The organism is Christensenella timonensis, from assembly GCF_900087015.1.
Classification (GTDB): domain Bacteria; phylum Bacillota; class Clostridia; order Christensenellales; family Christensenellaceae; genus Christensenella; species Christensenella timonensis.
This window is the reverse complement of sequence record NZ_FLKP01000002.1, coordinates 2011494-2069164: the sequence shown is the minus strand read 5'-3', so window position 1 is coordinate 2069164 and position 57671 is coordinate 2011494. Positions and strand designations below refer to the sequence as shown.

Here is a 57671-nt window from a genome sequence, read left to right as displayed (position 1 = left end):
AGATGGGCGGACATCGTGATCGACGGGGAACTGTATACGCACCGGAACCAAACGCCGTGGCGGGCAAAAGCGGTAGGGGAAGTGATCGGGTATGGCAACTATATGGGGGGCGCGACGCTGCGTTCCTTAAGGGACGACCCAAACAGGGATTATTTGCAGTTGGATACGCAGTGGGGGACAGGGATATACAGCGAGCTTTACCGCCGCGCTTCGATCGACCCGCCGCCGGTAGACGAGCAAACGGTGGATGAGATAAGATTTTATAAAGACGAAGCGGATTATCATGATAGATATAAGGAAAAGTCTGAAATGGAATTTCTGAATTCGACGCGCGACAAAGCAGAGATCAAGCAATTGACTGATGAAATGAAAATGCGGGATGGTGTTGATCCATTAGGCGCGGGACCCAGCGAATATTTGGGAATATTGCAATTTTTAAGTGATGAGTATCCGATGCTGGATTGTACATTTACCGTATGGTACTGTAGCACAAATGAATATGAACTTTCAAATGCGGTTGAAGATAATGGAGCAGGATTTATTAAGAATCCTTATAACATTGTAAGAGTATCACCCGAAATATTGGAGCCGCTGCTCGGGCGGCAGGAGTAAACAGCGATGAAATGCCCGCAAACCAAAGGCAGGCTGGGAAAAATTTCTTCAGCCTGTTTTTTTATGCCTGTTTTTGGGTATGAATGGAATAGTAAATCGGGGTTCTCCGCGAAAGCCCAATGAAATGGGTTTGTGGAGCAAGGGGACGACGAAGGAAAGGGGACGACGGGCATGAACACATTGTATGAAATATCCGGTATCAAGGGGCGCGAGGTTATCGATTCGCGCGGCAACCCGACGGTTGAGGCGGAGGTATATTTAAAAAGCGGCGCAAAAGGGCGCGCGAGCGTACCGTCCGGCGCGTCGACGGGCGAATTTGAGGCGCACGAGCTGCGCGACGGGGATCCGGGCAGGTACGGAGGCAAGGGCGTTTCGCGCGCGGTAGATAACATCAATACACGTATTGCGGCGGCGCTGCGGGGAATGGACGCATCCAAACAGATCTTGCTCGACCACACGATGATCGACCTTGACGGCACGCCTAATAAGACGGCGCTGGGGGCAAACGCGATCCTCGCGGTCTCGCTGGCTGCGGCAAAGGCTGCGGCGCACGCGCTTAATGTGCCGCTGTTCCATTACCTCGGCGGGGCGATGGCGCATGTGCTGCCCGTGCCCATGATGAATATTTTAAACGGCGGCAAGCACGCGTCAAACAATGTGGATATACAGGAATTTATGATCGTGCCGGTGGGCGCGCCGACCTTCCGCGAGGCGCTGCGCTGGGGCGTGGAAATCTACCATGCGCTTGGCGCGCGGTTAACCAGCCGGGGGCACTCTACAACGGTAGGAGACGAAGGCGGGTTTGCGCCAGACCTTTCCAGCGACGAAGAAGCCATCGAGCTGATCGTGCGCTCCATCGGCGACGCGGGATACAGCACAAGCGACGTGAAGATCGCGCTGGACGCGGCGAGCAGCGAATGGTATGCGGACGGGCAGTATACGCTTTTAAAAAAGCATACACAGCTTACGAGCGGCGAACTCATTTCGTATTGGGAGAAGCTCCTCGCGGCATATCCCATCATCTCCATCGAGGACGGCCTCGGCGAGAAGGACTGGGACGGCTGGAAAACGCTGACCGAAAAGCTGCCGATACAGCTTGTGGGGGACGACCTGTTCGTGACCAACACACAGCGCCTGAAAAAGGGCATCGACATGGAGGCGGGCAATTCCATCCTCATCAAGGTGAACCAGATCGGCACGCTGACAGAGACCTTCGATGCCATCGAAACGGCGCGCAGCGCAGGATTTTCGGCGATCATCTCGCACCGTTCGGGCGAAACGGAGGATACGACCATCGCGGATATCGCTGTGGCGACAGGCGCGGGGCAGATCAAGACGGGCGCGCCCACACGGACAGACCGCGTGGCGAAATACAACCGCCTGCTGCGTATCGAAGAAGAATTGCACAGCGCGGCAAGCTACGCCGGATGGAGTGCGTTCAAAGTAAAATAGGCAAACCAAACATATAAAAAAGGACTGGGTGAAAACCCAGTCCTTTTTTATTCCTTGCCATGTTCGCGCTTGTATTTGCGTTTGGCGTAGATGGCGATGATCTCGTCGATCTCGGCGCGCTCGTCCTCGCTTAAGTCGGAATACCCGACCGGGGAGGAAAGGCCCACCGTCATTTGGTCGACGGGATACGGCACGTCGATGCGCCCCAAAAGGTAATCTACCGACACGTCAAAATAATCGGCTACCTTATCCAGCTTATCGCCGGAGGGGGAGCTTGTGTCCCACTTGCGTATCGTTCCCTGGCCAAACCCCAGCTCGCGCTCTAAGGCTGCGAAGTTGGTGTTTTTTTTCTGGCACAGCTCACGAATGCGTTCCGTAAGTTCCATTTTTCGGCTCACCTTACTAGATGGCAAATTTTCCAAAAATAAAGATTGACAAAAGGAATATTTGCCATTATAATGAGTATTGAGAGGAAAATATGCCATTTAACCCATAGAATAAGCAATGTCGCAGTCAATACTTATACTAATAATAGAATATTTTCCTCTCCATGTCAATAGAAAGCGGGTGGAAATATGATAGCTAAGCTGTATTTCGTAAACGGGCCGTTCGGCTTTTTCAGGAAGTACAAGGTGAATCGACGCGAAGCGGAGAGAGAGGGCCCCCTGGGGGGCAAGGTGAATCCGAGCGTAGGGAGGAGAGAAGGCCCTCCGGGGGGCGAAGCAATGCGTCGTTTACTGGACGAGGTGAGGGAGCTCGCGCACGAGTACGCTATCAAAAGCGTGGAAGTAAAGATCGTGGCGGACGGGGAATCCGGGAGGGGCGAAAGATGATCGTGGAAATACCTGACGCACCGTACATCGCACAGGCGATGGGGACGGGCAACAACACGATGTGGCAGGAGCGCGGCGGCCTGCGGAAGCAAGAAACGACAGGAAAGGGAGTGCGGCGGCATGGCGCGGAAACGGATGATCGACCCGGGGATCTGGCAGAGTGAGGATTTCGCCCGGCTCTCAACCCTTGCCAAGCTTGTGTTTATCGGCCTGTTTTCCAACGCGGACGATGAGGGGCGCGGGCGGGCGAACGCACTGTATTTGAAATCCATATTGTTTCCTTATGACGAGAAATTAAGGGCGGCCGACATGGAAAAGACGCTTCAGGAGATAGCTTCACACATGTCCGTCACCTTTTATACGCATGACGAAAAGGAATATTACGTGCTCGAAAGCTGGAACAGCTTCCAGACGATCAACAAACCCACCGCTTCCAAGATACCGCTGCCGGAGGGCTACCGCAGCGGTGCGGTAGGGGTGCAGCCTAATAAGAAGATAAAGGAAAAAGAAGAAAAGGAAGAAGGGAAAGAGGGGCCGCGCCCTGCAAAGCCTTCCCTTGCCGAGATACGGGCGTATTGTACGCAGCGGCAAAACAAGGTGGACGCACAGCAGTTTTACGACTTTTACCAATCCAAGGGATGGATGGTGGGCAGCCAGAAAATGCGTGACTGGAAGGCCTCGGTGCGCACGTGGGAACGGCGTATGGAAACGGGCAAGGATAAGGACAGGCGTGCGTTCGAGCAGCGGGAATATACGAAGGAACAGCGGGACATGCGCGCTTCGGAAAGCTTTGCCGAGCTTGAAAAGCTATACGGCGGGCAAAACAAATGACCCCCGGCCGGCTTGTGGCTGGCTAGGGGTCAGCGTTGGTAGAACATGGGCTCTACCTCCTATATATGATATCCCGCATCCTGGGATGTAGGATTCTGCCTATAGGATAAACGATTTGGGGGACGTTAAACATGAAAAGGATAAAAAGAATATTATGTATATGCGCGGCGGTATGGACGTTTTGCGCAGGAGGCGCGGCGCTGGCAGGAGGGCTTGACACGGCGGAAGTAACGGAGCTGCGGATCGCAACGACGGACTGCGCATATGCGCTGCGGCCGATGGGCGAGCTGGCGGAGGAAGTGTGCGCGGGGGATACGGTGTACGTGATCCGCGCGGAGCAAGTCGAGGGCTACGCGGGCATGACGGAATATGTACTGTGCAACACGGATGGCGGCCTGCGCTGGCTGTGGGGCGGGTTTACGGGGTACAAGGTGAATGCCGAAGGCAGAGAAGGCCCCCTGGGGGATGATGCACCGGATGGCGCGGAACCTACGGGAAACGGCGGGACGTTCACCATCACAACCTACTGCCCGTGCGAGGAATGCAACAGCGGTTACAGCGGTACGGCGACGGGTACGCAAGTAACGCCCGGGCGAACGGTCGCGGTCGACCCGGCGGTGATCCCGCTGGGGACGCATATATACATCGACGGCGTAGGCTGGCGGGTGGCGGAGGATACGGGCGGCAGGATCAAAGGGAATATCATTGACCTTGCGGTTTCGGGGCACGGTGAATTTGACAAATTCTGCGCGCTGGTACGGTGGTAAACAAAAAGAAGCGCCCCCGGCTGTGGAGCGCTTCATATAAGGAAGAAAATGAAAAAGAAAATTTATAGCTTGTTTATGCTTTTACTATAAATGAGTTATGTGAATAAATGATGTTAAATGAATGAAGAAATTGTTAACAATCGTAACAATTGGGGAAGGCGGGTAAAAAATGCAGGCGATAGAACGGGAATTATACAGGTACGGCGACCTGATGGAGCAGGCGCGTGAGTTAGAGGAGGAGGTACGGGAGCTGGCGGCGAAAAAGATCGAGATCGTGGACAGCATGCTGCGCGCGCCTATGACGGATGGCGTGCGGGTGCAGGGTGGACTGCCGAATGATCCGGTGTATGACGTGGTGGAAAAGCTGGTGGACGTATACGATACGCAGATCAGGGAACTGCTGGGGTGCATTGGGGAGATTTATGCGGCGTATGGGCGCATGAAGGAGCGCATTGACACGGCGGGGTTAAACGAATATGAGCGGCGGTATATCAGGCGGCGGTATGTGGACAGGATCGCGCACGGGAAAGTGGCGGCGGAGATCGGCTACTGCGAGCGGCAGCTTGGGCGGGTGCGCGCGTCGGCGTTGAGAAAGCTTGCGGAAGCGCGCTGAATGTCCGAAAAAGTCCGGCAGATGTCCGCCAAAGTCCGGGGCGGGCGTGGTATGATAGGATCGTAAAAAAATATGGGAAGGAGCACAGGGATGTGCTTCTTTTTTTATGGAAAGGAAAAGGAAAAATGGGAAACGATCAGCACAGCGAGCGGGATGCCCGGATACGCAGGCAGGAAGAGGAGCGGGCGCGGCAGAAGCGCGAGGCGGAGCGGCGCAGGAAAGAGGAGGAACGCCGGAGAAAAGAAGAGGAAGAACGTAAACGGCAGGAAGAAGAGGAACGTAAGCGCAGGCAGCAAGAAGCGGAGGAGCGGGCAAAGCAGGCGGCGCTGGAAGCGGCACAAAGCGGTTGGCAGCCGCCGCAGGGGAACGGCAAAACGGCGGCGACGCAGGCGGCACAGTTCGGGTGGCAGCCGCCGCAGATGCAAAAGCAGGAAGGGGAGAAGGAAGGCGCGCCACAGGCGCAGGGCAAGCCATACGCGCGGACGCTGATGGACAATGTGCTGGCGCACGAGGGAGATACGGGTGACCCGTTTTTGATGGAACTGAACCGTGACAGCTGGGAGCAGGAATACAGGGAAGGCAGGATAAAGGCGTTCAAGGAGGCCGTGGGGCAGTTGGCGGGGCAGCTGATGTCGGGCGAGGTAAAACCGGCGGAAGGGACAGGCAAGCAGGGAAACTGGACGGATGGAGACCTGTCGGATCCGTTTTTGCAGGGGCTGTTTGGGGAGGAAGAACTGAAAAAGGAGTTTGTGCAAGGGCAGATGGAACAGTTTATGCCCGCGCTGGAGAGGCGGATCGCGCAGCTGCGGGGCAAGGTGAGCGGGCAAACGGAGGAGGAGCCGCAGCAAAAAGATACGGCGTATGGAACGAATATGGTGTATACTATGGATAAAGACGACAAAAAAGCGTCGACGGAGGCAGCGCAATCCGGGTGGCAGCCGCCGCAGGGGAACGACAAAAAGGCGTCGACGGAGGCGGCGCAGTTCGGGTGGCAGCCGCCGCAAGAGCCGTTGCCAGAATCGTTTCATTCTTTAGATGACCTGCGTAAGCTGGTGCCGAACGAAGTTGTCAAAAGCCTGTTCGATATTGGAGTGATGCAGGAAGCGTGGGACAGCATGACCAAGGAGCAGCAGGACGCTGTGCTGAGGCCGTGGGTGCAGGGCAATGAATATGAGCTTTCACCTGGCGCACAAAAGACGATAGATAATGTCCGGGATGTTATGCACAGCGTGATGATGGGGGACGACGATACGCGCGCGAAGGTGCTTATGGGGATCGGAATGTTTTCCGACTCGGTATCGGCAGCCCGATTTTTGAGCCAGCCATTTAATAATGAGATGCTGCAACAGATCGAGGCGGCGGCCGTGCGTAAGGCATTTGCGGATTTGGGCTTTGAGGGGACGCTTCCGGCGGACAAGCTGATCGAAGCATCGCAGGTAGTCAACGCAATCGCGGGCATGCAGGTGGATGAAAACGGCGTTTGGCACTCAACGGGTACGGGGCTTTTCAATGTGGAGGGCGGCTATGCCGACGAAATGGATAAATTTGCCGAGGGCGTATTGGGCTTTGATTTGAAAACGGACACCGTGCCGTTTAGCGTAATGGATAAAAATAATAAGGAACATCATTATCAATTGCGCGGCTGGAGCGGCGGTTACGGCTCGCTGTTCGGCGGGGAATTCGGACTTTATGAGGAAGTAGGTAAGGGTGATTGGGCGAAAGTGGACGACAACCGCTTTCACATCGATCTGACAGTGAAGGACAAGCAAGGGAACGAATTATTTACCTACAGCTCAGGGGACGAGATATTCTGGCAATATGCGGCGATGCATCCGGAGGATATGGCCGGTCTGCTGCGGGAAAAAGGGTATTCCCCGCAGGAAGCGGATAACATCGCGCATAAGTTAAACGCGGGCGACGTGGTGGTCGAGGGACGGCTGACGGGAAAGAGCAAGGACGACGTACCTTATCTGCGGGCCATGACGCAGGCGATCGGCGAGCAAAACAAACAAAACGTACAAGACGCCCTGCTGTCCGGTCCGTTTGGGGGACTGGGTTACGCGCTGGGAGGCGAGGCAGAGCAGATCAAGGCTACGGACGGAGGATACACGGCGGACGGCATGCCGTATGTGGTCATCAGCTTCAACCAGCCGTGGTATATGGGAGGAAAGAAAAAATGAACGGACGAAAGAAGATTTTAGCGGTGGCTGTATGCGCCGCGCTGTGCGTGGGTCTTGCGGGCTGTACGCTCATCGAAAGCGCGGTGGGCATCGCGGAGGGAACGAAAAAACTGCTTACGCCCAAGAGCGACGAGAAAGAATATATCTACGACGAGAATCTGAAAGTACTCGGCCTTGACGAATTCTACATCTATGAGGACGGGAAACCCGTCCTCACGACAGAAGAGATGGGAAACCAGGATTTTAGCCCTGCGGATCCATATTCGGAATATTACGGGGAACGGTTCGAGGGGCAGCCGTACGACCTGCGGGGACATGCATTTGGGACGAAACATGGAATCGGTATAGGAAGCACGATGGAAGAGATGGTTGAGGCATACGATGGATACGCGTTTGCATGGCGCAGAAAAGAGCCAGGGGGAATAGACACTTTTGATCTTTCCATCGAACAGATCGCAGAGATGGTAAAGGAAGCGCCAACGGATGAAATTGTGGGATTTTATACAGAAATCTTTATCACGAAAGATGGACAGAAGTTGACAACTGCCGGATTTATGAACTACTTGGAGAACGATATTCATGTGAATGGGCAGTATGTGGTGAACCATATGGACGAGTATTTTGAGCAGGCATGGAGTTTGTATATAGCAGTCGAAAATGGAATTGTAGTTGGCTGGTCTATTGGGAACGAAATGTGACGTCAGAGGATAAAGCAGGCGGGAGGAACGGTATGTGAACGGACGAAAGAAGATTTTGGTGGTGGCTGTATGCGCCGCGCTGTGCGTGGGTCTTGCGGGCTGTACGCTTATCGAAAGCGCGGTGGGCATCGCGGAGGGAACGAAAAAACTGCTTACGCCCAAGAGCGGCGAGAAAGAATATATCTACGACGAGAACCTGAAAGTACTCAGTCTCGACGAATTCTACATCTATGAGGACGGGAAACCCGTCCTCACGACAGAAGAGATGGGAGAGACAGCGTTTAGCGGTGGGAATCCATATTCCGAATATTACGGGGAACGGTTCGAGGGGCAGCCGTACGACCTGCGGGGGCACGCGCTGGAAACCAAGCGCGGGATCGGCAAGGGAAGTACGATGGACGAAGTGGTTGAGGCATATGATGGATACGCGTTTGGGTGGCGTTCCAGAGAGCGCGGCGTAATTGATACCTTTGATCTTTCTATTAGCCAGATTGCGGAAAGGGTAAATGAGATACCTAAGGATGAAAATGTATCATTTTATACAGAAATCTATATTACGAAAGATGGACAAAGACTGTCTACGGGGGGATTCCGTAAATATCTGGACGACGATATTCATGTGAATGGGCAGTATGTGGTGAACCACATGGACGAGTATTTTGAGCAGGCGTGGAGCCTGAGATTTGGCATTGAAAATGGAGTCATTACAGGATTTTCAATCGAGAACGAAATGTGACGTCAGAGGATAAAGCAGGCGGGGGGAACGGTATGTGAACGGACGAAAGAAGATTTTGGTGGTGGCTGTATGCGCCGCCGTTAATTTATTAGGACTGTGAGGGAAAATGAAAGAAAATTCAGACTGTAATATAGGAAAAACTGCTTTTTATACGTGGCTTTTTTTGTATTGACAGCAGGTTTTATTGTTATGGGCCTGTTAAGCTATTTTATAAATTCGCCTGTATATTTTGTGCTTCTTTTGGCAGCTCTACCGGTTATATGTATGGATATGAAGAATTCCCAAAATAGAGGCGATTAAAGCCTTATGCATTGTATTGGCGATCGAGGGGATATCTAGTTTGACGCTGACAGGGTATCTGATTGTACCGTTGTCGATGGTTTATCTGGCAAATAAGAAATATACAAACGGAAAGACGGTTGCGGATTATTATGTATACGAATAAAAAATCTAGCTAAACAATATGGTGTTTTCACTAATCACGCGGCTTAAGGGTTGGCTGATGAAATAGCGGTAGTAACTATCGCTAAATGCTTTGTAACCAAAATACGCGAACAAGAGTTCCGGTAGCATGGCGGTTAAGTTTTCGACAATGAAAAGCGAAATATTTTGCGGGGTAGCCTCCGGCAGCCCTACAGACAGGTTGGCGAGAACCGAAACGATCAGCGCAATGGAAGAAGCAATTCTGAAAAGGGCGTACGCTACTGCTACCCATCTGGCAAAAGGAATGTTTTGCCCGCGTACTGTGCGAAAAGTGAGTAAAATAGTCGTCAAAAGGATTGCCAGTATTGTAAGCAACAAAAAAACAAAAGCAATATCCGACGACGTATGCGTGAAAGAAAGGCCGGACAACATAAATAAAAGATAATATACAACCAGCAAGTAAAAGGAGATAGTAAAAAATATAACGCGGTATTTGCGCAACAAGAGCAAAGCAACGCACAAAAATGTGAAGTATAGTCAATAGAGTGGACAGAAAAAAGTGAAGATAATTAGGGGAAACGAGCATCAGCTTCATCGGGAGTCAAATAACCAAGAGAAGAATGGGGACGTTTGGCATTGTAGAAGGCTTCAATATAGGAAAAAATAGCCAACTTTAAATCGTGAAAAGAAGAGTAGCTTCTACGGTTAGCTTCTTCCTTTTTCAGATATTTGAAAAAAGATTCACATACAGCATTGTCAAACGGATATCCTTTCTTGGAAAAAGACTGAACAATATTAAGGGAGTCCAAAAGACTACGGAAAGCAAAAGCGGTATATTGAGTTCCACGGTCAGAGTGAAACATCAGACCCTTGGGAGCGCTGCGGGCGGCATAAGCTTTACGGAAAGCAGTGATCGTAAGGTCCACATCCTGTTTGGAAGACAGGTGCCAAGCAATGACCTTGCGGGAAAAAAGGTCAATGACAACGCAAAGATAATACCATTTTCCGCCAGCCCGCAGATAAGTAATATCACTCACCCAAACAAGATTAGGGGCATTTTGAGTAAAGCTTTGGCGGAGACGGTCGGGACAAAGGCTGTCATCGGAACGACAGAAATAATGTCTGGGGTGAGCAGTAGACATTTTTGGTAAATGCATAGAGCGCATCAGGCGGTACACTCGTCCAACGCTGATGCGGACGCCATAGTCACGCTGGAGGACATGGTGGATTTTATAGGCGCCAAGGCGTTTGTCATAATCAGCATAAATAGTAAGGATAAGGCGTCGAAGATCCTGATTAAGAGAAACACGGGGAGCGGGAGGAGAATAAAAATGCTTGTAGTAAGTGCTTCTATTGACATTCAGGACACGGCAAAGCGTTTGAATACGGTGCTGAAAACGGAGCCTGTGGACAGCGTCTAATCGTTGTTTGAGTGAGGCGTGAATATGGCAATCGCTTTTTTTAGGATAAGGTTTTCTTCTTCGAGCTGTGCATTCCGTTTTTGGAGTTCCTTAACCTGTTTGGCAGTAAGGACTTCACCGTCGTCGACCTGAACGGTAGAATACTGCTTGATCCACTTGCCAAGGGCGGATTGAGAAACGCCGTACTCTTTACAGAGTTGGGTCTGTGTTTTGCCATTTTGGAAAAGAGATACGAGAGACTTTTTAAAATCATCATCGTATTTTTTGAAGTTATTTGCAGCCATGAAAGAACCTCCTTTTTGTGTCTCTTTTATTGTAATAGACTGTTTACTTTTATGTCTACTTTTTTAGTATAGATCCAAAACAGGGAACTGGCGCGCATGAGGCAGGAACAGAAGAACAGGGAAAGCACGCCGGGCAGCGTCCGCACGCGCGGCATGGAGGTGGAAGACCCGTTCCTCGTGGAACTGATGAAGTAAAGAAGAAAAATGAGGCCCCCGGCAAAGCCCAATGAAGCGAAGCGGAATGGGTTTGTTGGGGAAAAGGAGGAAGCGCCTGAAAGAGGAAAAAGGCGGCTTCCGACGCGAAAGGAGAATAAAAAACGATGGCAGTAAATTTAGCACACAAATACAGCAACAAAATGGCTGAAAAATTCACGAAAGAAAGTTATGTGGCGGGCAACGCCTCCACAGACTATGATTTCGCGGGCGTGAAATCGATCTCGATCTATACGCCGCAGACAGTTGATCTAAACGACTACAAGCGCGAAGGGCAGAACCGTTTCGGTACGCCGGGCGAGCTGCAGGATACGATCCAGGAGGTCGAGCTTTCACAGGACAAGGGCTTTTCCATCACCATTGACCGCGGCAACAACGAAGACCAGATGAAGGCGAAGAACGCGGCAAAAATGCTCAATGCGCAGATCAAAGAACAGGTGGTTCCGTTTATGGACAAATACACTTTAAGGCGCTGGGTAGAGCTTGCGGGTACGATCGAAGGTCTTAGCGCGGCGCCCACGCGCGACACGATCGTGGAAAAAATCTTCGACGGGGCAAAGGCGCTGGATAACGCGCTCGTGCCCGACCAGGACAGGATCCTTTACATCCCGACGACGTATTACAACATGCTGCGCCTTTCCAAGGAATTCCTCGCGGTGGATACTCTCGCGGAGAAGGCTCTTTCCAAGGGCTATGTGGGCATGATCGCGGATATGAAGGCGATCAAGGTTCCCGACGTATACTTCCCGGAGGGCGCGTATTTCCTGATCACTTTCAAAGGCTCGGTCTTAAATCCCAACAAGATCAAGACCATCCGCGTGCTGAGCGAGGTAGCGGGCATCGACGGCAACGTGCTGGAGGGCAGGAATTATTTCGACGCGTTCGTGCTGGGAGCAAAGGCAGGCGGCGTATATGCGGCGGTTGACGGTTCCAAGGTGCTGGCGGCGCCGAAGATCACGGTTTCTTCCGGCAGCGCGGCGATCACGGCGGTATCGGGCGTGACCTTCAAGTATACGCTGGACGGCAGCGACCCGCGCTATTCCAAATCCGCCAAGCTGTATACGGCGGCGGTAACGCTGGAAGCGGGACAGACGATCAGGGCGTTCGCGGAAAAGGCGGGCAGCTACAGGAGCGGCGTCGCGGAAGCGAAAAACGCGTAAGAAAAGCGAGAAACGAAAAAAAGAGCGCCCTGGGGCGGGAACGACCGCCCAAAAGGTTCGCCTCCGCCTTAAGGCGGAGGCGGACTAATAGGGCGTAAAGCGACGCGAAAGGGAGGAAATAAAATGGCGGTAACGCAGCAAACGATGACGGTGGGAGGACTGCTGAAAAGGGCGATGTCGCTGATGGGCGAGGAAGGAAAATACGAGAGCGGATACGCGCCGTTTGTAGCGGATATTGTGAACCAGCTTTTAGCGGACTGCTTTGACATCAACAACTCGATCCGCGAAAACGCAGGCAAAACGCCGCTGGCGTCTGTCCCGTACGTTACAAAAACGGAAGATGAGTTGCCTTATGAGTATGAAACGCTGGCAAGCATCATGGTATATGGGCTTGCGTACTGGCTTTTGTTCCAGGACGACGAAAACGACAAGGCAAATGCGTGCAACATGATGTATGAGCAAAACAAGATACGCTTTACCAAGGCGGCGTACGCCGACGTTGCGGATAACTATTGAGGTGGCGCGATGGGAAGAATATTGCCGAGCGGATCGGCGACAAAAAAAATGGAACTGGCAAATTTTCGTGGCGTGGACTTCAATTCGGAGCTGGGCGCGGTAGACCCGTCGAGGTCGCCGGATTGTGTGAACATGATCTCCGAACAGAGCGGACGGCCGGTCAAGCGGTTCGGGTATGAAAAGCTTTTACAGCTTCCGGGGAAGATCAACGGGATCTTCCGTTTGGTGCAAAAGGGCGTGGTAAAACGGTTGATCCATTGCGGGACAAAGCTTTTCCTGTGGAGGGACGACAACACGACGCAGGAACTGTACGCGGCGATGAACGACCAAAGGAGCACAGCTTACCAGATGAACAGCAAGCTGTGGATCCTCGACGGCAAGGCGCTGCTGCGCTACGACGGGACGAGCGTGGTCACCGCGCAGAGCGTTGCGTATGCGCCGACGACACGCGTCCGCTGCGCGCCCAGCGGCGGCGGGGAAAGTTACGAGCCGGTGAACCTTTTGTCAAGCACGCGCGTCAATGAATTTTTTGCGGACGGCAAGACGCAGGTGTTCCAGCTGGACGCGCCCAATATCGATAATGTGACCAAAGTGGAACAGCTCAATACGAACGGGGATTGGACGGCGGTCGGTTTTGCCGCATTGAGCCAGGACGATAAGAAAGCGGGCCGCGTAAAGCTGAACAGTATACCGCCTGAAAGCAGCACCGGCAGGGATAACGTACGCATTACATACACAAAAAGCGTGGCGGGAAACGCGGACAAGATCAACAAATGTACCACGGGCATCACGTGGGGGATCGGCGGCTTCAACCGCTTGTTTATCACGGGGAACCCGGACGCTGTGAACGTCGACTATTATTCGGAGATGACGACGGATACGCGTAACGCGCCGACCTATTTCCCGGACGTCGGATATTCCCTTGTGGGGCAGGACAATACAAGGATTATCGGTTATTTGCGCAGCGGGGAAAACCTTGCGATCTTAAAAGAGGACAACGACCAGGACGCGACGGTGTTTTTGCGCTCGGCGACGATGGACGAAAGCGCGCAGACGGTCATGTTCCCCACCAAAACAGGAATCGCGGGCGTGGGCGCGGTCTCGCCGTTTTGCTTGAAAGACCTGCGCGACGACCACATGTTTTTATCGGGGCAGGGCGTATTCGCCATCACGACAAACGCGGTCACATCCGAGCGCTACGCGCAGCCAAGGAGCGAGCTTGTAAACCGCAAGCTGACAAAGGAACCCAACCTTGCAAAGGCGGTGGCAACGGAACATGACGGGTACCTGTACGTCGCGGTGAATTCGCATGTGTATGTGGCGGACGCTTCGCAGCGGTCGTATGTTGGGAAAAACGGCGAACAATACCAATACGAATGGTATTACTGGGAAAACGTACCTGTGCGCTGCTGGTTCATCGAAAACGACAGGCTGCTGTTTGGCACGGACGACGGGTGCATCATGCGCTTTTACAATGCAAAACGCTCGGATTCTTACAGCGACGACGGGCAGCCGATCTATGCAAAATGGACGACGCCGGAGCTTGCGCTCGGCACGTATTCCAAGTATAAGACCATACGCCATGTATACACGAAGCTGAATCCGTACGCGCGTTCGAGCGTGAAGGTATATATGAAGGAAGACGGCGCGTTTATGCTGATCGATGACAAAACGGCGGATATCATGAGCTGGGAGGATATCGATTTTAACCGCTTCACGTTCAATACGAATACGGACGTCAACGTGATCCATACCAAGATCAAGGCGAAAAAAGTGGTGACCACACAGTTTAAGTTTGAAAACGGCGTCTTAAACGAGGCGTTTGGCTTGTATGGCGCGGTGGTCTATTACGACCTCAAGTCAAATGTGAAATAGGCACTTCAAAAGAAAAAGTGCGGCTGAAAGGAGCATAATACATGGCAATTCAGGATTTGAAATTCAAGGAAGGGGACTTTTCCGGCAAGGATGTGGAAAGCCTGCCGGACAACCCGTCCGTAGAGGGGATCAGCGCGGCGCAGCTAAAGGCGCGGTTCGATCATATCGCGAAAATGATGGTCGCGCTGGGAAAATACAATGAACTGGTCGACGCTTTGAGCGCGGAGGCGGGCGCGGGGGAAATCGGGACAGTCGCGATACCGGGCGTGTCCGGTGCGGATGTACAGGCAGTGCTAGAAAACCTCAAGGCTTTGGGCGACGCAAACAAGGCGGAGCTTCTGGAGCGCATTGAAGAGCGTATTCCCAAAGAGGACATCGTACAAATGCGCGGGCGGAGCGAAACGCAGGTGATGAGCCAGAAGGCGGTCACGGACGCGATCGACGCCGGAGGCGGCGGAGGCGGCGGGGGCGGGGAGTTTGAGCCGGTCGGCTGCATGAAGTTTTTTGCGGGCGAGACGCTGCCGGACGGGTACCTTTGGTGCGACGGGCAGAGCTATCCGGCGAACGGGGTATACAAGAAGCTTTTCGAGGCCGTCGGTACGCGGTATAACCAAAGCGGCGATGCGGAGGGCACCTTCCGCGTGCCGGACATGCGCGGGCGCGTGGGCGTCGGCAAAGACGCGGGGACGTTTGACGCGCTGGGAAAGACGGGGGGCGAAGAGACACAGAAATACGGATTGGAAAACGGTTATGCAAAAGTTTCTTTCCAATCATCAGGGAATCCGGTGGGGACAAGGATTCGTATGGGAAGAAAATCAATCGCGCAATCCGAATCGCCGCAAATGCAATTTGTTCTAAAACCAGATTCTTATACGGGCGAAACGGCAACGGCTTTTGATATGGCTACGCCTTTGGGCGGCACAACCGACGAAGATAATAATCTCCAGCCCTACCTTGTGTGTAACTATATCATTAAGTTTGACCGCAGCTACGAGGAAATCGGTGTGAGTGCACCGCCCGTGATTTGGGACTTTGCTGTTTCAGATTGGCAGGAACAAGAGGGCGGCGGGTATGTGCTTTCGATCCCCGAGAGCGAACACCGCCGGGGGCAGCATTGCGTGTTGACGGCGCTTTACGATACCACGGAAGCGGGTAAGCTCAAGGCCGTGCTGTTCGAGATGGAAAAGAACGAGGCGGGCGATATATGGGTCTATTCGGACAGCGCGTTTGCGGGCAAGGCGTACATCGACCGGGTATACATGGTGAGCGCGGGCCGCGTGCTGTCCGTCAACGGGCAAACGCCGGATATGGACGGGGACGTGGCGGTCACGGAGGTTGGGAACGCACAGAAGCTGGGCGGAAAAACGGAAAACCAGTTACAGGTGGCGCACGCGCAGGTAGCGGTGAGCGCGGACAAATTAAACGGGCAGTATCCAACGTATTACGCAAAGCAAGCCGACCTTAACGCGCTGGCCGCATTACCGGCTGTAAGAATGATCAACGAAATATCCACGCTGACCTATACGACCAATACCTGTTGGGACGACGGCAAAAACATCCATATCAATATTGCCTGTTATCATCCTAACGGGGTCAATATACCGTCCGGCGGATCGGTTGGGAATATAGCAAATGTTGCGCAAATACCAGACCGAAAATATGTTGCCCCGGCGAATGCGGATGCCGGTACATCAGACGCTATATCTTGCATGGCCAGCATATCCACGGACGGCATCATCTATGTGAATACCGGGGGGAGCGTACCAGTACAGGCGCTGCAATTCCACTTGGTATATCCAAAACATAATTAGGAGGAAACGCTATGAGTATCAAAACGACAAAACCGGTGGAGGACGCGGCGAAGCTGGGCGGGAAGCTGCCGGCATATTATGCAACGAAAACAGAAATAGAAGCAAAAATCCCATTGACACGCTTGAACGAAACGCCGAGCGGGACGATAAGCGCTTTAAGCGGGAATGCCTATCTTGCATCATGGCAACGCCGTAACGGATGGGTAAGATTAGCTGCATATGTCAGTGGCGCGTCTGTGGCAAATAATACCCAGTGGCTACAGATTGTCGGGAACGGCTTGCCATTTGCGGGGTCAGGCTGCGGATTATGTACGCTTGCAGGCGGAGGAACCGCTATGGCATTGATCAAGATCACGGCGGGCGGATCGATCACGGTGGAAAACAGCGCGGGATCGGCAATGACCGGATTGGTGTTTGATATTACATTGCCTGCACAAAACCCGTGATGAAAGGGAACGTTGAAATTTTAGGGAGGAGCAAACAATGGCAGTAGATTTACAAAAGATGATGGAGGAAGGGCTTGCCAAGAGCGGCGGCGGGTATGAGGAACAAATCAAGGAATACCAGAATTCGCAAAAGGCGGAAGAACAGGCTTTGCAGGCACAACAGGCGTTACAGCAGGTCAAACTGCAAAAGGACAAGCAAAATTCGCAGCAGGACGCCTATGTCGCAAAGCGTATGGCGGAAAAAAATATGCCGCAAATGCTGGCTGCGCAGGGGCTCACGGGAGGCATGGCGGAAACGACGGCCTCCAATATCTTCAATGACTACCTGAAATCGAATACGGCGGCGGAGAACAGGTATTCGACGGCAAACAGCGAGCTGCAGAACAGTTATACGACAAACAGCGCGGCGCTGAAGACCAAATATTCGCAGCTTCTGAGTGAAGCGCGTCAAAAACAGAGGGACGATGCGTTTGCAAGAGCACAATGGGCGCACCAAACGTCAGTCGAGGAAGCAGAACGCAAACGCAAAGAAGAAGAAGCCAAGCAGGCGCAGGCAGCCAAAGGCGGGAGCAAAGGCAGTTCGGGAGGACACAGTGTAGCGTCGATCCAGCAGTTGCTCAACAACGCGGGCTACGCCCTTGACGTAGACGGGAAATGGGGCCCGAATACGGCTACCGCGGTAAGAAGGTACCAAATGGATCATGGACTCACCATGGACGGGATCGTTGGCAGGAACACCTGGGCATCGCTGAATGGATAGGAAGGTGGAAACATGTTTGAATACATAAAGGATTACAAGCTGCAATTCAGCGGGGCGCTTACGCCCCGGCGGACGACAAAAAGGATCTTGCTGCACCATACGTCGGGCGGCGATGCGGAAACGGTGGCGGGCATCCATGCCTACCACCTGTCAAAGGGACACAAGGGGATCGACTACAACATTTGCGTGGAACGGGACGGCAGCGTGGCGTGGGGGCGCGGGCTTACGTATTGCGGCGGCTCGGTCAACAATTCGGCGGCGGGAACGCGGTGCATGAACGACGATTCCGTAGCGATTGCCGCGCTGGGGGATTTCGAGCACAACAGCATGCCGGATATACAAAAAGAAGCGCTCAAGCGTGTGGCGCGCGACGTAGCGCGGTATTACGGGCTGGTGGAGGTCAAGGGGCATAACGAGGTCGCGGGGCGCGGCTATACCGACTGTCCCGGCAGGTATTTCCCGCTCGACGAGGTGCGCTCGTATGCCGCGGGCAGCCGTGAAGAAGAAAAAACGCAGGCAGCGGAACCCGGAGTAAACGTCCCGGAGCTGAAACGCAACTTAAGGCTGGCGTCCCCGCTCATGCGCGGCGGCGACGTACAGGCTGCGCAGGGCCGCCTTGCATACCACAAGGCGCAGCCGGGCAGCATCGACGGGATATACGGCGAAAAAACAAGGGCCGCGGCCATACGCTTCCAAAAGGCGCGGATCGCCGAAGGGTACGACCTCGGGACGGACGGCGCGGACGGCGTGGTCGGGCCTAAGACATGGGCCATCTTATGGCAGGGATAAAAGGGGGAAGGAGCATGAAAAATATTAATTGGAAGGTAAGGGTACAAAGCGGGGCGTTTTGGGTAGGCGTGATTGGCCTTATACTGACACTACTGTACTACATTTTTGATCTTGTGGGGTTTATTCCCGCGTATTCGCAAGAGCAGGTCGTCAACGTGGTCATGATGGTGGTGCAAATCCTGTCCTTTATTGGGATCGTCACCGACCCGACGACCAAGGGCGTTTCGGACAGCGAGCAGGCGATGGGGTACGAAAAACCGAAGGAGTGAGGACATGGACATCATTGGGCAGCTCATCACGGAGCAGGCGGTGGGCGCGTTGTTTGCGGCCGGTATGGGCCTGCTGGGTTTTTTGTGCGGCGCATTTTTAAAGCGCGCCAAAAAAGCGAGGGACGAGGATACCGCCATCAAGGCGGGCCTCGTCGCGCTTTTGCGCACGCACATCATCCAGGAATGCGACAAATGCGCGGACAGGGGATATGTGCACATTTACAACCTGGAAAACGTAAACGACATGTACGAGGTGTACCACAGCCTGGGCGGCAACGGCACGATCACGGCTATGGTGCAGGCATTGAACAAAATGAAACGGGCATGAGGCATATGGCTGCGTGGGAAAATGGAACGGTAAAAATAAAGAGCCACAAAAAAGGCCAATGCGTTTTGAAAGGGAGGAAAAGGATATGATGCTTGAAGATATTTCGAGATGATGGAATACCATCGAATTTCATTCCGATAATGGCGTGATACTGACAAATAGTGTCGGAAATGCGTTAAAAACGCTTATATGCGGAGCAGGGGATCCATCAAATGGGAATATAACAGTTCTTGGAAATTATCAGAATTCATGTGGTCTGAGATCCACAACGCCATTCTATATTGGTAATGGGGCGGGAAATGCTGTGCAAACATTGTTTGCGTCTAATGTAACAGGTTCGGCAAAACGATTAAAAGAGAACATTAAGCCTTTAACAGATGAGGAAGCGCACAAAATATTAACTATGCTACCCGTATCGTTCACGTGGAAAAAAGACAGCCCGTTTTGCGGCGATAGTATTTCCTTTATCGCCGACGATGTGGCAGAGATCGATGAACGGTTTGTGTACCACTCTATGGACGAAAGGGGCAATAGGCAGGTTGAGGGATTGCAAGTTAATCCATTTTTAGCAGCGTATGGATTATTACTGAAAGAGCATGAGAAAAGGCTTGAAGAATTGCAAAAAAAAGTTGAGAAATTCGCTGCTTTATCTAATTTATTGATTGAAAAGGGCGTGTGCACGCAAAAAGAGATCGACAATTTATAGAAGGAAAACAAAAAGGCTGCCTATGGGCAGTCTTTTTGTTTTTGGTGGACCACCAGGGACTCGAACCCTGGACACCCTGATTAAGAGTCAGGTGCTCTAGCCAACTGAGCTAGTGGTCCAAATATTGTGACGATGGAGCGGGTGATGGGAATCGAACCCACGCATTCGGCTTGGAAGGCCGACGCTCTACCATTGAGCCACACCCGCATAAACGACCTCTTGCAGGGTACGTTCACCAGGAACGATCCGGGGCCCCCGCAAAACTAACAAGTTTCGATCGCCGACAATTTGGGGCCCTACAAAACTAACAAGTCTCGATCGCCGACAATTCGGGGCCCCCGCAAAAGCCCAACACAGTGGGTTTTGTGGGGCGGAGGAGCAACCGTCCGCTAAGCGATGTTTCGCGCCCGCGAAACGAGCCAAAGGACGGATTGTGACGATGGAGCGGGTGATGGGAATCGAACCCACATAGCCGGCTTGGGAAGCCGGTGCTCTGCCACTGAGCTACACCCGCATTTCATTTTTCGGGAGCCCCGCCGCTCAAAAGATTTGTTCCCGCCCACAGACGGGAACAACCTTTCAAACATTCCATGGAGCGGAAGACGAGATTCGAACTCGCGACATTCGCCTTGGCAAGGCGACGCTCTACCACTGAGCCACTCCCGCATGAGATACCTATTTGATTGATTGGTGCGGGCGAAAGGACTCGAACCTTCACGCCTGGGGCACTAGATCCTAAGTCTAGCGCGTCTGCCAATTCCGCCACGCCCGCGTCAATCCGCGTCCGTAACGCGCAAAAATTATTATATAGATTTTTCATAAAAATGTCAAGCAAAAAACACAGAAAAAAAGTCAAATCAAACCATGCGCAGGCCGGAGCATTCCTGTTCCAGTTTTGTCTTGCGTTCCTTCCAATCGGGCATATGCTCCACCAAAAAAGCGCGGAACTCGGGCCCGTGATTGGGATGCACCAGGTGTATGAGCTCGTGCAGCACGACATATTCGATACATTCCGCCGACGCGCACATCAGGTAATAGTTGAGGCGGATGGTGCGTTCCTTGCTGGTGCAGCTGCCCCACAGGGTCTGCATCTTGCGCACCTTTACCACGGGTTTGCGGCCGTCGTCCCCGCATACGAGGGGATACCACTTGTCCACATACCCGGCAAAGGTCTCCGCGGCCTGCTGCTTCCACCAGCTTTCCACGACTTCCTTGTGTTTTTCAGGATCGGTGCAAAAAACAGTGATGCTGTTGCCGTTGAGGGCGACGCCCGTCCGCCGGTCTTTCACGACCTCGAACGAATATTCGCTGCCCAAAAACTGTACCGTATTCGTATTCTCGGCCTTCTGGAAATTCCGGATATGGCTTTCGATCCAGCCTTTTTTGGAATTGACGAACTCATAGATGCGCGATTCCGCCGTCCCGTAGGGCGCGCTCACGCACACGCGGCCGTCGCGGCACACGCGCAGCCGGATGTTTTTCATGGTTTTTTTACTGATTGAGACCTGAACCAGGCTCCCGTCTGATAAACTGATTTTCATAAGCACCTCTTTATACCATCCTATTATAGCACAAAATGCGAGCCCTTGCATGAAAAAAGAAGCTTTCACAGCGAAAGCTTCCGTCATTGGCAGCATGCTGTCGTTTATTCCCCTTCGTCCGGATCCTTTTTGAGCGGCCCTTTGCCCAGCATATCGAGCAGGCCGACGAATTCTTCTTCGGGCATAGGATGCGCGTATAAGAAGCCCTGTACGACGATATCGTAACCGATCTTTTTTAAGAAATCCGCCTGCGCCGTCGTTTCCACACCCTCGGCCACGACGGTGATCTCCAGCTTTTGCGCCATGTCCTCGATGCTCGAGATCACGATTTTTTCGCGGTCGCTGTCGAGGCGCTGCGTAAAGAAGCGCTTGTCGAGCTTGATCACGTCGACAGGCAAGGTGCGCAGCAAATTGAGCGAGGAATAACCTGTGCCGAAATCGTCGATGGTCAGGCGGAAGCCGGCGTCCTTTAGCTCGTGCATGCGCGCGACGATCAGCTCGTCGTTATAGGTGAGTGCGCTTTCGGTAAGCTCGATCTCCAAAAGGTCGGTGGAAATATCGTATTTTTGTATGATGGACAAAAGCTGCTCCACAAAATCGGTGCGGTACATATTAAGGCGGGAGAAGTTGACCGCGATGGGAACGACGTTTTTGCCCTCGTCAAGGCGGTTGCGCAAAAAGATGCACACATGCTCGAACACGTGCATATCCAGCTTGACGATAAAGCCGTTTTTCTCGAACACGGGGATAAACACACCGGGGTTCATAAAACCGCTGTTGGGGGAACGCCAGCGTACGAGGGCCTCCGCCGCGAGGGGCTGTTCGGTGTTCAGGTCGTATTTCGGCTGGTAGTAGACCAGGAATTCGCCGTCCTTGAGCGCGCTTTCCATATCGTTTTCCAACTGCTTTTCACGCAGCATCTCCGCGTTCATTGCGTCGCTGTAAAAAGCATAGAAAATATGGGAATTGTGCTTGATGCTGTTTTTGGCGATCTTGCTGCGGTCGCTCATGCGCGTCACGTAGGTGTCGCCGGGCTCGACCTGGTAAACGCCGTACGAAAGCAGCAGGTTATAGTTGCGTTTCATGGTGAACTCGTATTCGCGGATGGCCTGGTTCCATTTCAGGATGCGGCCGACGATGTCGCCCTGGGAATAGTAGGTGATGAGCACGTTGAATTCGTCCGAGCCGGTATGGGAAAAGATCTCGTTTTCGTGTATATCGTTTTCGAGCACAGCGGCGACGTGGCGCAGCAGCAGGTTCCCGTTGTCGTAATCGTAAAGCTGGTTGAATATTTTGAACTTATTGATGTCGAGGCTGACAAAAGCGAAGTGCTGGTCAGGGTTTGCGCGCAGGATATCCTTGCAGCACTCGCGGAATTTGAGCCAGCTAAACGAGCCGGTGACCTCGTCCGTGAAGGCGATCCTCTCGATCTTTTTGCGCGCGCGGTTCTGGGACACCAGGATATAGGCGAGGAGCGCGGCGACAGTGGCCACAATGATGAACGTGACCCAGCTGTTGAGCGTGACCAGGTAAGAGCTTTTGGCGGCGATCACGGAAGCGGGGACGATGGAAAGGAGATACCAGTCGTTGACGTCGACAGGCGTGTAGCCGATATAATAAAGCGCGCCGTCCTTATCATACTGCGCGATGCCGCTCTTTCCCTCCTGCATGTCCTTTTGCATCGTGGGGAAGGTGTTATGGACATCCGAGATCTTGCCTTCCCAGAACGAGAACAGGTTGTCGAAGCTGATGCTGTTTGGGTGGTGGGAACGCGCAACGCTTGTCCCGTCGCGCTTGACGACGTACGAATACCCGTTCCCGTCGAAGGTGGGCACGGAGATCTTTTGTTCAAATTCGTCGGTGGCCTGCGTGGCAAATAAAACGGAAACGATACGGTTACCGTTGAAAATGGGCACGGCGTATACGTTGATCGGCTCCGCTTCGCCATCGATCGCATCGTGGAAGGTGTCCGATACATTGGGGATGCCGCGCATGGCCTTGTGGAAATAATCGCGTGTGGAAAAATCGGCGGTGGCGCCGTCGGACGTCACGGCATTGCCGTCCATATCGATAAAGCCCATGCGCTTGAAGCCGTTTTGCTTTTGCACGTCCTCCAGCATGGCGAACACTTCTTCGCTGCTTGCGTCGCGTAATTCCGGCGCGCTAAGCGCCGTGGCCAGCCCTTCGAGGGTAGAAAGGTCTCCCGTGACCTTGGTTTCGATCAGCGCCGCTTCCTGCGTCGTCACCTCCTGCAGGTAGGAGGAAATCTCTGCGTTCAGGGTATTTTTGACCGTGTTGGAATAAAAAAGCATTAAAAAAAGCGCGAGCATCGCGATCGCGAGTACGATAATAACGGAAATGAAGACCGTCTTGTTTTTTTTCGTCATAAAATCATGCCTGCCTTACGGCGGCGGCAGCAATCGCCACGCCAGCTTTCCTGTTATATTATACACAGTGAGTCTAATATTATTTATTCCCATTATATATGATGGCCCGGGAAAAGAAAAGGAAAAATATGATGCGAATGGCAGGGATAGGCCAAAAACGCGTATCTATGAGAAAATTTAACAGGAAACAGGTATTGCTTTTCTGTAAAAAATGATATAATAAAGCGGATATAATCCATACTGGGTATGTCATGTTTATAAAAACAAAAATGACCGGACAAGCCGGGGCGCGAAGGGGTAATGACGTTGGCAAGGTATAGATATAAGGCTGTGGACGCCGGGGGGCAGGCTACAAAGGGAACGTACGAGGCGGAAAACCTGCAGGATTTCCGCGATTTCCTGAAAAGCGCAGGGCTTTACTGCCTGTCCTACAAGGTGGAACGCGAACAGTTCGGCAATTCCGTGCAGGGGTCGATCCCCGCGAAAGAGCTTTACCTGATCTGCAGCCAGCTGGGCGTGATGCTGGACGCGGGCATCGGCGTCGTCAAAGGCCTTGACGTACTGTGCCAGCAGGCGCAGAACGCAAAAATAAAGGCGATCCTTCTCTCTGTGGTGGAGGAAGTCAAGAAGGGCGTATCCTTCCACCAGGCGCTCGCCGACCAGGGCGGCGCGTTTCCCTTTTACCTGATCAGCTCGGTGGAATCGGGCGAACAGAGCGGCACGCTTGACAAAGTCATGGTGCGCATGGCGGACTATTTTGAAAAGCAGTACAAGACGAAGGCGCAGATCAAAAGCGCCCTTACCTATCCGATCCTTTTGTGTATCATGTGTATTGGCGTGGTGCTGTTGATGCTCGTGGTGGTGGTCCCCAAATTTTTGGCCATGTATACCACGTCGGGCGCGGAGCTTCCCGTACCCACGCAAATGCTTCTTAACCTGGTTTCCTTTTTACAGAATTACTGGTTCGCCGTGCTCGCGGTCGTCGTGGGCGTCGTGATCCTGGTCTTTATTTTAAAAAGCAGCCCGGCCACAAAGCCGGGGTGGGATACGGTGATGCTGCATTTTCCGGGCTTTGGCAAGATGAAGCAGACGATTTTGGCCGCCCGTTTCGCGCACACGTTTTCCATGCTCATCTCGAGCGGGCTTTCCATGATCAGCGCGCTGGAGATCGTCTCGCGCGTCCTTGACAACGGCTGCATGTCAAAATACATCGCCGTGATGGTCGAGGATGTGAAGAAGGGTATGCCGCTTAGCGAATCCATCAAAAAATTCGACGTATTCCCGCCCATGTTCAAGTCCATGATCGCCATCGGCGAGGAGTCGGGCGAGATGGACGAGCTGCTTAAGAAGGCGGCGGCCTACTATGACGAGGAATCCGACCGCGCGGTCAAGAAGATGGTGTCCATGATCGAGCCGATCACGCTGGTGGTGATGGGGTTCATCATTGGTTTTATCGTTATTTCGATCATCATGCCCATTTACGGCATGTACCAAAATATTTCATGAGGATGGGGGAAGGAATTTGCTGTCAATCGATATCGGAAGTAAATTTTTAAAGATCATACAGGGCAACGGCGATAAGTCCATCAAAACGAAAAAAGAGGTACTGTTCAAAATGCCGGAAGGCTGTGTACTGAACGGTGCGGTCGTCGATTTTGAAAAGACCGCCAAAACGCTCGCGGCGGTATTGGCTGAGGAGAAGATCAGCGACAAAAAAGCGGTCGTAACCATCAGTACGCCGGACGTCGTCGTAAAGGAAATGGCGCTGCCTAAGGCGCCCTCTAAGCAAACGGAGCAGATGATCGCAAACGAGATGGACGAATTTTTATCAGGCGAGCGTTATGCGATCGACTACCTGGCGCGCACGGACGGGGAACAGACCAAGGCGCTCGTGTTCGGCGTGGACAAAAAACTTGCGGACGGCTACCGGGACATGCTGCGCGCGGCGGGCCTTGTGCCGGTGGCGCTGGATCTCCATGCCAACGCGGTGCGCAAGCTTGCCATGGTGGCGGACGTCGTGCCCAATGCGCCGGGGCAGCTCAGTATCGTGACGGACATCGGCTGCGACCTGATCAATTTCCACCTGTTTGTGGAAGGGGAGCTGGCGTTTACGCGCTGCGCCGTTATCGGGATGGACGTCTATTCCAAGGAGACCGTCGGGGAGCTGTACGGCAAGGCCGCGCAGGAATTAAAGGAAGATATCAACTTCAATACTTATGTATCGAGGCTGGGGGACGAAATACAGAAGATGCTGCAGTTCGCGGCGACGGGGGAATACAAATCGCTGCGGGCGAAAATCTATATCACGGGCGGCGGCGCGCGTTTTGAGGGGCTGGGCACGCTGCTCGGCGACTATTTAAACCGTGAAGTCCAGACGCTCAATACAAAGATACTGGTCAACGCGCTGGGCGCGCAGGTCCGGGTGTGAGGTGGATGGTTTGAAAGATCTTAACTTTTTTGCAGGCATCAAAAAGCAGGAAGCAAGGCGCACGCTGGGGAGCTTTATGAAGGGCGGGATCATCGTGCTCGTCGTATGCGCCGTACTGGTAGGGGGCTTTTATGTCTGGCAGCTGGTGCAGCGGGCGACGGCCGTCGGGCAGCTCGCGGCGCTGGAAATGCAGATCGACGAGGTGAAATCGGGCAGCTCGGAGTATGCGGCCCTTTCTTCCAACGCGCAAAAGCTGAACGCGCTCAAGACCTATAATTCCATCATCGAGGCTTTCAACGAAAACCTGGCGGCCGATCCGCACCTCGACAGCGCCCTGATGGAGGATATCAAGGCGAAAAAACCGCAGGACGTGGGCATTGTCAAGATCGAATACACAGGCGGCGTATTAAAGCTCGACTGCCAGGCGCAGGATACCTCCTCTCCGGCGGAATTCGTGCGCAGCCTGCGCGGCTCGTCGTTCATTTCGGACGTTACATACAACGGGTATTATGCCGCGGACGGCACGGCGGTGGCGCCGGACGAAGCGGACAGCACCGCGCAGACGGGGACGGTCACGTTCTCCGTAAGCTGCGCGCTTGCAGGAGGTGAGGCGCAATGAGGCTTTCCAAAAGGGAAATGGTATTGCTCATCATATTGGGCGTCGTACTGATCGTTGTACTGGGCGTGAATTTCCTTATCGTGCCCATGCAGCAGTCGCTGCTTGATTTAAGGTCGCTCATTTCGCAGAAGCAGGACGAGCTTGTGAGCGCCCGGGCGGATACGGAAACGTCGAGCGCCCTGCTTTTTAGCATCGACGAAGAGTACGCGCGCACAAAGGAATTGCAAAAACCGTATGAAAACAGCCTGCGGCAGGAGGAGATCGACCTGTGGCTCAACAATATGCTGGCCTATCATAACCTGGAAGTAGCGAACATGGATCTTTCGGACGTCGGCACGGCCACGGCGGACTTTTCCGGCACGGACGCCTCCGCGCAGGAGGGGCAGGAATCCCTGCCCATACAGGACGCGGCGGATATCGTGAACGGCGCTTCGCCCTCGGCGCAGCCTTCCGCGCAACCGTCGGCACAGCCTTCGGCCCAGGAATCCGGCGACCCGTACGCGCAGGCGGCGGCAACCGCTACGGCGAGCGAATCGCCATCGGCACAGGCTTCGCTTTACCAGTTAAACGCGATCGTCAATTGTACGGGCAGCTTTGACGATATCATTGCGTTTGCAAACGGCCTCTACGAGAGCGGCCGCGCGCTGCGCATTACTTCCCTTTCCACGCAGGAAGCGGGGGAGGACGGGCGGATGCCCGCTGTGGTCACCATTGAATTTTACGGGATACCGGCAGTCGGCGGCGGCGCTCAGGCCGGGACAGGAGAAACGCAGGAATGAGAAATGGAAAACGCGCCAGCACGCTTGTCATGGTGCTGTGTGTGTTTGGGTTCATTGTGATCGTCGGAGTCGGCGTGATGACGCTCGCGGGTGTGGCCAATGAGCAGGCCTCGCGTACCTATGGGCAGCAGCAGGCCGATTTTGCCGCGCAGTCGGTGCTGGATACGGTAAACGGCCAGATCGTTGACCAAACGATCGACCCGTTTGCGCTGGGCACGGGCCCCACGTACAAAATCGAGGGCGGCGGCAGCGACGCCCTATTCGGGGACTACGGGATACAAATTGAAAAAGATAGTAAAAGCGGCATGGAAAACGTTTTCCGCGTTGCGGTGACAGCCGAAAAAAACGGCTTTACCTCCAGCATGTACAGCCTGCTCCAGTATACGTCCGGGAGCGGCGGGGAAGAGATCGGCCTTGCAAGCCTTTTCGACGTGGTAGCGGGGGCGACGAACCTCAATCCAAACGCGAGCATGCTGCCTTCAACGCCGGGCAGCTCCGGCTCGGAGGGCAGCGTTTTCTTTGACAATGGCGAGAGCTCGACGACCTTTTCCGGCGGGAAAGGCGTGACCAAAAACGTGGACGCCGTCGGCCCCCTGGCGTTGGGGGCGGGCGGTTTCGGTACGCAGGACGGGGATACGCACATCCAGTCGACAGGGGATATTAAGATCACGACAGGCGGCACGGTCTATTCCACGGTGCGTTCGGAAAAGAACGTGGTCATCGAACGGTCACAGGATATCCCCGGCGATATCTACGCGGACGGCGACGTGACGGTCAAAAACGGCGCGGTCGTGCAGGGCGATATCCATGCGGGCGGCACGGTCAGTCTGGAGGGATGGGGCGCTGCGGTAAACGGGACGATCTACGCAAACGGCGCCAAAAAGGACGACGGCACGCTGGAAGGCGGCAACGTGAATATCGCGGCAGGCGCGCTGGCGCAGGGCGATATCTATGCGGGCGGCACGGTCACGGTAGACGGGAACGGCGCACAAAGCAAGGGCGCTATCTATGCGGGCGGCGACGTGGTGGTGCAAAATGGCGCCGAAGCCGCCAAGGTCAAATCGAACGGGAACGTGCTCGTCAAAAACGATGTCTACAACGGCTCGGTCGGCTCTATCGAGTGTATGGGCGACGTGGATTTGGACGGCAGGTTTACAGGGGAGGTGCGCGCGAACGGAAAAGGAAAGATCGCGGGCAGCTACAGCGGGAATATTTATATCAACGGCACGGTGGAAATCACAAGCATCACGGCGATGAAGGAGCTGCATTGCGGCGCGACCATTTTCTTAAACGGCGTCAGTACGCCGCCAAGCTCCGTATATCCAAGCTTTTATGCGCCGATGATCAGGGCGGAGAATTCGGATATTTCGTATTGCAGCCTGTATGCGCAGGGAAAACCGGGCACGATCGAACTCAAAAACAGTACGGCCTATGCCGTGACAGAGGATTTGGCGCCGCAGTATTATGCGTACGGCGACGTCACGCTGGAAGACTGCAACAGCCTGCAGGTGGTGAAGATTGTTTCCAATGGGCATATCGTGCTGAAGGATTCGCAAATCCTGCGGGACAGCTGGGGCGGGGGGAATACGCTTACTGCATGGGGCGAGATACAGGTCGACGGCGGAAAGGTACAGGGAAACCTGGCGGCCGGCGGCGGGATCGAAGTCCGGGACGCGGAAGTGAAGGCAAACCTGCACGCAAGCCGCGAGATCAGGATGAAAAACGTCAGGGCGGAAATGGGTATCTGGCAATGTAACTGGGAAATGGATATCAGCGGCACATTTGACGCCGTGGGCGTCGACGCTTTCGTAGGCGGGAACCTGGGCGTGCGGCTGCCGCAGCAAACGGCGCAGGGAATCAGCGCCGGTTTTACGGTCAACGGCATCGCGGACTTTGAAAATGCCAATATCCGTGGGAACATGAACGTGATCGGCGGCGGGAGCTTCAAAAATTCGACGGCTTCGGGTACGCTCGTGTTTGGCGCGCAGCCCTCCGTTGACAATTCCAGCATTACGGGCCTCAGCGTCGTGGATCCGGGAACCATGACGCCGGTGGCGCCCCTGGGGGAAGTGCCGTGGGCGGATATCCCGTCGGGAAACGGCGATATCACGGAAATCAAAAAGCTGGATATCCCGTATGACGAAATGCCCATGGTGGATTTGAAGCTGCGGGAAAAATATGAAAACCTGCCGGAATGGAAGATCCCGGCGGCGATCGAAGCGCAGATGAAGCAAAACAATGTGTACTTCGCGTTCAACGAAAAGAAACCCGCCGGCTACGAGATCGACGGCAACGACTATATTTTCACGAAGAACTGTAACCTGACGCTGGATTTCAAAAAAGCGCAGGGACAGCAATACGGCAAGAGCCTGGTGTTCGACGCCACGGACAGCGACCTTTATATCCGCCTTAAAATGCCGGAAAACGACGGTTACACGATGGAAGTGGCGTCGGGCGTGAACATCCTTACCAAGGGGGACCACAACGTTTACCTGTTCCTCGACGAAGGGACGGACGCGGGCAATTTCGTGGACTGGGAATTGCGCGGCAATACGTTTATGGGCTACTACGACTATGCGGACGGCGTGCCGCAGGAGGGCGATACGCGCGTGCCCAACCTGTATTTGATCTCAAACGCGAAAGGCGTCGCCATGGATATCTCGCGCTACAACACGGCGTACGCGTTTTTCTATGCCCCGCAGGGCACTGTCAAGATGACGGGCAGCACGGTTTTTTCAGGCGGAGCGAAGCTTTACGGCAGCGCGATCGCCTCGCACATCGAGATGGGCAACAACCTACGGTATATCCAGTATACGCCTGAAGGGACGTTCGGCAGCGCGCCCGGCGGGGGGATCAGCGGTTGGACGGTTCTGGGCACCTACCCAGGAACGGGCGAATAACGGGTGGCCGGCATGGATAAGAAAAAAAGAGGCATGACCTTAATAGAAGTGATCATCAGCCTGGCGCTGCTGGGCATCCTTTCCGTTGCGCTTTTGGGGGTGCTCGCCCCCACTGTGAACATGGAAAAGGATACGCGCAGCATGAACGCCGCGACCTTTGACGCGGCGGGGCAGCTTGAGCGCGCGCTTTACAGTATGCGCAGCGGCTCTGATATCACGGACATGAACTATATCACATATTGGCCCCATACGCTTCATTTCGAGCTCAACGGTACGGATTTTTCCGTGGACGGCAAGCGCGTCCAGTCAAGGCAGCCGGATACCGGGCTTATATTACAGGCGTTTGCGCCGGATGCAAAAGAGGCGGGGGACTGATATGGGGGGCAAAAATGCAAAAAAGGGTTTTACGCTGATCGAGCTGGTCGTCGTCATGGCGCTGGTGGGCATCGTCGGCCTCGGCCTCGCGCTCATTTTCGTATCCGCGAACGATTCTGTCGTCACCTTAGGGCAGCAGACGGATGTGCAGGTCAAGACGAACTACGCCATGGAAACGGTACAGAAATACCTCAAATACGCGAAGGGGCTTTTGATCCATGAAACGGCGGACGACGCAAAGGAAAGCGGGAAAACATACCTTTACAGCTTAGGCGGCAGGATCTATTTGCAGGAAGGCAAAAACACCGCGGAGGATATGTTCAGCGAGGAATTCTACGAAGGGTATTATGCGGAGCTGACGGTGGGCGCCATTAGGCAGGATATCGTGACGGTGACGGTCGCGTTGACCAATAAAAACGACTTGTCCGTCGCCTATTCGCTGGAAACGGACGTGAATGTGCTCAATACGGAAACGGTCGGCGGGGCCTCGTGGGGGCTGATGGTGAGCTACGACGCGCAAACGCCCTAAAGGCCGAGCAGGGAGACGTACCACGCGATGACGGCGTTGCCCCAGAAAAGCGCGGTGACAAGGCCGGCGGAGAGCATGGGAACAAAGGGAATGGCGTCCTTGCGCCCTTTCTTTTTGGAGGCGATGAGCACAACGCCCACGATGGCGCCGATTACCACCGCGCTGAGCAGGGAAAACAGCGACAGCTTCCATCCGAGCACCAAGCCGGAGGCCGCCATCAGTTTGACGTCCCCGAGGCCCATCGCGTTGCCGCGTGAAAGTAAGACGACCAGCAGAAGAGGCCCTGCCGCGCACAGTGCACCCAGCAATCGCTCCCACCACAGGAGCGAATCCGGGAGGAAAAAGCAGGCGGCGCCGATCACAAGGATGGCGATGCTTGCGCCGTCCGGGATCTCAAAGGTATGGATATCGATCATGGAAGCGACGATAAGCACGGACACAAAGGCCCAAGAGGCGAGCGTCATCCATGTGAGGCCGAAGATATAAAAGGACAGGACGTACAGCCCGGCGCTGAGCAGCTCGACCAGCGGATATTGGGCGCTGATCCTCTCCCCGCAATAACGGCATTTCCCCCTAAGGAACAGGTAGCTGAAAACGGGGACGAGGTCAAGGGGCTTTAGCGCATGGCCGCAGCTGGGGCAATAGGAACGGCCGGCGGCCACGGACTGCTTTAAGGGCACGCGGCAGATGCAAACATTTAAAAAGCTGCCGATCACCAGCCCGAAGAGCAGGGCGAACGGCCAGAAATAAGCGAAAACAAGCATGGCGTAATATCTCCTTCGTAAGTATTATATGGGAAAGCGCCGTGCAATACAATAGGAACCAACCATTCGCGTATAAGAAAGGACAGGCGAAAATGGCAGAGCAAAAGAATATCCAGATCGGGCAGCTGCTCCTCAATGAAAACCTCATCACAGCGCAGCAGCTGAATACCGCCCTCTCGATCCAGAAGAAAACGGGAAAGCTTTTGGGGAATATCCTGATCGAGGAAAAATTCATCACGGAGACCGATTTCACAAAGGCGCTGGCAAGGCGGCTGAAAACGACGTTTGTCGATCTTTCGCAGGCGCGTATCGACCCCGCCGCGGTGCACATGCTGGGCGAGGATTTCGCGCGTGAAAACGAAGTGATCCCCATCGACCGCAAGAACGGCTCGCTCATCGTGGCCATGAGCAACCCGATGAACTTCCACGCCATCGAGGACGTACGTTTGGAAACGGGCATGGAGGTCGTACCCGTCATCGCTACCCCAAGCAGCATCCGCGACGCGATCGGCAAGCACTATGCCGACAAGGTCACGCACGAGGCGGCGGAGGATGTGAACAAGGAGTTCCGCGCCGCCATGGCAGCGCAGGAGATATCGCCTGTCGACGCGGGCATCGACGAACGCGTGGACAGCGCGCCTGTCGTGCGCCTCGTCAACTCGATCATCGAGCAGGCCGTCAAATTAAACGCCAGCGACATCCACATCGAGCCGGGCAGGGAAGCGACCCGCGTGCGCATGCGGATCGACGGCAATTTGCAGGACGTACTCACGCTGTCCACGGGCGCGCATGCCTCCATCGTGACGCGTATCAAGATCATGTCCTCCATGGACATCGCCGAGCGCAGGCTGCCGCTTGACGGGCGCTGCGAGGTCGACATCCACGGGGAAAAGATCGACCTGCGTATTTCCACGCTGCCCACGGTGTACGGGGAAAAGGCGGTAATCCGCCTGCTGGTCAACAATTTCTTGAAAACGCAGGCGGGAACGTATTCGCTCGGCCTGAGCCAGGAAAACGCCCGCCTGTTCGATAAGCTGGTACGCGCGGTACACGGCATCCTTTTGGTCACCGGGCCGACGGGCAGCGGCAAAACGACGACGCTTTACACGGTGATCGGCGAAGTCATGACGCCACAGCTCAACGTCGTGACCATCGAAGACCCGGTGGAATATAAGATCGACGGGGCAAACCAGATGCAGATCAACAACCGCGCGGGGCTGACGTTTGCCAGCGGCCTGCGCTCCATCCTGCGGCAGGATCCGGACATCATCATGGTCGGCGAAATCCGCGACAGCGAGACTGCGCAGATCGCGGTGCGCGCGTCCATCACCGGGCATCTGGTACTGTCCACACTGCACACGAACGACGCGGCTTCCTCGGTGGGCAGGCTCATCGACATGGGCGCGGAGCCGTATCTCGTCGCCTCCGCGTTGTCGGGCGTGGTCGCACAGCGGCTGGTGCGCCGTATATGCCCGCACTGCAAGCAGGAGCATCCCTCGACCCCGGCGGAAAACATGATGCTGGGGCTAAATGAAACGGTGATGCTCTACGAGGGCAAGGGCTGCCCGCGCTGCAACTTCACAGGCTACCTCGGGCGAAAGGCCATCCACGAGATACTGCTGGTGGACGAGGGGATGCAGGAGCTGATTTCCGCGCGCGAGACCTCGCACAGGATATCGGCTTACGCGCAGGAGCACGGCATGGTGACGCTGAAACAGGACATGCTGCGCAACGTGCTGGCGGGGGAATCGACCGTGCAGGAATACGTCAAAGCGGTCTATACGATATAGGGAAAGGGAAACGATATGGCAACGGTCAATGAACTGGTCATGCAGGCGGTATCGCGCGGCGCGTCGGATATCCACCTGACGGTGGGGAAAGCGCCTGTCATGCGTATCGACGGGGAGCTTATGGAGGCCGCGGAATACGGAAGGCTCGACCCGCAGGCGGCGGAGGCCCTGATCAGGCCGCTCGTCCCGCCGGACAGGATGGGGACGCTGGAAACGGCGGGGGACGTGGACTTTGCCTATGCGGTAGGCGGCCAGCGCCTGAGGGTCAACGTCTTTAAGCAGCGCGGCTGCTTTGCGGCGGCGCTGCGGCTGCTCGCGCAGTCTATCCCCACCATAGACGGGCTGCGGCTGCCGCCCGTACTGAAGCAGTTTGCCTCGCTCAGGCGCGGGCTGGTATTGGTCACCGGGCCGACGGGCAGCGGGAAATCGACCACGCTCGCGGCGATGATCGACTATATCAACGAAACGCGCAGCTGCCACATCATCACCGTGGAAGACCCGATCGAATATGTACACGAACACAAGCGCTGCATTGTGAACCAGCGCGAGGTGAGCGAAGATACCATCGCCTTTTCGTCCGCGCTGCGCGCCTCCTTGCGCGAAGACCCGGACGTCATATTGGTGGGTGAGATGCGCGACCTGGATACGATATCCGCGGCGATCACGGCGGCGGAAACGGGGCACCTGGTCTTATCCACGCTGCACACGCAGGGCGCGGCCGATACCATCAACAGGATCATCGACGTGTTCCCGGCAAACCAGCAGGCGCAGATACGCACGCAGCTCGCGGAAACGCTTGCCGCAGTCATCACGCAGCAGCTCGTGCCCGTGACGGCCGCGATGGGCGGGGGGCGTGTGGCGGCGCTGGAGGTCATGGCGCGCACGGACGCGATCGCAAACCTCGTGCGCGAAGGCAAGATCTTCCAGATCGACAACGCGATCCAGACAGGCCGCCAGTTTGGGATGCAGGGGATGGATATGGCGCTGGGCGCGCTCGTCAGAAGCCGCCTAATTACGCCGGAGGAAGCGCTCTCGCGCTGCGTCGATCCGCAGGAGATCAAACGTTATTTTTAGTCACACCTATGACTTGGCAAAAACGTGGCCCGTGTGTATAATAAATAATACCGTACATGTCACGTTATAATGCAATAATATAAAAAAAGAAAAGAGGAGAATTTTATGTTGTACAGGGCAATGCTCAAAAGGGAAAATGCCAAAAAGAACGGTAAAAAAGCGTTTACGCTGATCGAACTGATCGTCGTCATCGCGATCATCGGCGTACTGGTCGCCATTTTAGTTCCGACTATGATGGGGTTTGTAACGCAGGCGCAGGATCAGACGCGCCTTGCGAACGCGCGGTCGGTGTACAGCGCGGCGACGGCTGCGGTGGCACAATTGCAGTCGCAGAACCAGCAGGTCACACAAGCCGCTGTTGAGGCGGCGTTGCCAAATCTTTTGGGAAGCCAGTTTACTGGTAACTACACGGTTACCGTTACAGGCGGTTTGGTTGAGAGCGTAACATTTACGGATGCCAACGGTTCGGCAACATATCCTGTTCCATAATCCAATAATCCACAACCAAAAAGCCGCCCGTTTCGGGCGGCTTTTTTGATGCCTTCTTTTTCGCTATTTGAGCGCTGTCCAGCGGCCGTTGGGGTCGTGCAGCTTTTCCTTGATCTGCGCCCACGGCGTGGTCACGGAAATACCCGGGCCCTTGTACCACACGCCCTCCTCGTGGTCGTAGATGTAGCCGGTATACCACCTGCCGTTTTGTGGATAGACGCTCGCATATACCACGACGCTCGTCTCGCCGGACGTACGGTTAGAATTGACGAACGGCTGTACGTACAGCGTTTCGCCCGGATTCAGCTTGATGCCGTATTTGTCGATCAGTGATTGCGGGAACTGCGGCCATGTTCCGCCGTACTGCGCGAGCAGGGCGTTGCGCAGGCTGTCGTTGTCGCCGCGCGCCGCGATCTGTGCCTGTTCTTCGGGCGAAGCCGCGTCGTAGCGCTGCACAAACGAAAGGTAAGTTTCGTAAACGGAGCGCCCAACGACCGTTCCCGGGTCCTCAGGCATGCCGCCGCCCGAAAGCCCGTGCAGCGAACAGATGATCACGTTGTTTCCGTCCTCGTCCTTGGAGGCGGAATACGCCCCGCCGTACGGGCAGGTAATTTGTTCGTCGGTTAAGAACTGGCCCAGCGTATACGATGGATCGCCGACCGTGTTTGCCGCATACTGTCCGATGGCCGCGTTGCGGTAATCGCTGCAGGCGGCGGCCTGCGAATCCGCAGCCAGCGCGCCCATCGCGGGGACGAGCAGCGCGGCAAGAACGCCGATGATGGCGATCGTGACCATGAGCTCGATGAGTGTAAAAGCTTTTTTAGAAGATTTTTTCATAAAGGTTCTCCTCGATATGGGGCGCGTCCTCCGGCGAATTCCCCAAAAAAGCCGCCGCGTCGCCCGGCGGCATAGGCTTTGCATACAAAAAGCCCTGTATCATGTCGCAGCCGCATTCCATAATAAAGTCGCGCTGTTGTTCGTTTTCCACGCCTTCCGCCAGGATATCGATGCCCACCTCTTTGAAAGCGGCGATCATGTGCCGCACGACGGCCTCGGATTTGCGGTTGTTGACGGAAGACCAAACGAGGCTTTTGTCCAGCTTGACCGTACTGATGGGGAAGCCGAGCACAGTGGAGATATTGGAATAACCCACGCCGAAATCGTCGAGCGCAAAGCGCACGCCGCGGCTGTGTATTTCGCCTAGGAAGCTGCTTACCGCCTCAAAGTTTTCCATGAGCGTGCTTTCCGTGATCTCGATTTTGAGGTGCGAAAAGGGCGCGCCGCTCGCTTCGATGATGTCGAACACGCGCTGCGCAATATCCTCCTGCAAAAACTGCTTGGAGGAGAAGTTGACGCTGATGGTGTCCACTTCCTTGCCTTCATCGAGCTGCCGCCTCAAAAAGGCGCACACCTTGGCGAGCACCTGGTAGGTGATGCCGGTGATGAGCCCCGTGTCTTCCGCAATGGGGATGAACTCGGACGGGTAGATGGGGCCAATGGGCGTATCGTTCAGGCGCAGCAAGGCCTCCGCCTTGTTGAACTTCATGCTGTCGAGCGAAAGGATGGGCTGGTAATAGACCTCGAAGCTGTCCGCCGCGAGACGCTGCTTTAAAATATCGATGATGCGGCTGCGGCGCCTTAGCTGGTCGAGCATTTCCTGCGTACAATAACAGCAGCTCTGGTGCGCGTTTTTTTTCGCCTCCGCCACGGTGGATTCGATGCCGTCGACGAGGCCTTCCACATTGACCGCGCTGCTGGGGTATTGGACGACGGCAAGCCCGCACGACAAAAGCGTGCTGCATGTGCCCGCCTCCCATGGGAGCGTCATGCGGTGGCTCACCGCGCCGATCAGGTCGTCTGTGTCCCGCTCGGCCGGCCGGCCGGGCAGGATGGCGAATTCGTCGCCGCTGTAGCGGTAAACAAGGCTGCGGCGGGCGGCCGTGCGCAGGTATTCCGCGACGGCGCGCAGCACCAGGTTGCCGTTGTGCTGCCCGAAATTGTCGTTGACGGTCTTGAAATTTTTCAGTGACAGGACAAGCACGGTAAACGGCTCGCTCTGGTGGCGCTCCATGCGCAGCTCCAGCATTTTCAGGAAGCTTTGCCGGTTGGGCAGCCCCGTCAGGTGGTCAAGGGAGATCTGCTTGTTCTGCAAATACAGGTAAATGATCAAAAGGGCGCAGGTCGCGGCGGAGCCGGACAGGATATATTCCGGGAATAGCTGCTGCACGACGATCGCGACCCCCGCAACGATGGGGAAAGAGGCCAGTATGTTGCGGATGGAGCGTTCCAGGTGCTTGCCCCACAAAAGCGAGATGACCAGGCACGAAAAGCAGTAGAGATAGAAGATGACGTAGGTCACGGCCAGCGCCTTGCCGCGCACATAACCGTCCGTGGGGCTGATATCGAAAATCCAGTGTGTAAGCGGGTTTAACAGTATCAGCGCCAGGTAAGCCGCCGCCGGGACAGACGACAAAAGCAGCAGGCGCCAAAAGCGCGGGTGCCCCTCGAACACGATGGAGAACGCATACCAGAAATACACCACGCCCATCAGCGGCGTCGTCACGAAATAGACCGTCGTCACGAGCCAGCTCAAAAACATCGGCACGTCCTGGTAGTGGTACAGCATCAGCGTGGAAGCGATGTTGGAGGAGATGGCGATGAAGGTGACGAGGAAGCATACCTGGAAGAGCTTGTTTTTGAGCGTCGGCAAAAAGTTGCCCTGGCGGGAATAGACCCACAGGATACATAATATGACGACAGAAAAACATTCCGCGGTGATGTTCCAGACCATTGGCTGCTTCCTTTACCATGTTTTTTACGGAAAGAATCTCCAAAACAAAGCGCTTTGCAGATACTCCCATTTTATCATAAGTAAGCGGAAAACGCCATGAATTTATACCTTGCGGGTATGATTTTAAGGAAAGGGCTCATTCCTGCCGGTGGCCGAGGGCGCGCAGCCCGGCGGCAAGCTGTGCGTCGTGCGCCGCGTCAAGCTCCTGCGCGGGGTCTTTTGGTTCCCCGTCCGCCATTTCCGCCACGACGTCCGGCGTAAGCCCGATCCCCTGTATGGGCGTGCCGCTCTTGGTGAAATACGCGGAGGAGGTGAGCTTTATGGCGCTGCCGTCGCCCAGGGGATAGATTTGCTGCACGATGCCCTTGCCGTATGTCTGCGTGCCTACGAGCTTGGCGCGCCCATAATCGCGCATGGCGCTGGAAAAGACCTCGGAAGCGCTGGCCGTGCCTTCGTCCACCAAAATGACGGCGGGGAGGTTTAGCTCGTGCCCGTCGCTGCCCTCGTAGGTTGAGAGGCGGTTGCCGTCCCCATCCTCGGTGTATACCAGCAGCCCGTCGGGCAGCAGATAATCGAGCATGCTTACGACCGCGGAAAGCGAACCGCCGCCGTTGCCGCGCAGGTCATAGACGATACGCCGCATACCCCGGCTTTGCAGGTCGCCGAGCGCGTCCTGAAACTGCTGCACGCTCTCGTCCTCGAAGGAGGTGACCTGCAAATATCCCGTTTCTTCGTCCAGCATGCGGTGCTTGACCGTTTGCTCGATGATGGTCTTGCGCGTCATGGGCAGGTCGACCCGCGCGCCGCCGCGCTCCACCGTGACGGTGAGCTGCGTATCCACATCGCCCATGATGTGGTCGTAGATGATCTCCTCCAGGGGCATCTGCGTCACGTCTACGCCGTCTACGGCGACGATGATATCCCCTTCCTCCATGCCTGCTTCATCGGCCGGGCCGCCTTCGTCGACGCCGGTGACGGAAGTTTCAAGCGTTTCACCGTCCTGTGTTACGCTCGCGCCGATACCCGTATAGTTTCCCTGCAGCGAGCGCATGAACTGCTGGTATGCGTACGGATCGAGGTAATAGGAAAAACGGTCGCCGAGCCCGGCGAGCATACCGGCATACGCGCCCTCCGCGATTTGCCCTTCGTCCTGTTCAAAATAAAATTTATCGTCGACCAGCCTCTGTATCTGCTGCATTTTGGCAAACACTGGGGAAAGGGCGGCGTTGCTCAAGACCGCGCCCGAACCGTCAAAGGCGACGATACACACAAGGACGAGCGCAAGCGCGAGCACGCCGCACAAAAAGCCTTTCAGGAAACCCTTCATACCTGCAATCCCTCCGGGAGAATGTTTTCTTCTTATTGTACCACCGCCGAACGCCTTTTTCCATGCGAAGGAAAAGCGCGGGCATAAATTTAACAGAATGTTTTCCTACCGCTTGGCGGCCGCTTGTTACCTGTTGCACAAAAACGCTATGCAAGGCCCGTATGGATTGTTATAATGCAGGGGAAAGGAAGAAACGGGTTTGAAGGTACGGGTGGAAGTGCAAAACGGGATAGAAGAAGACGAGGTAGTGATCCGCTGCCGCACAGAAAACGCCGCGGTGCGCGCGGTCTGCAGGTTCGTCATGGAGCAGGAAACGCCGGGCGCGGACATCGTGTTTTTGCAGGGAGGCCGCGAGTATTATTTCCCGCTGGGAGAGGTGCTGTTCTTTGAAACGGAAGGGGAAACGGTGTATGCGCATACCGCCGGAGAGTTGTTCCGCGTGAAGTACCGCCTGTACGAGCTGGAAGAATCGCTGCCCCCGTATTTTGTGCGCATTTCAAAATCGGCGATCGTCAACATGCGCCGTATCCACGCGATCACCCGCAACATCACGGCTTCCAGCCGCATCGAGTTCCGTAACTCCTGCAAACATGTATATGTCTCCCGGCGTTATTATGCGGTCCTCAAGGAGCGTTTACAGGAAAGGATGAAATATGAAAGGTAGAAATTGGTTTTGGGGGATATTCTTTATTTTGGCGACGGTGGTGCTCATCGCCAGCCAGCTCGTGCCCTTCGGCAGTATCGGGTTTTGGCCGCTGCTGGGCGCGATCCTGCTCGTCGCGGTGATCGTGCAGCTCATCATGAGCCGTGCGGCTTGGGGAATGTTCGTCCCGCTGGCGCTGCTGTACATGATCTTCCAGGCGCCGCTCAAGCTGCCGTTTTTGCAGCCGTGGATCCTGGTCGTCGCGGGCATTTTATTGACGATCGGGTTCGGGATATTGTTCCACAAGCGCCCGCGCCATACAGGCAGCTATTCCCACGGGGGCTGCCGGCCGGAAGGAACGGCCTGCGAAGATACGAGCGACGAAAACCGACCGTCCATCAACGTGAGCTTCAGCGGGACGACCCGCTACCTGCGGGCGGGCGCGCTGGAATACGCGAATCTTTCCTGCTCGTTCGGTTCGCTGGAGGTCTACTTCGACCAGGTGCAAATAAGCCCTAACGGGGCGGAGATCTTCGTGGACTGTAAGTTTGGGAACATCGAGCTGTACGTGCCCAAAAACTGGCAGGTTTCCAACGGCACCCACGCGGGCATGGGCAGCCTGAGTTTTACGGGAACGCCATACCATGAAGCGTCCTCGCCGCACGTCACAGTCAGCGGCAATATCTCCATGGCGGGAGTAGAAGTGCACTATATCTGAAAAGAAAACCGAAAAAGCCGCACGGGAACCAGTCCCTGTGCGGCTTTTTATTATATTGGGAAAGCGCTTACCAGTCCATGTCCGCTTCGCGGATGCGGCGGGCGATGTATGGCCTGATCTTGTCGAGCGGGATGTCGAGCGCCACGGAAAGCTCGCCGTGCAGGTAATCCTCCGCCATAGCCATATACTTCTCGTCCATCAAAAGCGGCTTCCTGCCATCCTGCTTGCGCTCCGAAATGCGCAGGTAAAGGCTCTTTACGACCTTGACCCATTCGTAACAGTCAAAGGAGGCGAGCGCGTCCTTATAGCTTTGTTCGCGCGCGCTGTCGTCGTCGAGCCACTCCGCCTTGATCTCCGGGATCTTTTCCACCAGCTCGTTGGCCTGTTCCTTCGTCAGGATATTGCGCATTTTGATGTTGCCGTCCACAGGGACGAATATACTGTCGCAGGGAGAGTGCAGGGGCTTTAAAATATAGTACCGCCTTTTTTCCCCTTGCATAAAGTCACGTTCTTCCACGCCCGCAACGCGGCATACGCCCGCGGACTCGTGCATCACATAATCATCTTGTTGGAACACGTTTCCATCACTCCTTTTCAGTGGTAAAAAAAGGACGCACTGTAAAAACGACAGGACTTACGTCTTTTTGACTGCGCGTCATTACTTATAGTATACCAGAAAACCGCAGGGAAATGTAAGCGAATTTTTCCGGCGGGCAGATCGTGTTATTCATTAAAAAATCAGGGTATATATTTTATATTCATAAATGCGGTACAAAACAGTAAAAATACAGGAGGGCGGAACATGAAAACAGCGATCGAAGCGGCGTTTCCGGATTATGTGGAAGACCTGCGCGCACTGGTGGCGGCAAACAGCAAAAACGCACCGGCACAGGAGGGCGCGCCGATGGGCGCGGGCGTCGCGCAGGCGCTCGATGCGATGGTATCCATCGCCCGCCGCATGGGGTTTGCGGTCACGGTAGACCCGGACGGGTACTATGCGTACGCGGAAGCGGGCGAAGGAAAAGAAATGGTGGGCGTATTGGGGCATCTGGACGTCGTTCCCGCGGACGACGTGGAAAATTGGGCGACGCCGCCCTTTACGCTCACGGAAAAAGACGGCATGCTCTATGGGCGGGGCACGAGCGACGACAAAGGCCCCACGCTCGCCGCACTGTATGCCTTAAAACTCCTGCTGGACGGCGGGGCAAAGCTTAGGCGGCGCGTGCGCTTCATCTTTTGCACGGACGAGGAATCGCTGTGGCGGGGCGTCAAGGCCTACGCGGAAAAAGAGGAACACCCGACCATGGGCTTCACGCCGGACGCGGATTTCCCGCTGCTTTACGCAGAAAAGGGACTGGTGGAATATACGCTCACAGCGGCGCGGAAAAATAGCGTTACGCTTTCGGGCGGCACGGCCTTAAACGCAGTCGCGGGCAGTGCGCAAACAGGCGCCGACGCCAAGACGGCGCAGGCATTAAAGAAACTGGGCTACGATTTTACAGAAGAAAACGGAAAGCTTGTCGTGCACGGCAAGGCGGTACATGCAATGGCGGCCGATAAGGGCGTCAACGCCATCGTGCGCCTCGCGCAGGCGCTTGCCCTGGCGGGGAACACGGAGGGCATGGTCAAATTCCTCGCGGAAAAATGTACGGACGCAAACGGACGGGATATCTTCGGCGACGTGTCTGATGAATATTCGGGCAAGCTCACGTTCAATGTGGGGCTGGCGGATATGAAGCCGGGCAAACAGACGCTGGGCGTCGATATCCGTTTTCCGGTGACGTACGAAAAGGAAAAAGTGACGGACGCGCTCAAAAAGGCTGCGGAACCTTACGGGATCGGCGTGGAGCAGTTCGATTACCTGCGCCCGCTGCACATATCGACGGATACGCCGCTGGTAAGATCGCTGATGCAGGCATACCAGGAGGTGACGGGCGACGCCAAAACGCAGCCTATCGCAACAGGCGGCGCGACATTTGCGCGCAGCATGGACAATATCGTCGCCTTTGGCGCGCTCATGCCCGGCGCCCCCAAAACGGAGCACGAGGCAAACGAGCACGCGGTGGCAGCTGATCTCAAGACCGCGATCGCGGTGTATATGCGCGCGTTCGTGCTGCTGGCGGCGGAGGGGTAAGCATGGAGCAGGCAAAGAAGAAATTCAAGATGCCCAGCGCCTATGTGATCATCTTCATAGTGCTCATCGTGGTGGTGGTGCTCACGTATTTTATTCCGGTATCGGTGCGCGACCCGCAGACGGGCGACGTGGTGTACAACGCGACATTTGATGCGGACGGGCAGATCGTCGAAAACGCGGGCCCCCAGCCGCAGGGCTTGTGGGATGTGCTGATGGCGCCGGTAGAAGGCTTCCAGCGCTCGAGCGGCGTAGGTATCGCCCTGCTTGTAGTGGGCGGCTTTTTGAGCGTGATGACGGCGACAGGCGCGCTGGAAGCGGGCATCGGCAGGCTGCTCAAGAAGCTGAAGGGCGGTATGCTGATCGCGATCATGAACCTGGCCTTTGCCCTGATGGGCACGGTGTTTGGTTTCTGGGAAGAAATATTGCCTTTTTCGCTGGTCGTGATCCCCATGTTCGTGCTCGCCGGATACGATGTGATGACGGGCATCGGCGTGCTCTTTGTGGGCGCGACGGTGGGGAATATGGCCGCGGTGGTAAACCCCTTTGCAACGGGCGCGGCGGTAGGCGCGATCGGCGACCCGAACCTGACCATCGGTTCGGGCATCGTGCTGCGCATCGTTTTATTTGCTATCATGTATATTATCTCCACGGTCATGCTCATGCGCTATGGCGCTCGCGTGCGCAAGAACCCGGAGACTTCCGCGCTCGCGCATATTGAGGGCGTAAAGACGAGCGTGGACGGCGAAAAGAAGGAATTGCCGGCCATGACGCCGGTGCGGTTCGCTTCGGCGATCATCTTCATGGTCATGGTAGCAATCCTGATGATCGGCTATATCCCGTGGGAATCGCTGGGCGGGGAGGCTGCGGGCAACGCGGTCAACGCCATCGGCATCGGGCTTTCCAAAGTCCCCATACTGGGCGATATCCTCGGCGCGGGCAACGCGACGCCGCTGGGGGACTGGGGCTTTAACGAATTCTCCGTCCTCTTCTTCGCAGGGGCGCTGATCCTAATGGCCATCAACCGCATGAAGATCGACGACTTCATCAAGAATTTCCTCGACGGGGCAAAAGACCTGCTGGGCGTGGTACTCATCTTAGCCATCGCCAACGGCATCGCCATCGTGATGGGCAGCTCGACGCAGGGCATGTCCGTTACGCTCGTATACTGGATATCGAACGGCCTCGCGCAGGTGCCGCTGTGGATCTTCGCGGTGGTGGCGGTCGCTTCCTACCTGCTCATCGGACTTGCGCTGCAATCCACAAGCGGGGTCGCGGGGCTTTCCATGCCCATTTTGAGCGCGGTGGCGTCCGCCCTGTTCGCAACGTCGGCCATCGGCGCGGTGGGCGGGGAGATCGTGCTCATCAGCTCGTTTACGGTGGGCCTTAACTTCATGACGCTCATCTACCCGGGCGCGGTCAATTTGGGTACTGCGGAAATGTACGGCGTACCCTATAACTCTTACCTCAAATTCGTGCTCAAATACGGTGTGCCCATGCTCGTCGTTTCCACGGTGGTCATCGCGCTGGCGCCGTATATCGGGCTGGTGTTCTAGTCATTCGCAGGCCTCGTCCCTTATCCGGTGCAGCTTTTGCATGGCGCAGCGCGCGACAGGCTGGGCGATGCACGCTTCTACAAAAAAAACGCTGGCTTGCAAGCGGAGAGCGTGCGCAGGCGGCCTCCGCAAACTCATTTTGTGTCATGCCGCTTGTCCGCAAAATCGCCCTTTTTCCTGCGGAAGGCAGAGGGCGTATACCCGGTCAGTTTTTTGAATGTTTTCGCAAAATAGCTGGTGTCGTTAAAGCCGGTGTCAAAGCAGATCTCCGTGATGGGCTTGTCCGTTGACGCAAGCTGCTCCGCCGCAATTTTCACACGGTATTCCATCAGGTAGCGGAAAGGCGTGATGCCGATTTGCTGCCGGAAGCAGCGGCAGCATGTCCTGACGCCGATGTTCGCGCCCCGGGCGATATCGCCAAGCGTCACCGGGTGCTTATAATGCGCATGGATATAAGTCAGTATGCTTTTGATATGCTGGTTCTGCGGGCGGCAGCCGTCCTGTGCGGGCGGCACTGCCTTTTCCAAAAGGGCGCACCATGCCTGCGACAGCAAATTCCGCGTTTGCAGCTCGTAGCCATAGTTGGCATCGGCATAGGCAGCATAGGCGCTTTGCAAAGCCGCGAGGACGGCGCGCTGCCAACCAACCGCCGGGGAAAACGGGACGACGCCGATGTTTGGGTTGGCGACCAGCGGCAGTACGTATTTGGTTTCGTAAACACTGTGCGGCGCGCCCGCGATGATTTCAGGATCGAACACGATGTTCACGGTCTTGCACGGGGGCCGGCCAACCGGCCGCATGGCGTGGAGCCGGTTGCTGTTGATAAAAAAACCGTCCCCGGAAGCCAATGTAAGCTTGTGGTTTTCGTATTCGATGGCGATGCTCCCCTCGGAGACGTAGCCGAACTCCACCTCCCGGTGCCAGTGCCAGGGGACATAATGCGTGACCAGCCCGTAGATATCATTGCAATACATCCCCAGGGGAAAGGAGGGCGTACCGCGCGGCGTCAACTCCCGCAAAGCGTGGTCGACCACGATTTCCTGTAACTGCATGGCAATACCTCCTGCATGGCTATATAATTATAGTATATGGCATTATTTTACCTGATACAAGGGGAACGGTATCTATATAATTATATTTGAAAAGGGTAATCAGAGGTGCGCACAATATGCAAACCAGCAAAAAAATATAAATCACTTCATTTTCTGGAAAAACGCGGCTGCCGCCTGTACGGTAACCGCGTTTTTTCATTGCCTGCATCGTATGCAAAATCATCCAAAGATTAAAGGAAGATCAAATTCCCGGGAATATTCCGTTATTAATAATATAATTAAAAGAGTAAATTCGGATTTCTTCTCTGCGTGTTGCTGTAATTCAAGGTAAATTTGCCAAAACTCATCTTCCTCAAGCATAGCGCCATCGATCCGGCATATCTTATTCCACCGTTTTATGTCGCTCTGTATCCACATTTCCGCACTTTGCATAAAAATACCACCTTTCTATCAATCAATTTGCGTGATTGCTCAATATATTGAGCCTTAGTGTTTTCATTATAACCTATAATTACAGAATCCACTCAACTATTTGAGCATTTTTTGTGGAAAGGGGTCGCGTATGCAAAAATTAAAAGACAGCAATATGGGTTATACCTTGCGCGCCCTTAGGAAAGCGAACGGTTATACGCAGGATCAATTGGTTGCAAAGTTGAACCTGATGGGAATAGAAACCAACAGGAACGTATACTCCCGTATAGAAACCTGCGAGCTAAATATCCCTGTTAACCTGCTTGTTGGATTACAGGAGATCTATTCCTGCACTTTTGACGACTTCTTCCGGGCACCAGAGGATATCCAGAATATGTAATAATAACAAAGTAACAATAAAAGCCGAACCCTTTTGGATTCGGCTTTTATGTTTTGGTGGAGCATAGGAGATTCGAACTCCTGACCCCCACAATGCCATTGTGGTGCGCTACCAGCTGCGCTAATGCCCCTCGTCGAAACACGGCCATTTGCTCGTTTTATCCTTATGGATAAAAGCTTCGCGGTTATGGCCGGTTTCTCCTCTTACCCCACGAAACCCGCTAACGCTGGGCTTCCGCGGGGGACTGTTTCCGCTTGCAAATCGGATTCATTCCTGACGAACGTACCTATTATATCACGGGCGAAACGCGATGTAAATATATTACTGCGACTGTGCGTCCGCAAGATCCATTTTGCGGGCTTCTTTTTTATAACAGACGATGAAGATGATGAAGAACAACAGCGCCAGCGCCGCCATGGAGAGGAGGAACGAGACGGATGCGCCCATCAGGCCGTAGGATTTGACAAGGATATTAGCGATGATAAGCGAAAGCGCCAGCGTCGCGCCATAGCCGACGACGAGCAGCTTTTGCTTGCGCAGCACGGTGATGCCGTAAAACATCAGCGTCACGACCGCGTTGCACCCGCCGCCCAAAACGAGGATCAATAGCTCGGGGCGGTAAGCGGAAAGATCCAGGCCGTAAAACCACGACAAAACGGGGATGCCGAAGAAATATCCCACCACTTCGCCCGCGACGGTCAGGAAAACGATGGCGACCAGCAGCTTTCCGATGATGCGCGTCAGCCTGCTGCGGTCGTGGTCGGCCCACGCCTGCGCCATCGGCGTGACCATCGGGCGGAAAATAAACGTACTGAATAAATTGATGACGAACGACGGCATGAACAGTGCGCCGAAATACGCTTGGTAGTCGTTATTTTCAAACGACATATAGGTATCGATCGCATATTTGGGCGCGTTGTTGATGTAAACCAGCATGAAAGACCCTGCAAACATGGGCAGGCATACCCACAAAAGCTTGAAAACCGCTTTTTTGTTCCAGTGGAAAGCGCCCCCGTAAAAATTCCGGAAAATCATGAGGTTAAAGAGCATAAAACCAATGGCCGCGGCAACGATAGCCGCGATACACGCGCCGAGGAGGGAACGCGTCGCGAGCAGCGCCGCAACAAACGCCGCCGTGGAGAGCAGCACGCGCAGCGAAAGCGAACGCCCCGCAACGTCGAGGCGGCCTTGCTGCTGGTAGAGGCCGTGGAACACGTCCTCCAAAGCGTCAAACACCTTATAGATACACAAAAGGAGGGTAACGGCAGCTTTTTCAGGCGTATAGCCGCTCAGGTACACAAAGAAAAAGCTGGTAACGACCATGGCTGCGACCGTCACGAAACGTGAGGTCAAATAGTCGCTGAAAGAATAAACGCCCTTGACGTCGGTCGCCTGGAAGGCGCGCATTTCGTAAAACCCGATGGTAAGCATCATGAGCGCGGTGGAATTGGCGAGCTGGAAAATGCCAGCGTCGTTTGCGCCCAAAACACGCGTCACGGCAAAGAATAATATGACGGACGCCAGCGCGTTCGCCATGCTGCCGATGATGTTCCAAAGGTATATTTTCCGTTCCAGATTGTCTGTGTTTCCCAATAATAACCTGTTCATACCCAGCCATTATAGCATTTCCGGCAGGGCGAAACAACACTTAATGAACGGCGCGCGTTACGATGGCCTGAAATGTGTCCATATAAGAAGTTGTTCAAACTCAATTCACATTGGGAGATTATGATATATAAGTTAAGCGGGATTTTTACTGGCGGCGGCGTGCCGAAAGTGATATGATAAGTAAGGAAAAAAGAGGCTTCTCAGGAGAGTGCATATGCAAAGCTTTGTAACGGCACAGGGTATTTACAAAAGATACTGCATGGGCGAGGTAACCATTACTGCCTCGGACGGCGTTGATTTTACCATAGAAAAAGGCGAATTTTGTGTGATCGTCGGCTCTTCGGGCGCGGGGAAAACGACCATGCTCAACATTTTGGGCGGTATGGATACGTGCGACGAGGGGCTGCTCCTTGTCGACGGCAACAGGGTGAGCGAATACAATTCGCGCCAGTTGACGGAATACAGGCGCTACGACATCGGGTTCGTGTTCCAGTTTTACAACCTGGTGCAGAACCTGACGGCCAAGGAAAACGTGGAACTGGCAACGCAGATCTGCCCAAACCCGCGCGACGCGCAGGAAGTGCTGGGCGAAGTCGGCCTTGCGCACAGGCTGGATAATTTTCCGGCGCAGCTTTCGGGCGGGGAGCAGCAGCGCGTTTCCATTGCGCGCGCTCTCGCGAAAAACCCCAAGCTTTTGTTGTGCGACGAGCCTACGGGCGCGCTCGATTCAGATACTGGCAAGACGATCCTAAAGCTTTTGCAGGATACCTGCCGCGAAAAGAACATGACGGTGGTGGTCGTTACGCACAACCACGCGATCACGCCCATGGCCGACCGCATCATCAAAATGAAAAACAGCAAGGTGAAGGAAGTCATATTAAACGACCATCCGACGCCGGTGGAAGAGATAGAGTGGTAAACAGATGAAACGACATATGCTTGTAAAAGAAGCGGTGCGCGAAATATGGAAAAGCCGCAATCGTTTCTTTTCTATTTTAGGGATCGTCGCGCTGGGCGTCGGGTTTTTTGCCGGCGTCAAGGCGAGCTGTCCCGACATGAAGCTCACGATGAAGCAGTATTACGAGCAGACTGCCCTTAGCGATATTCATCTTGTTTCCACATACGGTTTTAACGAGAACGATTTAAAGGCGATCGAAGAGGTTTCGGGCATAAGGGAAATGATGCCCGCTTATTCTGTCGATACGTTTGTAGATTCTGGCGAGCGTGCGGATACCATCGTAAAAGTGCTGTCCATTAAAACGTCAGGGGCGGGCGAGGATGGAAACGAGCTCAATAAACCTGTGCTCAAAGAGGGCAGGCTGCCTGAAAAAGCGGGCGAATGCGTGGTGGAAAAGAACATCCATTCGCCGGAAAATTTTGAGATCGGGCAGACGGTCAGGCTGCTCGCGGGCAAAGAGGACGACGATCTTTTTGATACGCTCAAGGTAGACGAATTCACCATCGTAGGGATCGTGGAATCGTCTTCTTTTATTTCCTTTGACCGTGGCAAGGCGCAGATCGGCGACGGGGAAATCGATTGCTTCATGATGATTCCCGAGCAGGATTTTGTACTGGACGTGTATACGGACGTGTACCTGACGATGGCGGACACCGAGGGGAAAGACCCGTTCGAGCAACCGTACAAAGACGCGGCGGCCGGTGCGGTGGCAACCTTTGAAAAAGTCGCGGAGCAGCGCGAGGGCGCGCGCTACGACGAGATCGTGAGCGAAGCGCAGGAAAAGATCGACGACGGGAAAAAGGAATTAGCGGACGGAAAGCAGACGCAGCAAACGGAGCTTGCGGACGCGCAAAAGAAAATAGACGACGCGCAAAAGGAACTGGACGACGGACAGGCGGCCTTGGACGAAAAGCGGAACGAATACGATACGCAGATCGCGGACGCGCAGCAGGAGCTTGACGATGCGCGCTCGCAGGCGGCGGAGGGAAACGCGCAATACGAGGACGGGCTTGCGCAATATAAAGACGGCCTTGCGCAATACGAGGACGGGCTTGCGCAGTTTGAGGCGCAAAAAGAAGCGGCGGAGCAGCAGCTGGCGGATTTGAAACAGCAGGCGGCGGACTTGCAGGCGCGTATTGACAGCGCACAGGCACAAATCGATGAGGGGCGTGCGCTCGTTTCCGGCGTTGACGGCGTGACCGCGGGCTTTGCAAACCAGTTTGTGCCGGATTTATCTTACCTGCCCGCAGACGTTGCCGCCGTAATCGACGCTTCCTCCGCGCTGGACGCACTGCTCCCGCCGGGGACGCTGCCGTCCGGCGTGAGCGTCAAAACGCTGCTGCAAAGCTATGTGACGCTCGATCCGTCAAACCCCGCGCAGGCGGCGCAGAAATCGGCTGCCTGCGCGCAGCTCGGCGGCATCACGGCGGGGGTGTCTTCCGCGCTCGACAGCTCTGAAGCGCAGCTCGCGCCCGCGAAGGAGGGGCTTGCGCAGCTTCGAGCGGGCATCAGCGACGGAGAAAATAAGCTGGCGGCGACGGAAAAGCAACTGGCGGACAGCAAGGCGGAGCTTGACGAAGCCAAAAAGACGCTGGACGATTCGCGCGCGCAATTAGACGCGGCGGATTCCCAGATCGCCTCCGGGCAGGCGGAGCTTGACAGGCAGAAAGCTTCGGGCGCGCGGCAGCTTGCGGACGCACAGGAAAAATTGAATGACGGGCAGCGGGAATTAGACGACGCCCGCAGGGAATATGAAGAAGGCAAGGCGGAATCCGACCGGGAGATCGCCGACGCGCAGCAGGAGCTTGACGACGCGGAGCAGCAGCTTGCGGACGTGAAAAAACCGGTCTGGTATGTTTGGGACAGAAGCAACAACCCAGGCTATTCCAGCTATCAGGACGACGCGGAAAAGGTGGACGCGATCGCCTCGGTGTTCCCGTTGTTCTTTATCCTGGTGGCAGCGCTCGTCTGCTTCACGACCATGACGCGCATGGTGGAGGAGCAGCGCACGCAGATCGGCACGTTAAAGGCGCTGGGGTATTCCAGCCGGTCGATCATGGCAAAATACCTGTGGTACGCCATCACGGCGAGCGTGCTGGGCAGTATCATAGGGCTTACGATCGGCTTTACGCTGTTCCCCAAAGTGGTGATCGACGCCTACCATTTGCGCTATTTTATGCCAGAAGGCTTAACGCCTTTCCACTGGGATTACGCTTTTTGGTGCACTGCCGTATCCATCGCGGTAACGGGCTTTTCCGCCTGGGCGGCAGGGTATAAGGTGCTGCGGGAACAACCGGCGCAGCTGATGCGCCCCAAGGCGCCGCCGGGCGGCAAACGCGTGCTGCTCGAAAAATGGACGTGGCTGTGGAACAAGCTTTCCTTTACGCATAAGGTAACGATGCGCAACATCTTCCGCTACAAAAACCGCGTGCTGATGACGGTCATCGGCATCGCCGGATGTACGGCGCTTATGCTCACGGGCTTCGGCCTGCAATATTCCATCGGTTCGATCGTAGACAAGCAGTTTAACGAGATTTCCGTATACGACGCGCTCGGGTCTTTGGATGACGAAACGACGGCAGACGACCTTTCCGTTATCCAGCAAAAAGTCGCGGATACGCCGGGCGTGAAAGACGAAATGCTGCTTTATTACAAAGGGCTTGACGTTTTTGACGCGAACGGGAAAAAGGTGAGCGCCACCGCGTTTGTGCCGGAAGAGCCGGAGGAGATCGGCAACTATATCACCCTGCGCACGCGCGAGGATAAGCAGCCGCTTACGCTCACGGACGACGGGGCGGTCATCAATGAAAAGCTCTCGAAGCTGCTCGGGCTGAAAGTGGGCGATACGTTTAAGATAACGGATGCGGACGGCAACAGCGCGCAGGCAAAGGTAAGCGGCATTACGGAAAACTACGCGATGAACTACGTCTACATGACGCCGGATTATTACGCGCAGCTTTTCGGCGGCAAGCCGCAGAGCAATATGTTCGCGATGGATATGGAGCAGGGAACGGACCTTTCCGCGCTTTCGCAAACGCTGCTTACGTACGACCATGTGCAAGGGCTTTCGTACGCGAGCGATACGACGGAGCAGTTCGCGGACATGGTGGACAGTATGAACAGTATCATGCTGGTAATCATCATCTCGGCGGGGCTGCTGGCCTTTATCGTCATGTACAACCTCGTCAATATCAACGTGACGGAGCGCATGCGCGAGCTTGCGACCATCAAGGTGCTCGGGTTTTACGACGGCGAGGTATCCGCCTATATCTACCGCGAGAACAATATTTCCGCGGTGATCGGCATGGCGGTGGGGTTGGTGCTGGGCATATTCTTGGAGAAGTTCGTCGTCAGTACGGCGGAGGTGGACATCGTCATGTTCGCGCCCGAAATCCCGTGGACGGCCTTCGTGTATGCGGGCTTGCTCACGCTGGCCTTTGCCTTCATTGTGAATTTCGTGCTGCACTTCAAGCTGAAAAAGATCGACATGGTGGAATCCATGAAATCGATCGAATGACAGGGCAAACAAAAGCCCGGCAGGTTTTTTATCCGCCGGGCTTTTTTGTGTCCCTTTATTCCCGCTGCTTTTTCAGCAGGGCCGCAGCGCTGGTTTTAGCCGTGGTGTTCGTGCGGGGTACGCGGCGTGAAGAATGGAAGGAACAGGGAAAGCGGCAGGCGCGTTGATCCTCCCTGCCGCTCTTTACTTTATTTTCCATTTTCGTGCGAAAAGGTAGACTTTTTTATCCATTTCATTTATACTGTTTTTATTAAAGAAAATGATATAATCTCACACTTTTCAGGCTGGAAAAGCGCACGATCCGGTATATTTACTCCGTGGATAAAAAAGTCTACCTTTCTGACCGGGGGGCGGGTTTGCGCGGACAGGGTGGCAAGGGCTATGGACGGACATAAAAAAGAAGACCTGCTGGATGTGCTCGCGAGGCAGGCGGATTGTGCTTATTTGTCAGAATTGAGGAACCCCAAGGTATATCCTCTTGTTGCGGACGCGCTGAAACGGATCGACCCGGAGGAATACAGCGTACGCGAATGGGAGGAAGCCGCTTATTATATCGCAGGGGAAAGGATATCGGCGCAGGACGGGACGCAGGCGCGAAAAACCCTGCTGGAAAAGATCGGCAAGGTAAACGTGCGCGCATGAAAGAGAACGGGTAACAAGGGCGATGCCCGCCATACATAGCGGAAAAGGCACCTTTCACGGCGCCTTTTTTTATTTGGCGAAAGCTCGTTGATTTAATCAATTTTGGTTTAAAATATGGTATAATAAAAGATACTGATTTTTTAGGGATAGGAGAGAACATGAAGCGTTTTGAATTGCATTCCAAATACGCGCCCGCCGGAGACCAGCCAAAGGCGATCGACGAGCTGGTGCGCGGGATAGAAGACAAAAAGCGCGCGCAGGTGCTTTTGGGCGTTACGGGCAGCGGGAAAACGTTTACTATGGCCAACGTGATCGCGCGTACGCAGCGGCCCGCGCTCATTTTGGCGCACAACAAGACGCTCGCGGCGCAGCTCGCGAGCGAGTTCCGGGAATTCTTCCCCAACAATGCGGTGGAATTTTTTGTTTCGTATTATGATTATTACCAGCCGGAAGCCTATGTGCCCGGGCGCGACCTGTATATCGAAAAGGATTCGAGCGTCAACGACGAGATCGACAAAATGCGCCATTCGGCAACGTCCGCGCTTTTGGAGCGTAAGGACGTGATCGTGATCGCGAGCGTATCGTGCATCTATTCCATCGGCGCGCCGGAGGACTACGGGAACCTCGCGGTAGCGCTGCGGGAGGGCATGGAATACCCGCGCGAAGCATTGCTGGAAAAGCTGGTGTCCATCAATTATATGAGAAACGATATCGATATGTCGCGCGGCACGTTCCGCGTACGCGGCGAGGTGGTGGAAATTTTCCCCATGGGGACGAGCGAGCGGGCGGTGCGCGTGGATTATTTCGGCGACGAGATCGAGCAAATCTCGGAGATCGACGCGCTCACGGGAAGGAAGCTCACCAAAGAAAAATACGTCATCATCTTTCCCGCGTCGCATTACGCGATGGAGCATGAAAAGGTGCTTGCGCACATCCCGGACATCAAAAAGGACATGCTCGCGCAGGTCGAGATGTTCAAGCAAAAGGGCAAGCTGCTGGAAGCGGAGCGCATTGCCCAACGTACCATGTACGACATGGAGATGCTGAAGGAGCTGGGGTATTGCTCGGGCATCGAAAACTATTCGCGCTACTTTGACGGCCGCAGGCCGGGCGAGCCGCCATATACGCTGATGGATTATTTCCCGGACGATTACCTGTTGTTCGTGGACGAATCGCATGTAACGCTGCCGCAGGTGCGCGCCATGTACAACGGAGACCGCGCCCGCAAGCAGATGCTGGTGGATTACGGCTTCCGCCTGCCGTCCGCGTTTGACAACCGCCCGCTGCAATTCAGCGAATTCAACGCGCGGGTAAACCAGGCGATATACGTTTCGGCGACGCCCGCGGAGTATGAACGGGATCTGGCGGACGGAAAAGTGGTGGAGCAGATCGTCCGCCCGACAGGGCTACTCGATCCTGCGATCGAGATACGCAAAACGCAGGGGCAGCTGGACGACCTGTTAGGCGAGATCGGCGAGGTCGCCGGGCGGGGCAGGCGCGTGCTGGTGACGACGCTCACCAAGCGGCTGGCGGAGCGGCTGACGGAATACTATACGGAAATGGGTATTCGCGTGAAGTATATGCATTCGGATATCGATACGTTGGAGCGCATCGAGATCGTGCGCGGGCTGCGATTAGGGGAATTCGACGTGCTGGTGGGCATCAACCTGCTGCGCGAGGGGCTGGACATCCCGGAGATCGAGCTGGTCGCTATCCTCGACGCGGACAAGGAAGGCTTTTTGCGCAACGAAACGTCGCTCATACAGACCATCGGGCGCGCAGCGCGTAACGCGCAGGGCCGCGTGATCCTGTATGCGGACACCATCACGCGTTCCATCAAGGCGGCGGTAAGCGAGACGGAGCGCCGCCGCGCGTTGCAGAAAGAATATAACGAAAAGAACGGCATTACGCCGACGTCCATCTCAAAAGAGGTGAGCGACGCGCTCGCCATCTCGCAGAAGGCGGACGAGGAGGATACGCTTAAAAACCTCTCGCGGGAAGAGCGCAATATGCGTATCGATATCCTGACGCAGCAGATGAAGCAGGCCGCCGCGGAGCTGGAGTTCGAGGTCGCCGCCAAGCTGCGCGACATGATCGAGGAACTGCAAAAGAAGAAAAAATAATTTCTATATACAAGAGGAGAAGGTATGGATTACTTACACATCAAGGGTGCGCGCGAGCATAACTTAAAGAACATAGATATCTCGCTCCCGCGCGACAAATTCATCGTGATCACCGGGCTTTCGGGCAGCGGAAAATCGTCGCTGGCGTTCGACACCATCTACGCCGAGGGACAGCGGCGGTATGTGGAATCCTTGTCGTCGTATGCGCGGCAGTTTTTGGGACAGATGGAAAAACCGGAGGTAGACCAGATCGACGGCCTTTCTCCCGCGATCTCCATCGACCAGAAAACGACCGCCCGCAACCCGCGTTCCACGGTGGGTACGGTGACGGAGATACACGACTACCTGCGGCTTTTATACGCGAGGGCAGGCGAGGTATACTGCACCAAGTGCGGCAAAAAGATATCGCGCCAGACGGTCGACCAGATGGTCGACCAGGTCATGAAAAACCCGGAGGGGACAAAGCTGATGATCCTCGCGCCCGTGATCCGCGCGAAAAAGGGCGAGCACAAGAAGGTACTGGAAGATTTAGCCAAGGAAGGCTTTACACGTGCCGTTGTGGACGGGCAGACGCGTGAGCTGGACGAGGAGATCAAGCTCGAAAAACAGAAAAAGCACACGATCGCCGCAGTGATCGACCGTATCATCATCAAAGAAGGCAGCGCCAAGCGCGTGACGGATTCCATCGAAACGGCGCTGCACATGGCGGGCGGGCTGGTGATCGTCAAAAATATGGAGACAGGCGAAGAAAAGCTGATGAACGAGAATTTTGCCTGTGCGGACTGCGGCGTGAGCATCGAGGAGCTGACCCCGCGCATGTTTTCCTTCAACAGCCCGTTCGGCGCCTGCCCGCAGTGTACGGGGCTGGGCATGCTGCTGAAAATAGACCCTGACCTCATCGTACCGGACAAGACCAAGACGCTGCGCGAGGGCGCGGTCAAGGCGTCGGGCTGGAATTTCGGCGCAGTGGGCACCATCGCCAAAAACTACCTCGATGCGATGATGAAGCGTTACAACTTCGATATGGATACGCCGTATGAGGACTTGTCCGATGAAGTGAAGCACGCGCTTTTATACGGTACGGATGGGGAAAAGCTGCGCGTGGAATACGACGGTATGGGCGGCGCGGGCTATTACAACGCAGCCTTCGAGGGCATCGTGCCCAATTTGGAGCGCCGTTACCAGGAGACAACGTCCGAATACATGAAAGGCGAGATCGAAAGCTACATGGTGGAAACGCCGTGCCCCGTGTGCCACGGGCAGCGTTACAAGCCGGAAACGCTTGCCGTTAAAATCGGGGACAAGAACATTGCGGAGCTTTCGGAACTGTCCATCCGCGCGGCGCGCGAATATGTGAATAACGTAAAGCTGGATAACAAACAGAAAATGATCGCCGAGCGCGTGATGAAGGAATTAAACGCGCGCTTCGACTTTTTGATCAACGTGGGCCTTGACTACCTGACGCTGTCGCGCGCGGCAGGGACGCTCTCAGGCGGCGAAGCGCAGCGTATTCGCCTGGCGACGCAGATCGGCAGCGGGCTGATGGGCGTGCTTTACATTCTGGACGAGCCGAGCATTGGGCTGCACCAGAAAGATAACGATAAGCTGCTCACGACCCTCAAAGGGCTGCGCGACCTCGGAAATACGCTGATCGTAGTCGAGCATGACGAGGAAACGATGCTCAACGCGGATTACATCGTAGACATCGGGCCGGGCGCGGGCGCGCACGGCGGCAAGGTCGTCGCCAAGGGTACGCCCAGGGAGATCATGGAAAACAAGAAGAGCATCACCGGCCAGTACCTGTCGGGCGCCAAGCTCATCCGCATTCCCGCAAAGGTGCGAAAGCCCAAGCAGTGGATCACCGTCAGGGGGGCGCAGGAGAATAATTTGCGTAACATCGACGTGGCTTTTCCTACGGGCGTGATCACGGCGGTGACGGGCGTATCGGGAAGCGGCAAGAGCACGCTTGTCAACCACATCCTGAAAAAAGCCTCCATGCAGCGGTTTTACCATTCCAAGGACAGGCCGGGAAAGCATAAGGCCATCGAGGGGCTGGAATATGTGGACAAGGTCGTGGACATCGACCAGTCTCCCATCGGGCGCACGCCGCGTTCCAATCCGGCGACGTATACGGGAATGTTCGACATGATCCGCGATCTTTTTGCCATGACGCAGGACGCGAAGGCGCGCGGCTACCAGAAGGGCCGTTTTTCCTTCAATGTAAAGGGCGGGCGCTGCGAGGCGTGCCGCGGCGACGGCATCATCAAGATCGAGATGCACTTTTTGCCGGACGTATACGTGCCGTGCGAGGTGTGCAAGGGACAGCGATACAACCGTGAGACGCTGGAGGTGCGCTATAAGGGCAAGAACATCTTTGAAGTGCTGGACATGACGGT

53 protein-coding genes and 6 tRNA genes (2 of these 59 cut by a window edge) are annotated in these 57671 nt (G+C 55.1%); 40 read left to right on the top strand and 19 right to left on the bottom strand.

Features of this window, described 5'->3' with window-relative positions:
- A protein-coding gene (locus BN6471_RS11275; protein WP_066649087.1) for a hypothetical protein crosses the window boundary here: on the top strand, nucleotides 1–612 show its 3' portion. Its footprint begins 186 nt before the window's first position; only the last 612 of its 798 coding nucleotides appear in the window; the start codon falls outside the window, past its left edge; it ends in the stop codon at nucleotides 610–612.
- Nucleotides 613–783: 171 nt separating this feature from the next.
- Nucleotides 784–2064 (top strand): phosphopyruvate hydratase, encoded by a 1281-nt coding sequence (eno, locus tag BN6471_RS11270; protein ID WP_066649085.1) that lies wholly within the window; start codon nucleotides 784–786, stop codon nucleotides 2062–2064.
- 47 nt (nucleotides 2065–2111) lie between these two features.
- Here the strand turns inward: eno and BN6471_RS11265 are convergent, their stop codons facing one another.
- Nucleotides 2112–2450, bottom strand: coding sequence for a helix-turn-helix domain-containing protein (locus BN6471_RS11265; protein ID WP_066649083.1), 339 nt, complete (start codon nucleotides 2448–2450; stop codon nucleotides 2112–2114).
- A 443-nt stretch (nucleotides 2451–2893) separates the two neighbouring features.
- On the opposite strand from BN6471_RS11265, the gene BN6471_RS12955 reads away from it, so the two are divergent.
- The 7 genes from BN6471_RS12955 to BN6471_RS11230 all read left to right on the top strand — a co-directional run bounded on the left by BN6471_RS12955 (nucleotide 2894) and on the right by BN6471_RS11230 (nucleotide 8722).
- Complete coding sequence (locus BN6471_RS12955) at nucleotides 2894–3061, top strand: hypothetical protein (RefSeq protein WP_156511794.1); 168 nt, start codon at nucleotides 2894–2896, stop codon at nucleotides 3059–3061.
- Nucleotides 3018–3728 carry a hypothetical protein gene (locus BN6471_RS11255; RefSeq protein WP_147554023.1) on the top strand — a complete coding sequence of 237 codons (711 nt, stop codon included), beginning with the start codon at nucleotides 3018–3020 and terminating at the stop codon, nucleotides 3726–3728. Before BN6471_RS12955 ends, BN6471_RS11255 begins: the two co-directional genes overlap by 44 nt.
- A 131-nt stretch (nucleotides 3729–3859) precedes the next feature.
- Nucleotides 3860–4495: a 3D domain-containing protein gene (locus BN6471_RS12695; protein ID WP_066649069.1), complete on the top strand. Its 636-nt coding sequence runs from the start codon at nucleotides 3860–3862 to the stop codon at nucleotides 4493–4495.
- Between the two features lie 169 nt (nucleotides 4496–4664).
- Nucleotides 4665–5108 (top strand): hypothetical protein, encoded by a 444-nt coding sequence (locus BN6471_RS11245; RefSeq protein WP_066649067.1) that lies wholly within the window; start codon nucleotides 4665–4667, stop codon nucleotides 5106–5108.
- Between the two features lie 125 nt (nucleotides 5109–5233).
- Nucleotides 5234–7288: a hypothetical protein gene (locus BN6471_RS11240; protein ID WP_147554022.1), complete on the top strand. Its 2055-nt coding sequence runs from the start codon at nucleotides 5234–5236 to the stop codon at nucleotides 7286–7288.
- Complete coding sequence (locus tag BN6471_RS11235; RefSeq protein WP_066649061.1) at nucleotides 7285–7986, top strand: hypothetical protein; 702 nt, start codon at nucleotides 7285–7287, stop codon at nucleotides 7984–7986. The genes BN6471_RS11240 and BN6471_RS11235 overlap by 4 nt, the downstream gene beginning before the upstream one ends.
- A gap of 34 nt (nucleotides 7987–8020) precedes the next feature.
- A complete protein-coding gene (locus BN6471_RS11230) occupies nucleotides 8021–8722 on the top strand; it encodes a hypothetical protein (protein ID WP_066649058.1) in 702 nt (233 codons plus the stop codon).
- A 450-nt stretch (nucleotides 8723–9172) separates the two neighbouring features.
- On the opposite strand, the gene BN6471_RS12950 is transcribed toward BN6471_RS11230, so the two are convergent.
- Together BN6471_RS12950 and BN6471_RS12575 are read right to left on the bottom strand one after the other, a co-directional pair.
- Nucleotides 9173–9496 carry a hypothetical protein gene (locus tag BN6471_RS12950; protein ID WP_147554021.1) on the bottom strand — a complete coding sequence of 108 codons (324 nt, stop codon included), beginning with the start codon at nucleotides 9494–9496 and terminating at the stop codon, nucleotides 9173–9175.
- Nucleotides 9497–9714: 218 nt separating this feature from the next.
- Nucleotides 9715–10850, bottom strand: a protein-coding gene (locus BN6471_RS12575; protein ID WP_147553978.1) for an IS3 family transposase whose coding sequence is annotated in 2 segments (ribosomal slippage) — nucleotides 9715–10598 and nucleotides 10598–10850 — 1137 coding nt in all. Because the reading frame shifts where the segments join, the coding sequence is not laid out codon by codon here.
- 320 nt (nucleotides 10851–11170) lie between these two features.
- Between BN6471_RS12575 and BN6471_RS11205 the strand changes: the two genes are divergently transcribed.
- From BN6471_RS11205 to BN6471_RS11160, 10 genes are all read left to right on the top strand, one after another.
- Nucleotides 11171–12223 (top strand): FN3 associated domain-containing protein, encoded by a 1053-nt coding sequence (locus tag BN6471_RS11205; protein WP_066649051.1) that lies wholly within the window; start codon nucleotides 11171–11173, stop codon nucleotides 12221–12223.
- A 123-nt stretch (nucleotides 12224–12346) separates the two neighbouring features.
- The gene (locus tag BN6471_RS11200; protein ID WP_066649048.1) at nucleotides 12347–12739 is read left to right on the top strand and encodes a hypothetical protein; all 393 of its coding nucleotides are present in this window, start codon (nucleotides 12347–12349) and stop codon (nucleotides 12737–12739) included.
- Between the two features lie 9 nt (nucleotides 12740–12748).
- Nucleotides 12749–14614 carry a hypothetical protein gene (locus BN6471_RS11195; protein ID WP_066649046.1) on the top strand — a complete coding sequence of 622 codons (1866 nt, stop codon included), beginning with the start codon at nucleotides 12749–12751 and terminating at the stop codon, nucleotides 14612–14614.
- A gap of 41 nt (nucleotides 14615–14655) precedes the next feature.
- Nucleotides 14656–16425, top strand: a complete 1770-nt coding sequence (locus BN6471_RS11190; RefSeq protein ID WP_066649043.1) for a phage tail protein — start codon at nucleotides 14656–14658, stop codon at nucleotides 16423–16425.
- Nucleotides 16426–16436: 11 nt separating this feature from the next.
- On the top strand, nucleotides 16437–16871 hold the full coding sequence (locus BN6471_RS11185; protein ID WP_066649040.1) for a hypothetical protein: 435 nt from the start codon (nucleotides 16437–16439) through the stop codon (nucleotides 16869–16871).
- A gap of 37 nt (nucleotides 16872–16908) precedes the next feature.
- Nucleotides 16909–17631, top strand: coding sequence for a peptidoglycan-binding domain-containing protein (locus tag BN6471_RS11180; RefSeq protein ID WP_066649037.1), 723 nt, complete (start codon nucleotides 16909–16911; stop codon nucleotides 17629–17631).
- Between the two features lie 12 nt (nucleotides 17632–17643).
- A complete protein-coding gene (locus tag BN6471_RS11175; protein ID WP_066649034.1) occupies nucleotides 17644–18420 on the top strand; it encodes a peptidoglycan recognition protein family protein in 777 nt (258 codons plus the stop codon).
- A gap of 14 nt (nucleotides 18421–18434) precedes the next feature.
- Nucleotides 18435–18689, top strand: coding sequence for a phage holin (locus BN6471_RS11170; RefSeq protein WP_066649031.1), 255 nt, complete (start codon nucleotides 18435–18437; stop codon nucleotides 18687–18689).
- A gap of 4 nt (nucleotides 18690–18693) precedes the next feature.
- The gene (locus BN6471_RS11165; RefSeq protein WP_082903457.1) at nucleotides 18694–19017 is read left to right on the top strand and encodes a hypothetical protein; all 324 of its coding nucleotides are present in this window, start codon (nucleotides 18694–18696) and stop codon (nucleotides 19015–19017) included.
- A 304-nt stretch (nucleotides 19018–19321) separates the two neighbouring features.
- Nucleotides 19322–19723, top strand: coding sequence for a tail fiber domain-containing protein (locus tag BN6471_RS11160; RefSeq protein ID WP_074025776.1), 402 nt, complete (start codon nucleotides 19322–19324; stop codon nucleotides 19721–19723).
- A 42-nt stretch (nucleotides 19724–19765) separates the two neighbouring features.
- On the opposite strand, the gene BN6471_RS11155 is transcribed toward BN6471_RS11160, so the two are convergent.
- From BN6471_RS11155 to BN6471_RS11125, 7 genes are all read right to left on the bottom strand, one after another.
- Nucleotides 19766–19842: transfer RNA gene (locus tag BN6471_RS11155), tRNA-Lys, on the bottom strand.
- 14 nt (nucleotides 19843–19856) lie between these two features.
- A tRNA-Gly gene (locus BN6471_RS11150) sits at nucleotides 19857–19930 on the bottom strand.
- Between the two features lie 233 nt (nucleotides 19931–20163).
- Nucleotides 20164–20237, bottom strand: a tRNA-Gly gene (locus BN6471_RS11145).
- A 77-nt stretch (nucleotides 20238–20314) separates the two neighbouring features.
- A tRNA-Gly gene (locus BN6471_RS11140) sits at nucleotides 20315–20389 on the bottom strand.
- A 22-nt stretch (nucleotides 20390–20411) separates the two neighbouring features.
- A tRNA-Leu gene (locus tag BN6471_RS11135) sits at nucleotides 20412–20495 on the bottom strand.
- A gap of 85 nt (nucleotides 20496–20580) precedes the next feature.
- The gene (locus BN6471_RS11130; RefSeq protein ID WP_162270207.1) at nucleotides 20581–21264 is read right to left on the bottom strand and encodes a M48 family metallopeptidase; all 684 of its coding nucleotides are present in this window, start codon (nucleotides 21262–21264) and stop codon (nucleotides 20581–20583) included.
- Nucleotides 21265–21368: 104 nt separating this feature from the next.
- A complete protein-coding gene (locus BN6471_RS11125; protein WP_066649018.1) occupies nucleotides 21369–23651 on the bottom strand; it encodes a bifunctional diguanylate cyclase/phosphodiesterase in 2283 nt (760 codons plus the stop codon).
- A gap of 306 nt (nucleotides 23652–23957) precedes the next feature.
- Here BN6471_RS11125 and BN6471_RS11120 point away from each other — a divergent pair, with 306 nt between their 5' ends.
- From BN6471_RS11120 to BN6471_RS11090, 7 genes are read left to right on the top strand one after another with little or no spacing between them, the layout of a single operon-like run.
- The gene (locus BN6471_RS11120) at nucleotides 23958–25157 is read left to right on the top strand and encodes a type II secretion system F family protein (RefSeq protein WP_162270206.1); all 1200 of its coding nucleotides are present in this window, start codon (nucleotides 23958–23960) and stop codon (nucleotides 25155–25157) included.
- A 16-nt stretch (nucleotides 25158–25173) separates the two neighbouring features.
- Entirely contained in the window at nucleotides 25174–26079 is a 906-nt protein-coding gene (pilM, locus tag BN6471_RS11115; RefSeq protein ID WP_066649012.1) for a pilus assembly protein PilM, read from the top strand.
- A 10-nt stretch (nucleotides 26080–26089) separates the two neighbouring features.
- The gene (locus BN6471_RS11110; protein ID WP_066649009.1) at nucleotides 26090–26698 is read left to right on the top strand and encodes a PilN domain-containing protein; all 609 of its coding nucleotides are present in this window, start codon (nucleotides 26090–26092) and stop codon (nucleotides 26696–26698) included.
- On the top strand, nucleotides 26695–27477 hold the full coding sequence (locus BN6471_RS11105) for a hypothetical protein (RefSeq protein ID WP_066649007.1): 783 nt from the start codon (nucleotides 26695–26697) through the stop codon (nucleotides 27475–27477). Before BN6471_RS11110 ends, BN6471_RS11105 begins: the two co-directional genes overlap by 4 nt.
- Nucleotides 27474–30377, top strand: a complete 2904-nt coding sequence (locus BN6471_RS11100) for a polymer-forming cytoskeletal protein (RefSeq protein WP_066649004.1) — start codon at nucleotides 27474–27476, stop codon at nucleotides 30375–30377. Before BN6471_RS11105 ends, BN6471_RS11100 begins: the two co-directional genes overlap by 4 nt.
- A gap of 12 nt (nucleotides 30378–30389) precedes the next feature.
- Complete coding sequence (locus BN6471_RS11095) at nucleotides 30390–30752, top strand: type II secretion system protein (protein WP_066649001.1); 363 nt, start codon at nucleotides 30390–30392, stop codon at nucleotides 30750–30752.
- Between the two features lies 1 nt (nucleotide 30753).
- Nucleotides 30754–31281, top strand: a complete 528-nt coding sequence (locus tag BN6471_RS11090) for a PilW family protein (protein WP_066648992.1) — start codon at nucleotides 30754–30756, stop codon at nucleotides 31279–31281.
- Here the strand turns inward: BN6471_RS11090 and BN6471_RS11085 are convergent.
- Nucleotides 31278–32045, bottom strand: coding sequence for a prepilin peptidase (locus BN6471_RS11085; protein WP_066648986.1), 768 nt, complete (start codon nucleotides 32043–32045; stop codon nucleotides 31278–31280). The two genes, BN6471_RS11090 and BN6471_RS11085, sit on opposite strands and share 4 nt — an antisense overlap.
- Before the next feature lie 92 nt (nucleotides 32046–32137).
- Here BN6471_RS11085 and BN6471_RS11080 point away from each other — a divergent pair, with 92 nt between their 5' ends.
- From BN6471_RS11080 to BN6471_RS11070, 3 genes are all read left to right on the top strand, one after another.
- A complete protein-coding gene (locus BN6471_RS11080; protein WP_066648981.1) occupies nucleotides 32138–33835 on the top strand; it encodes a GspE/PulE family protein in 1698 nt (565 codons plus the stop codon).
- Between the two features lie 15 nt (nucleotides 33836–33850).
- Nucleotides 33851–34909 carry a type IV pilus twitching motility protein PilT gene (locus BN6471_RS11075; protein WP_066648975.1) on the top strand — a complete coding sequence of 353 codons (1059 nt, stop codon included), beginning with the start codon at nucleotides 33851–33853 and terminating at the stop codon, nucleotides 34907–34909.
- Between the two features lie 105 nt (nucleotides 34910–35014).
- Entirely contained in the window at nucleotides 35015–35398 is a 384-nt protein-coding gene (locus BN6471_RS11070; protein WP_066648974.1) for a type IV pilin protein, read from the top strand.
- A gap of 63 nt (nucleotides 35399–35461) precedes the next feature.
- On the opposite strand, the gene BN6471_RS11065 is transcribed toward BN6471_RS11070, so the two are convergent.
- The 3 genes from BN6471_RS11065 to BN6471_RS11055 all read right to left on the bottom strand — a co-directional run bounded on the left by BN6471_RS11065 (nucleotide 35462) and on the right by BN6471_RS11055 (nucleotide 39516).
- Nucleotides 35462–36235 carry a prepilin-type N-terminal cleavage/methylation domain-containing protein gene (locus BN6471_RS11065; protein ID WP_066648973.1) on the bottom strand — a complete coding sequence of 258 codons (774 nt, stop codon included), beginning with the start codon at nucleotides 36233–36235 and terminating at the stop codon, nucleotides 35462–35464.
- Nucleotides 36219–38189 (bottom strand): putative bifunctional diguanylate cyclase/phosphodiesterase, encoded by a 1971-nt coding sequence (locus tag BN6471_RS11060; RefSeq protein WP_066648972.1) that lies wholly within the window; start codon nucleotides 38187–38189, stop codon nucleotides 36219–36221. The genes BN6471_RS11065 and BN6471_RS11060 overlap by 17 nt, the downstream gene beginning before the upstream one ends.
- A gap of 136 nt (nucleotides 38190–38325) precedes the next feature.
- Nucleotides 38326–39516 (bottom strand): S41 family peptidase, encoded by a 1191-nt coding sequence (locus BN6471_RS11055; RefSeq protein WP_066648970.1) that lies wholly within the window; start codon nucleotides 39514–39516, stop codon nucleotides 38326–38328.
- A 199-nt stretch (nucleotides 39517–39715) separates the two neighbouring features.
- Between BN6471_RS11055 and BN6471_RS11050 the strand changes: the two genes are divergently transcribed.
- Nucleotides 39716–40180 carry a LytTR family DNA-binding domain-containing protein gene (locus BN6471_RS11050; protein ID WP_066648967.1) on the top strand — a complete coding sequence of 155 codons (465 nt, stop codon included), beginning with the start codon at nucleotides 39716–39718 and terminating at the stop codon, nucleotides 40178–40180.
- Complete coding sequence (locus BN6471_RS11045) at nucleotides 40170–40877, top strand: LiaF transmembrane domain-containing protein (protein ID WP_066648964.1); 708 nt, start codon at nucleotides 40170–40172, stop codon at nucleotides 40875–40877. The genes BN6471_RS11050 and BN6471_RS11045 overlap by 11 nt, the downstream gene beginning before the upstream one ends.
- A gap of 67 nt (nucleotides 40878–40944) precedes the next feature.
- Here BN6471_RS11045 and BN6471_RS11040 read toward each other — a convergent pair whose 3' ends face one another.
- A complete protein-coding gene (locus BN6471_RS11040) occupies nucleotides 40945–41454 on the bottom strand; it encodes a CarD family transcriptional regulator (protein WP_066648961.1) in 510 nt (169 codons plus the stop codon).
- A 225-nt stretch (nucleotides 41455–41679) separates the two neighbouring features.
- Between BN6471_RS11040 and BN6471_RS11035 the strand changes: the two genes are divergently transcribed.
- The gene (locus tag BN6471_RS11035) at nucleotides 41680–43011 is read left to right on the top strand and encodes a Sapep family Mn(2+)-dependent dipeptidase (RefSeq protein ID WP_066648958.1); all 1332 of its coding nucleotides are present in this window, start codon (nucleotides 41680–41682) and stop codon (nucleotides 43009–43011) included.
- Nucleotides 43012–43013: 2 nt separating this feature from the next.
- Nucleotides 43014–44564 (top strand): YfcC family protein, encoded by a 1551-nt coding sequence (locus BN6471_RS11030; protein ID WP_066648952.1) that lies wholly within the window; start codon nucleotides 43014–43016, stop codon nucleotides 44562–44564.
- 134 nt (nucleotides 44565–44698) lie between these two features.
- Here BN6471_RS11030 and BN6471_RS11025 read toward each other — a convergent pair whose 3' ends face one another.
- Nucleotides 44699–45616, bottom strand: coding sequence for an AraC family transcriptional regulator (locus BN6471_RS11025; protein WP_066648949.1), 918 nt, complete (start codon nucleotides 45614–45616; stop codon nucleotides 44699–44701).
- Between the two features lie 219 nt (nucleotides 45617–45835).
- Complete coding sequence (locus tag BN6471_RS11015; RefSeq protein WP_066648943.1) at nucleotides 45836–46048, bottom strand: hypothetical protein; 213 nt, start codon at nucleotides 46046–46048, stop codon at nucleotides 45836–45838.
- A gap of 130 nt (nucleotides 46049–46178) precedes the next feature.
- Between BN6471_RS11015 and BN6471_RS11010 the strand changes: the two genes are divergently transcribed.
- The gene (locus BN6471_RS11010; RefSeq protein ID WP_066648942.1) at nucleotides 46179–46427 is read left to right on the top strand and encodes a helix-turn-helix domain-containing protein; all 249 of its coding nucleotides are present in this window, start codon (nucleotides 46179–46181) and stop codon (nucleotides 46425–46427) included.
- 54 nt (nucleotides 46428–46481) lie between these two features.
- Here the strand turns inward: BN6471_RS11010 and BN6471_RS11005 are convergent.
- A tRNA-Ala gene (locus tag BN6471_RS11005) sits at nucleotides 46482–46557 on the bottom strand.
- Nucleotides 46558–46748: 191 nt separating this feature from the next.
- Entirely contained in the window at nucleotides 46749–48035 is a 1287-nt protein-coding gene (locus BN6471_RS11000; protein ID WP_066648939.1) for a lipopolysaccharide biosynthesis protein, read from the bottom strand.
- Nucleotides 48036–48249: 214 nt separating this feature from the next.
- Between BN6471_RS11000 and BN6471_RS10995 the strand changes: the two genes are divergently transcribed.
- The 6 genes from BN6471_RS10995 to uvrA form a co-directional block, all read left to right on the top strand.
- Complete coding sequence (locus BN6471_RS10995) at nucleotides 48250–48954, top strand: ABC transporter ATP-binding protein (RefSeq protein ID WP_066648937.1); 705 nt, start codon at nucleotides 48250–48252, stop codon at nucleotides 48952–48954.
- 4 nt (nucleotides 48955–48958) lie between these two features.
- Nucleotides 48959–52510: an FtsX-like permease family protein gene (locus BN6471_RS10990; RefSeq protein ID WP_147554020.1), complete on the top strand. Its 3552-nt coding sequence runs from the start codon at nucleotides 48959–48961 to the stop codon at nucleotides 52508–52510.
- Nucleotides 52507–52677 carry a hypothetical protein gene (locus BN6471_RS12945; protein ID WP_156511793.1) on the top strand — a complete coding sequence of 57 codons (171 nt, stop codon included), beginning with the start codon at nucleotides 52507–52509 and terminating at the stop codon, nucleotides 52675–52677. Before BN6471_RS10990 ends, BN6471_RS12945 begins: the two co-directional genes overlap by 4 nt.
- A 214-nt stretch (nucleotides 52678–52891) precedes the next feature.
- Nucleotides 52892–53152: a hypothetical protein gene (locus tag BN6471_RS10985; RefSeq protein WP_066648933.1), complete on the top strand. Its 261-nt coding sequence runs from the start codon at nucleotides 52892–52894 to the stop codon at nucleotides 53150–53152.
- Nucleotides 53153–53310: 158 nt separating this feature from the next.
- Nucleotides 53311–55275 carry an excinuclease ABC subunit UvrB gene (uvrB, locus tag BN6471_RS10980; protein ID WP_066648931.1) on the top strand — a complete coding sequence of 655 codons (1965 nt, stop codon included), beginning with the start codon at nucleotides 53311–53313 and terminating at the stop codon, nucleotides 55273–55275.
- 24 nt (nucleotides 55276–55299) lie between these two features.
- Nucleotides 55300–57671 carry the 5' portion of an excinuclease ABC subunit UvrA gene (gene uvrA / locus BN6471_RS10975; protein ID WP_066648928.1) on the top strand. It continues 490 nt past the right edge of the window, so the window shows 2372 of its 2862 coding nt (coding positions 1–2372); it begins with the start codon at nucleotides 55300–55302; its stop codon lies off the right edge, out of view.

Coding starts and splice junctions, on each gene's coding strand:
- eno (WP_066649085.1), top strand. CDS start 784: ATGAACACATTGTATGAAATATCCGGTATCAAGGGGCGCGAGGTTATC.
- BN6471_RS11265 (WP_066649083.1), bottom strand. CDS start 2,450: ATGGAACTTACGGAACGCATTCGTGAGCTGTGCCAGAAAAAAAACACC.
- BN6471_RS12955 (WP_156511794.1), top strand. CDS start 2,894: ATGATCGTGGAAATACCTGACGCACCGTACATCGCACAGGCGATGGGG.
- BN6471_RS11255 (WP_147554023.1), top strand. CDS start 3,018: ATGGCGCGGAAACGGATGATCGACCCGGGGATCTGGCAGAGTGAGGAT.
- BN6471_RS12695 (WP_066649069.1), top strand. CDS start 3,860: ATGAAAAGGATAAAAAGAATATTATGTATATGCGCGGCGGTATGGACG.
- BN6471_RS11245 (WP_066649067.1), top strand. CDS start 4,665: ATGCAGGCGATAGAACGGGAATTATACAGGTACGGCGACCTGATGGAG.
- BN6471_RS11240 (WP_147554022.1), top strand. CDS start 5,234: ATGGGAAACGATCAGCACAGCGAGCGGGATGCCCGGATACGCAGGCAG.
- BN6471_RS11235 (WP_066649061.1), top strand. CDS start 7,285: ATGAACGGACGAAAGAAGATTTTAGCGGTGGCTGTATGCGCCGCGCTG.
- BN6471_RS11205 (WP_066649051.1), top strand. CDS start 11,171: ATGGCAGTAAATTTAGCACACAAATACAGCAACAAAATGGCTGAAAAA.
- BN6471_RS11200 (WP_066649048.1), top strand. CDS start 12,347: ATGGCGGTAACGCAGCAAACGATGACGGTGGGAGGACTGCTGAAAAGG.
- BN6471_RS11195 (WP_066649046.1), top strand. CDS start 12,749: ATGGGAAGAATATTGCCGAGCGGATCGGCGACAAAAAAAATGGAACTG.
- BN6471_RS11190 (WP_066649043.1), top strand. CDS start 14,656: ATGGCAATTCAGGATTTGAAATTCAAGGAAGGGGACTTTTCCGGCAAG.
- BN6471_RS11185 (WP_066649040.1), top strand. CDS start 16,437: ATGAGTATCAAAACGACAAAACCGGTGGAGGACGCGGCGAAGCTGGGC.
- BN6471_RS11180 (WP_066649037.1), top strand. CDS start 16,909: ATGGCAGTAGATTTACAAAAGATGATGGAGGAAGGGCTTGCCAAGAGC.
- BN6471_RS11175 (WP_066649034.1), top strand. CDS start 17,644: ATGTTTGAATACATAAAGGATTACAAGCTGCAATTCAGCGGGGCGCTT.
- BN6471_RS11170 (WP_066649031.1), top strand. CDS start 18,435: ATGAAAAATATTAATTGGAAGGTAAGGGTACAAAGCGGGGCGTTTTGG.
- BN6471_RS11165 (WP_082903457.1), top strand. CDS start 18,694: ATGGACATCATTGGGCAGCTCATCACGGAGCAGGCGGTGGGCGCGTTG.
- BN6471_RS11130 (WP_162270207.1), bottom strand. CDS start 21,264: ATGAAAATCAGTTTATCAGACGGGAGCCTGGTTCAGGTCTCAATCAGT.
- BN6471_RS11125 (WP_066649018.1), bottom strand. CDS start 23,651: ATGACGAAAAAAAACAAGACGGTCTTCATTTCCGTTATTATCGTACTC.
- BN6471_RS11105 (WP_066649007.1), top strand. CDS start 26,695: ATGAGGCTTTCCAAAAGGGAAATGGTATTGCTCATCATATTGGGCGTC.
- BN6471_RS11100 (WP_066649004.1), top strand. CDS start 27,474: ATGAGAAATGGAAAACGCGCCAGCACGCTTGTCATGGTGCTGTGTGTG.
- BN6471_RS11095 (WP_066649001.1), top strand. CDS start 30,390: ATGGATAAGAAAAAAAGAGGCATGACCTTAATAGAAGTGATCATCAGC.
- BN6471_RS11090 (WP_066648992.1), top strand. CDS start 30,754: ATGGGGGGCAAAAATGCAAAAAAGGGTTTTACGCTGATCGAGCTGGTC.
- BN6471_RS11085 (WP_066648986.1), bottom strand. CDS start 32,045: ATGCTTGTTTTCGCTTATTTCTGGCCGTTCGCCCTGCTCTTCGGGCTG.
- BN6471_RS11080 (WP_066648981.1), top strand. CDS start 32,138: ATGGCAGAGCAAAAGAATATCCAGATCGGGCAGCTGCTCCTCAATGAA.
- BN6471_RS11075 (WP_066648975.1), top strand. CDS start 33,851: ATGGCAACGGTCAATGAACTGGTCATGCAGGCGGTATCGCGCGGCGCG.
- BN6471_RS11070 (WP_066648974.1), top strand. CDS start 35,015: ATGTTGTACAGGGCAATGCTCAAAAGGGAAAATGCCAAAAAGAACGGT.
- BN6471_RS11065 (WP_066648973.1), bottom strand. CDS start 36,235: ATGAAAAAATCTTCTAAAAAAGCTTTTACACTCATCGAGCTCATGGTC.
- BN6471_RS11060 (WP_066648972.1), bottom strand. CDS start 38,189: ATGGTCTGGAACATCACCGCGGAATGTTTTTCTGTCGTCATATTATGT.
- BN6471_RS11055 (WP_066648970.1), bottom strand. CDS start 39,516: ATGAAGGGTTTCCTGAAAGGCTTTTTGTGCGGCGTGCTCGCGCTTGCG.
- BN6471_RS11045 (WP_066648964.1), top strand. CDS start 40,170: ATGAAAGGTAGAAATTGGTTTTGGGGGATATTCTTTATTTTGGCGACG.
- BN6471_RS11035 (WP_066648958.1), top strand. CDS start 41,680: ATGAAAACAGCGATCGAAGCGGCGTTTCCGGATTATGTGGAAGACCTG.
- BN6471_RS11030 (WP_066648952.1), top strand. CDS start 43,014: ATGGAGCAGGCAAAGAAGAAATTCAAGATGCCCAGCGCCTATGTGATC.
- BN6471_RS11025 (WP_066648949.1), bottom strand. CDS start 45,616: ATGCAGTTACAGGAAATCGTGGTCGACCACGCTTTGCGGGAGTTGACG.
- BN6471_RS11015 (WP_066648943.1), bottom strand. CDS start 46,048: ATGCAAAGTGCGGAAATGTGGATACAGAGCGACATAAAACGGTGGAAT.
- BN6471_RS11010 (WP_066648942.1), top strand. CDS start 46,179: ATGCAAAAATTAAAAGACAGCAATATGGGTTATACCTTGCGCGCCCTT.
- BN6471_RS11000 (WP_066648939.1), bottom strand. CDS start 48,035: ATGAACAGGTTATTATTGGGAAACACAGACAATCTGGAACGGAAAATA.
- BN6471_RS10995 (WP_066648937.1), top strand. CDS start 48,250: ATGCAAAGCTTTGTAACGGCACAGGGTATTTACAAAAGATACTGCATG.
- BN6471_RS10990 (WP_147554020.1), top strand. CDS start 48,959: ATGAAACGACATATGCTTGTAAAAGAAGCGGTGCGCGAAATATGGAAA.
- BN6471_RS12945 (WP_156511793.1), top strand. CDS start 52,507: ATGACAGGGCAAACAAAAGCCCGGCAGGTTTTTTATCCGCCGGGCTTT.
- BN6471_RS10985 (WP_066648933.1), top strand. CDS start 52,892: ATGGACGGACATAAAAAAGAAGACCTGCTGGATGTGCTCGCGAGGCAG.
- uvrB (WP_066648931.1), top strand. CDS start 53,311: ATGAAGCGTTTTGAATTGCATTCCAAATACGCGCCCGCCGGAGACCAG.